This is a genomic window from Ochrobactrum sp. XJ1, assembly GCF_024701725.1.
In the GTDB taxonomy this organism is placed as follows: domain Bacteria; phylum Pseudomonadota; class Alphaproteobacteria; order Rhizobiales; family Rhizobiaceae; genus Brucella; species Brucella anthropi.
Genome location: NZ_VDGD01000004.1, coordinates 286,396 through 344,066 on the forward strand (window position 1 = coordinate 286,396; position 57,671 = coordinate 344,066).

Sequence of the window (57,671 nt, forward strand, 5' to 3'; positions counted from 1 at the left end):
GTCTGGTTCGGCGGCAATGAATACCCATTCCTGTCATGGATGAGCCATCTGAAAATTCCGACCGAAGGCGGCAAGGATGGCGTGACCGTGCTCAAGCAGGGCTTCAACGTCGACCCGCTGATCCAGAAGCAGGCCGACTGCATTTCTACAATGACCTATAATGAATATTGGCAGGTGATTGATGCAGGCATTCCAGCCGATCAGCTTGTGGTCTTCCCATATGAAGAGCAAGGCGTCGCCACGCTGGAAGACGGTCTCTATGTGCTGGAAAAGAGCCTAGATGATCCGGCAATGGTCGACAAGCTCGCCCGTTTTGTCCGTGCCTCAATGAAGGGCTGGAAATACGCATCCGAGAACCCTGGAGAAGCAGCTGATATCATACTCGACAACGATGCTTCCGGTGCTCAGACCAAGGAAGTTCAGGAACGTATGGTCAAGGAAATCGGCAAGCTGGTTGACGGCTCCGATGGCACCCTTGATGTGGCGGCTGCCGACCGCACCGTGGAAACGCTTCTGGGCGGTGGCTCCGACCCCGTCATCACCAAGAAACCGGAAGGCGCGTGGACAGCCAAGATAACCGACGCCATGAAGAAGTGATCCCGTTCAAAACAGCAAAAAACCGGCCCCAAAAGGCCGGTTTCTTTTTGTTTATTCCGCCGGTTCAGCGGTGCCACCCTTTTGTGACTTCCCTTTAAGGGCGTAGTTCAGCTCTCTTTCGAGCCGTGCTTCCTCTTCGGCTTTGGGCTGCGTAAAGCGTCCCAGCAGCAGATAGGCGACCGGCGTTACATAAAGCGTAGCAATCGTTGCTAATCCAAGACCACCCACAATGACCCAGCCCAGAGCCACACGGGCTTCTGCGCCAGCGCCACTTGCCAAAACCAGCGGCACACCGCCAAGCACGGCGCAGATCATCGTCATGCAGACCGGGCGAAGACGAATGTTGGATGCTTCCTCGATTGCTTCTCGAACGCTCAAGCCCTTGTCACGCAATTGATCTGCGAATTCGACAATCAGGATACCATTCTTGGCCATGATGCCGACCAGAAGCACGAGACCGATCTGGCTGTAGACGTTCAGGCTCGTACCTGTGAGCAGCATCGCAAAAACCGCACAACCAAGCCCGAGAGGAACCGTCGCCATCACGATCAGCGCACTGACAAAGCTTTCAAACTGCGCTGCCAGCACCAGAAGAATGATGATGATGGCAAAACCGAACACCATTGCCAGGCCGCTTGATGTTTCGCTGAGCGTCGAAGCTTCCGCCAGCGGAATGATATGGCTTCCCGGAGGCAGCAAAGGTGCCGCGATTTCCTGTGCGACCTTATAGGCATCGCCCAACGCGAAATCGTCGCGCAGATTTGTCGTTATGGACACCGAGCGCTGGCGCGTCTCGCGATCAAGCTGCGGCGGAACCGCTTTCTCAACGACCGTAGCAATAGACGACATCGGCACATAACGACCGTCCGTCGTCTTCATGAATATGTTTTCAAGATCGGTCGGATCGTTGATCGGGTTGGTGGTGGCAACGAGTTTCACATCGAAACTGCGATCTCCGACATAAACCGATCCGATCTTGCGACCGTCGAGTACCGACTGCACAGCATTCGCAAGCCCTGTGATGTCGATACCAAGATCGGATGCTCGTTCGCGATTGATCTCGACGGAAAGCTGCGGCTGGGTCGGCTCGACGGACAGTCGCGGCTGCACGAACCGTGGATCCTTTTCCAGCGCGGCAACGACCGCCTGCGCGGCAGGCTGTAGCTTGGCATAATCGCTACCGACTATGGCAAACTGCAAACCGTTGCCCGCACCACGAATACCAAGGCTGTTCGGTTGGGTGGTAAAAATACGCACCGCCGTTATGCCTTTGATGCGCTGGGTAATGTCAGCCATGATTTCCTGCTGGCTGCGCGCGCGTTCCTTCCACGGTGCCAGCGTCAGGACAACAAAGCCGTTATTGGACGACCCGCCGGAACCTGCGATGGCATAAGTAGTAATGATTTCACCGCTATCGCGCAGAGGCTGGACGGCCTCCTCAATCTTGTCGAGCTGAGACTGGAGGAACTCCACACTGATGCCCTGCGGCCCATTGATACGCAGCAGTGCAACGGCACGATCTTCCGAGGGCGTCAGTTCCTGACGGATCAGACCGTAGCCGACAAAGGATGCGCCTGCGAAAAGCATTGCCACCAGCACAACAACGAATGGCGCCGACAGACAGATGTGCAGCGTCTTTTTATAGAAGGTCGCAAGCCCGCCGCCAATACGACGCAGGAAAAGCGGACCGTGGCCGCCGTCTTCGCCATTCCCTTCCTTGAGGAAGCGAGAGGCAAGCATGGGGCAAAGCGTCAACGCAACAACAGATGACAGAAGAACAGCAATTGCCAGCACGAAGCCGAATTCACGGAACAGACCACCCGCCTGCCCCGGCAGAAACGAAATTGGAACGAAGACTGCCGCCAAAGTCAGCGTCGTGGCAATAACGGCGAAGAAGACTTCCTGCGTGCCGAGGACTGCCGCAGCACGCGGCCCCATGCCCTGATTGCGTCGTCGGACAACGTTTTCCAACACAACAATGGCGTCATCGACCACGAGACCTGTGGCGAGCACCAAAGCCAGAAGGGTAAGAATATTGACCGAGAATCCTGCCAGATAGATGGCCGCAATCGTGCCGATCAAAGCGACAGGCATGGACAAGGCCGGGATGAGCGTTGCGCGTATATCCCAGAGGAACACGAAGATAATCGCCACAACGATGATCACTGACGCGATCAGTGCGATTTCCACCTCGTGGATAGCGCCATTGATGAAATTCGCATCGTCACTGGTAACGGCGATATTCACGCCCGCGGGCAAGGTTTTCTGCAAATTGGCGACCGCTGCCCGAATGCCCTCCGAGATATCGAGCGTATTCGACTGTGCCTGACGGACGATGCCGAGACCAATTGCCGTCTTGCCGTTGGACCGGACCGCCGAGCTTTCGATATCCGGCCCAAGCGTGACGGTAGCAACATCGCGGATCTGCGTGCGTCCGTTGATGTAGACGTTCTCGAAATCCTCAGGCTTTTCCAGATTGGCCGTGGCACGGACAACGATGGACTGATCGGCGCTACGCAAAGAACCGGCAGGGGCGTCCAGCCCCATGGAAGAAAGCGCCGTAGAAATATCCGCAATGGTCAGACCATAGCTCGCAAGGCGCGCCTGATTGATATCGATGCGGAATATCTTGTCGCGGTCACCGTTGATCTGGACGTCAGCCACGCCCGGAACCGCGGAGAGGATATCCTGTATCTGGTCTTCGACCAGCACCGTCATGTCATCGACAGACATGGTGTCGGACGTAACCGCCAGACGCATCACGGGATCAGCGTTGGAATCGGCCTTGATGATGCGCGACGGGTCCGCTTCTTCCGGCACGTCATTGGCGACACGGGAAATCGCATCGCGCATGTCGGCGGCGGCAACGTTGAGGTCTACACCATCGTTGAACTCCACCGTGACGCGGCTGCGTTCAAACGACGATGTTGAAGAAATAGATTTTACGCCCGAAACGCGCGCGACAGCGTTTTCGAGAACCTGTGTCAACTGACGGTCAATAGTTTCAGCGGATGCACCACTGAAATCCGTGCTGATTGTCACCACAGGCCGGTCAACGTCCGGCAGTTCGCGAATATCGACGCCTGTGAAAGCAGCAAGACCCGCGACGACAATCAGAACGTTGATAACGAAAGCAAAAACTGGACGACGGATGAAAAGCGCCGTCGATCCGCCGCTACTGGATGAGGAATTGTGACCGGTCACGCGTTTACCCTCATCCTGCAGTACGTGTTATCGAAACAGGATCAGCCAGTGCCGTACCCTGCTCGTCCTTTACACGTACAGGCGCATCATCGCGCACGGTTTGAACACCTTGCGTAACGATCATGTCGCCCTGCTTCACCGGACCATCGATGAGAATGTTGGTTGAATTGCGCTGAACGATACGCGCGACAATTCTCTTGGCGACACCGTCCTCAACACGCCACACATAGGAACCGTCAGCCCCCCATTGAATGGCCAGCGGGTCGACCGAAGGATAGCGATCACCCGGAAAGAGAACCGTGACGGAGAACGACATGCCCGCGCGCAGACGATCCTGCGTGTTCGGCACTTCTGCGCGAACATGCAGCGTACGACTGGCTTCATCCAGCATATTGTCAACCGCGTTGATCTCGCCGCTATAGGTCTCACCCGGGAAAGCGGTCGATTCCGCAGTCAATGGCTGGCCAACCTTGATTTGCGGTGCGAAGCGTTCTGGCACCCATATATCGATCAGCACTTTCGACCGGTCATCGATACGACCGATGGAAGTCTGTGCGGTAATGTAGTTACCCACATTGACAGGAAGAATACCAACAATACCGGAGATTGGTGCACGAACCGTGCGACGGCTCAAGGCGAGCTGCGCGTCCTGCAAAGCAAGCTGCGCATTGGCGACCGCCAGCTCAGTCTCAACCACCTGAACTTCAGTTGCGGTGTTCGTCGCCCGCAATTTTGCAATGCGCTGGCGTGTCGTCTGCGCATCTTTCAACGCCGTCTCGGCCTTAGCGACAGCGATCTTTTCCGTCTCGGCGTCAAGTTCGGCAATCGAGTCGCCTTCCTTCACGCTATCGCCCGCCTTGACGTAAAGCTTCGTCATGTAACCGCTGGAGTACGGGGTTATCGACACGGTGCTGAGAGCCCGTGCCGAACCGATAGCCGTCAAACGGTTGTTGATGGTCTCTTCGCCGGCAGCCTCGACAACAACGAGTGGTGCGGATCGCCCGCCTTCGCCTTTCGGCGCTTCCTCGCCCGTTGCTGCGGTCTTCACCACATCATTCTTGTTCTTATAGGCATACCAGCCGCCAACGGCAGCCGCAGCTATGAGCAGGCACAAGGCAATCTGCTTCCAGGATTTCATTCAGCTCTCCGGCAAGGCCTACCGTCACCTGACGGCCCTCGTTTTCGAAACCAATTTGTCGGGCGCGGAAAATGCCAGCAAATAGTATCAGAATGATGATTGCCTTCACATTGCGCAAATCATGCAACCCATCAGGATGCATGGATTTTTCCAACCAAGACTTTGCACGCACGATCTCAAGGCGTCGAGTTAAATTTCGGTAATACTGCTCGCAGAGATCCCGGGAGCGGGTGCGTTCTTAACCGATTGAACAAAGGCTGTTGGATTTATCGATCGGCTCCATATATAGGAGGCTACCTTTATGTATTGCGTTTCGATGGCACACAGGTTGAGGCACTGCGGCGATTAGGCCGGTTCACCTCGCGTTGGAAGCACAGGCTATGGCGGTTGTTGAAAAGACCACAGATACGGGCACGCCTTCCCCTGAAGCGGCCTCCCAAACTGCGACCACGGAACGGCTCTCGTCAACCCAGTTCACACGTTTACCCTGGCGAAACCGGCTTTCGAGCAAGCTATTGCTCTTGACCGCACTTGCCGTGTTGATCACCGAAGTTCTGATCTTCGTCCCGTCTGTTGCCAATATGCGCGTGCGCTGGATGAGTTCGAGACTTGATACGGTGGGCGCGGTCAGCGAGGTTCTCGCCGCAGGCGGCGATATGGATGTGCCGCGTGACATTCAGGACAAGGTACTTCTGGCAACTGGTACGAAAGCCATAGCCATGCGTGAAGCCGGTGCTTCGCGTCTGCTCGCCATGTCGGAAGTACCCGGCAAGATTGACCAGGTCATTGATCTCAACAATATCAGCGAAGCAGCTGCCATATGGGACGCATTCGGAACCTTGTTCAACGGCGGAGACAGAACGCTACGAATCTATGGTTCGGTTTCGCCATCCAGTTCTCCGGGACGTATTATTGAAATCGTGACCTCGGATGCACCCCTCCGACACGCTATGCTCGTCTATGCGCGCAACGTGACTTTTATCTCGCTCATCATTTCAGTCATAGCGGCGAGCCTGATTTACCTGATCATTCACGAAATGCTGTTGCGGCCGGTGCGTATCATGCATCGCAACATGATCGATTTCGCCTCATCCCCTGACAATCCCGCGCTGATCCTTGTGCCAGAAAACCGCAAGGACGAATTCGGCGTGGCCCAGCGTCAGATATCGCATATTCAGAGCGACCTTCAGAGAACGCTCAAAGAACAGAAACATCTCGCCGATCTTGGCCTCGCCGTCTCCAAAATCAACCACGACATGCGCAATATTCTGGCCTCAGCGCAGTTGATGTCTGACCGGCTTGCCGATACCGAAGACCCAATGGTGCAGCGGTTTGCACCCAAACTTATCCGCACTCTCAGCCGCGCGATCAGCTATTCCGAAAGCGTCATGGCCTATGGTCGCTCGCAAGAAGCACCACCGCGCCCGCGTCGCGTTCTGCTGCACACAATTATCGCTGACGTTCAGGAAACCCTGAGCCCCAGGTCAGAAAGCAGCGTTGAGTTCGAGAATCTTGTCCCGGAGGATTTCGAACTCAATGTCGATTCAGAGCAGTTGTTCCGCGTGCTGAGCAATCTTTGCCGGAATTCTGTGCAAGCCATGGAGCGTGATCAGAGCATTGATGACGCGACCGTCAAGCGACTCACGATTTCTGCCGGAAGAATCGGGACGATGGCAATCATCGGTGTCGAGGACACCGGCCCCGGTTTGCCACAAAAAGCACGCGACAATCTTTTCACGGCTTTCAAGGGATCGACACGCAGTGACGGCACTGGTCTTGGGCTTGCCATCGCGCAAGAACTGATCCGCGCGCATGGTGGGACAATCGAGCTTCGAGAAGACCGCCCAGTTGGGGCACATTTCGAGATTTGCATCCCCGATTTGCCGATGCAACGCGGAGACCGGAGCCCCCAACGGGCAGAGGAAAGTGTTTAAGCAATCTACCGTTGTGCCAACTTTGAACGAAAAGCCCGGAAATGTGGGGCCTGACAAGAAATCTTCACAGAACCACATTTTTTTCTAAGAAGACGCTTGCATTTAGCGATCCGTCCGATTATCAACCGCCCATCGCCGCAGCGAGCGGCACACAGGCAAGCACCCGTAGCTCAGCTGGATAGAGCACCAGACTACGAATCTGGGGGTCAGAGGTTCGAATCCTTTCGGGTGCGCCATTTTTCTCAAAACAATCAGTGATTTGTTTCGGCGCGTGACGAACCGGTTTATGCATTGCTTTGCATATTTCCCAAATTGACTGCCCCCGACCTCGTGACGTTTTTGCTCGCTCCACTATATGTGGCTCGACATGTCGGCATCACATTTCTGCAGTGGAATTTTTCTCATGAAGCATCACGCGCTCGTCTGGCTGCGTAACGATCTTCGAATCAACGACAATCCCGCACTGGATGCAGCCGCCGAAACAGGCGGCCATATAACAGCAGTTTACGTTCATGAGACCGTTGCCGAGATTCGGGCGCCCGGCGGCGCGGCGCGGTGGTGGCTCGATCAGAGCCTTGAAGCGATAAGAAAACAGCTGGCTGATCGTGGTATCGAACTTCTCATCGAGACCGGTGATCCGAGGGATATCCTCCCTCAGTTGATCGCGAAACTGGCCGTCACCGAACTGTTCTGGAACCGTCGCTACGCACCGGCGGAACGTGAACTCGATGCAAAACTGAAGTCACAACTCAAGGAGAGTGGAACCGGTGTAACCTCATTTCCTGGCAATCTTCTTCTTGAGCCCTGGGAGCTCAAGACGGCCAGCGACACGCCGTATCAGGTCTTCACCCCTTTCGCCAAAGCGTTGCGCCTCCACAACGTTCCCCGCCCGCTTTCGCGCAGGCAATGGAACGTTAAACCAACACAGGAAGCCCACTACGCGCCCAACGTTCCTGCCTGGGCGGAAAAGTTCGATGGGCTTTGGAATATTGGAGAAGACGCAGCGCGCGACTGCCTGACACGTTTTCTGGAGAGCACGCTTTCGACCTATACCGAGGATCGCGACGTTCCCGGCATCGACGGAACTTCAAGACTTTCACCTCATTTGCGGTTCGGTGAAATCAGCGCGCGTCAGGCGTGGTATGCCACACTGGCGTTTATGGACGAGCATCACTCTGCACGCGCTGGCGGTGAAAAGTTTCTGTCAGAGCTGATCTGGCGCGATTTTAATTATCACCAGCTCTATCACCGCCGCGACATCAGTCGACACGATATGCGTGACACACTGTCCGGCATCGCATGGCGCGATGATCGAGCTGCATTCGAAGCATGGCGTCGCGGACAGACGGGCTTTCCCATCATCGATGCCGGTATGCGTCAGCTTTGGGCCACCGGATGGATGCACAATCGCGTGCGAATGCTTGTGGCATCTTTTCTCACCAAGAATCTGCTCATCGACTGGCGAAAGGGTGAAGAATGGTTCTGGGATACGCTCGTGGACGGCGATATCGCCAGCAATCCGGGAAGCTGGCAGTGGGTGGCAGGCTGCGGCATGGACGCTGCGCCCTATTTCCGGGTGTTCAATCCGATCTTGCAGGGTGAAAAATTCGATGCCGAAGGACAATATGTCCGGCATTGGGTGCCAGAACTATCAGGCCTGTCCAACAAATGGCTGCACAAGCCGTTTGAGGCCCCCAAGGATGTGCTGACCAGCGCTGGAATTGCGTTGGGCAGTACCTATCCCAAACCAATCATTGATTTGCAGGCCTCACAACGGGAGGCCCGCAAACGGCTCAACAGCCAGCCGTAATCAACGCGCTTCCAGTCCGCCATTCTCAACGATAAAGTCGATGATTTCCGGCACGCCCTTGCCGCGATGGAGGTCGGTGAAACCGAATGGACGCTTGCCGCGCATGCGAGCTGCATCGCCTTGCATAATATCGAGATCGACGTGCACATGAGGAGCAAGATCGCTCTTGTTGATCACAAGAAAATCTGACCGTGTGATACCCGGACCGCCTTTGCGCGGAATTTCCTCACCCTGACAAACAGAGATGACATAAAGCGTCAGGTCCGCCAGATCCGGTGAGAAGGTAGCAGCGAGATTGTCACCACCGGATTCGATGAAGACGATCTCCAGATCGGGAAATCGCCGGTTCATTTCGGCAATTGCCTGCAGATTGATGGAGGCATCCTCGCGGATTGCCGTATGCGGGCATCCGCCCGTTTCGACGCCCATGATCCGATCTTCGGACAAAGCCTGAGAACGCGCCAGAATGAGGGCGTCTTCCTGCGTGTAGATATCGTTGGTAATCACGGCGACCGAGTATTTATCACGCAGCGCTTTGCAAAGCTTTTCGGTCAGCGTCGTCTTTCCCGATCCCACCGGTCCGCCGATGCCGATACGCAAGGGTCCGTTTTTCTGTGTCATGTGCGAAAAAGCCTCGAATGTTGGGTTTCGTGTTTCATGGCCATGATGTCGCTAATGTAAGTCGCGGAACCAAGGTCACTCAATGAAGTTTTTTCTATTCGCGTCGCTGTTTCGGCGAGAACCGGCTCCAAATCCGACATTGTCGCAGTCACGCCGTTCTGCCCCATGACCGAAAGACGGATCGATGCCTGCAAAAGATTGATACAGAAGGCTTGCAGAAAGGCAGCGAGTGTCAATCCAAGCGATACTTTGTTAGCGCCCGCCACGGCACCGACTGCCACCGGATAGGGGCAATCGGCTGGCAGGCGATCAAATACAGAACTGGGCCAGCTTCTAGCTGCAGCCAGAAACGCCTCGCCCTGCAGCATCGTCTCCATATGACGTTCACGCGAACCGGCCAGTGCTTCGGCCAATTCTGCAACTTCAACAAGATCGCCTTCGGCAACCGCACACCGCCAGCTTTCCGCGCAAAGCACGGCATCATTCCAGCCGGAGCCACGTGTTACAAGCCAGCGCAGCCAATCGCTCATTGTGGCGGTGTCTGCGACATAGCCATCATGGACGGCCCGCTCCAGCCCATGACTATAGCTGAACGACCCGACCGGAAAGACGGGCGACAGCCAGGCCATCAGCCGCAGCAAAGCGGTGGTGGTATCAGTCGTGGTGGTGGTGATGATGTTCATGATCGTGTTCGTGATGACCATGATGATGATCATGGTCATGGTCATGATGCGAATGGCCGCCAGAATAAGCACCGCGCAGCGGACTGAAAATTGCAGTTACATCCGTAACCGTTGCACCAAGCCCCTCAAGCATAGCCTTTATGACATGGTCGCGAAGAATGAAGATGCGATCACTCTCGATCTGGGCCGCGAGGTGACGGTTGCCGATATGCCAGGTGAGTTCGGCAATATGCAGCGGATCACGCCCGCGGATTTCGTAAAGTTCCTCGCTTGCGGCGCGGATTTCAATCTCGCGTCCGTCATCGAGGACAAGCCGGTCACCGTGTTCCAGCACCACCGGCTCTGCGAAATCGACGAGTACCTTCTCGCCGCCTTCCAGAACAATGGCTTTGCGCCGCAAATGACGTTCATCACGTTCGAGAACGGCATGGCCCGCAGGCACGGCATCGATCACCTTATCCGCACGAATAATGGCAGTGGCACGAAACATTTTTTTGCCTTTCAAGATCAGAACATGAAGTAGCGTTGCGCCATTGGCACGACGTCGACGGGCTCGCAGGTCAGAAGTTCGCCATCTGCGCGCACCTCATAGGTTTCCGGGTCAACTTCCATTTGCGGCATCGCATTGTTGAGGATCATGGAATGTTTGCCGATACCGCCTCTGGTATTGGCCACTGCAATCATCTGCTTGTCCACCCCAATCTTCTCTCGAAGCCCCTCATCCATTGCGGCCTGCGAAACAAATGTAATGGACGTATTGGTGCGGGCTTTTCCAAACGAGCCAAACATCGGACGATAATGCATCGGTTGCGGCGTTGGAATTGAGCCATTCGGGTCCCCCATCGGCGCGGTTGCGATCCAGCCACCAAGCAGAACCATCTCCGGCTTGATTCCGAAGAAAGCAGGATTCCACAAAACGAGATCGGCGCGCTTGCCCACTTCCACCGAACCGATTTCATGCGCCATGCCATGGGCGATAGCAGGGTTGATGGTGTATTTCGCAATGTAGCGGCGCGCCCGATAATTGTCATTGCCCGGCTTGTCGTCGGGAAGACTGCCGCGCTGCTTCTTCATCTTGTCTGCAGTCTGCCAGCAGCGAATGATCATTTCGCCGACACGGCCCATCGCCTGACTGTCGGAGGAAATGATGGAGAACGCTCCCATATCGTGGAGGATGTCTTCTGCAGCGATGGTTTCCTTGCGGATACGGCTTTCTGCAAAGGCAATATCTTCCGGGATTGCCGGGGACAGATGATGGCACACCATCAGCATGTCGAGATGCTCTGCAATCGTATTGACCGTGTAGGGCCGGGTCGGGTTTGTCGACGCTGGCAACACGTTCGGATACTGACACACCCGAATAATATCCGGAGCGTGCCCGCCACCGGCGCCCTCCGTATGGAAGGAATGGATCGTGCGTCCCTTGAAGGCGTTGAGCGTGTCTTCGACGAAGCCGCCTTCGTTCAGCGTATCGGTGTGGATCGCAACCTGAACATCGAACCGGTCTGCAACCGACAGGCAATTATCGATCGCGGCTGGTGTCGAACCCCAGTCCTCATGCAACTTCAAACCACAGGCACCGGCGCGGATCATTTCTTCCAATGCACCGGGCAGTGAAGCGTTTCCTTTGCCGAACACACCGATATTCATCGGCAGGCCGTCGAATGACTGGATCAGCCGGGCTATATGCCACGGCCCCGGCGTGCATGTGGTTGCAAGCGTGCCATGGGCAGGTCCGGTGCCGCCACCCACCATGCAGGTGATGCCTGCATTAAGTGCTTCATCCACCTGTTGCGGTGAGATGAAATGAATATGCGTGTCGATACCGCCCGCCGTGAGGATCTTGCCTTCACCCGCGATAATCTCCGTACCGGGTCCGATGATGATCGAAACGCCGGGCTGCGTATCCGGATTTCCGGCCTTTCCGATCACCGCGATACGCCCGTCGCGAAGCCCCACATCGGCTTTATAAATACCGGTATGATCGAGGATCAGAGCATTGGTAATGACTGTATCCATCGCACCGTCGGCGCGCGACATCTGGCTTTGTCCCATACCGTCGCGGATAACCTTCCCTCCGCCAAACTTCACCTCTTCGCCATAGGTGGTGAGGTCCCGTTCGACTTCGATAAACAGTTCCGTATCGGCGAGACGCACCTTATCGCCAACAGTAGGGCCGAACATTTGCGCATAGGTGGCGCGACTAATTCTGGCTGGCATGAAATGTCTCCGTCACCTGTTCTAAAGCTTTCCCATGACCATCTGGCGAAATCCGTAGATCTCGCGCTTGCCGCTCACGGGAACCAATGTCACGTCGCGTTCCTGACCGGGCTCGAAGCGCACGGCAGTTCCGGCTGCAATATCCAGCCGCTGTCCGAGCGCCTTGGCGCGTTCGAAAGAAAGGGCCGCATTCACTTCGTAAAAATGAAAATGGCTGCCGACCTGGATGGGGCGGTCGCCGGTATTGGCGACCTTGATCGTGATGGTGGGTTGCCCCTGATTGAGTTCTATATCGCCGTCCTGCGTAATAATTTCGCCGGGGATCATGTCACACCTCACCCGGCCATCAGCATCAGGCCGCCCAGTGCGGTAGCGCCACCGGCCAGACGCAAAGCAATTTTGCCATTCTTGCCCGCCATAAGCCGTCCTGCGGTAAGGCCGACACCCATGCCAGCGGCGTGTAGCAGTGCGGTCGCAAGCGCAAATCCAGCCGCATAGGAGAGGAATGTCGCGCCTCCGATTTCCCCGCCGTGTGCATGACCGTGAAAGAAGGCGAAGAAGCCGGCAATAAGTGCACCAACAACCGGAGTGACAGGGAAGGCAAGCGCCACCATAAGACCCAGCACGACCACCGAAGCCAGAATGACCGGCTCAACAAAGGGCAGTGGCATGCCCAGAAGTGCCGCCACAAAGCCAAGCAGCATCACGCCGACAAATGCTGCTGGCACGACGAAGAGTGCCCGTCCACCCAGCATGGCGGCCCAAAGCCCGACCGCAACCATCGCCAGGATATGGTCCGCGCCGGAGAGCGGATGCGTGAAGCCCGCCGCAAACGAGCCATGTTCGGCCGGGTTAAGATGGGCAAAGGCAGGGCTTGCGGTGAGCGCCATTGCCACTGCGGCAAGGACCGTAGTCTTCTTCATTATCGTACCTTTCAAAAAACAGGTTCGCCTCGGCGAAACCTGAAAATCAGCGGATCGGCTCGTGAACGGTGACGAGCTTTGTGCCATCGGGAAATGTGGCTTCGACCTGAATGTCGTGGATCATTTCGGGCACACCATCCATCACCTGTTCACGGGTGATGACGTGCGCGCCTGCTTCCATCAGATCAGCAACCGTGCGCCCATCGCGGGCACCTTCAACGACAAAATCGCTGATCAGTGCGATCGTTTCCGGATGATTGAGTTTTACACCGCGCTCCAGACGGCGGCGGGCAACCATGGCGGCCATGGCGATCAAAAGCTTGTCTTTTTCCCTGGGCGTCAAATTCATGACTTCGTTCCAAACTTCATACTTTCAAAGCGGTATGCATTCCGCTGGCGTTAAAAGCGGCGGGATTGCCGCGAACTCAAAATGTCCAAACTTTGGGCAGTCCTGCCTTACCGTTAAGCAGGGCAAGCAATGGCCCCAGACGTTTACGCAAGGTGTAACTATCCGGCGCGTGAAGTCGCATCATCAGTTTGGTTGCAGGACCAACCTGCCAGAGGCTGGCACCGCCCTCCTCTCCAATGATCTGCCGGGCTGCTTCCAGATGTTTCCCGGCCTCCCCTGAAATCAGAAGCACGGTGGCCACGGCAAAAGCCCCGGCGGTCACTGGACGCGCTTGCAATTCGGCCCCAACATCTGGTCCCAGCCGAAACTCTTCGGCATGCACAAGCCTCCCATCGGGCCGCCCACCCAATCGCACACGCCAACGATCACTGAACATCGCTTCATCAACCCGCTCACCCATGGCAAGGCGCCCGAATATAGTCGCCTCCACCACCAGGATTTCCGCCTCTTCCTCCAGCTCGACATCCAGCGTTCGTGACAACACGGATTGATTGAACAGAATGGTTTCCTGCGGAAGCCAAGCAAGACGCGTGCCTTTTGCCGCCTTCAAACGCGTGGCAATGCGTGCCTCGCCGCCCCCTGAGCGATAGATACGCTCACAGGCCTGCGTGGTAATGACAGCCGAAGCGTTTTCGCCAAGCTCCACATCCCATTGCAGTCGGTCACCACCCGTCAGCCCTCCTGATGTGTTGATCAGGATTGCTTCCAGCGGATCGCCTCCGACCTGCGGCATGCGGATCTTGGCTGCGCCTTCCTGGTAAAGCCTGGAAATGCGCGAACGCCCGTCCTTGAAATGTATCGAAAGCCCACCCAGCCCGTTGACGCGCTGCGAGGAGAGCTCCGCTAACTTATTGTTATTTATTATCATCTGCGCGAATCTCGTCTTGCTCTTCTAAAGCAGAACTGACCGCAGAATAAAGGGGGGTGGGGGTGCGGCAGGACGCCGCCACATATTGGAAAGCTTGAAAATGTTTCATCAAAAGCCACGGCAATCCCACCCGAAGCAATGTTTCGGATGGGATTTATCGATTAGTTCCCCGGTCAAATACGCATTGCCGCCGGGTGCGTGACCGTCTTTCGATAGAGATGCCAGGTCGCATGCCCAAGGATGGGTATTACTACCGCCAGCCCGGCAAACATCGTGGCAAAACCGACGACCAGCATCGCAGTTACGATTGCAGCCCAGAGCAGCGATTCCATTGGGTTGCGCATGACAACACGCAACGATGTCGCAACCGCTGCCGCAGCGCCGCAATCCTGATCAAGCAGCATCGGGAAAGTCACAATCGTCGAGCACAGGACAACGATTGCAAAAAGCAAACCAATGCCACAACCGGCAAAAATCAGACTGCGTCCCTCTTCCGTTGACGACACCTGATTCATCAACATTGAGAAGCTCTCGGGCGGCATCGGCCCGAAATAGTGAACATAGAGATTTTGCGCCACCAGCAGCCAGGCAATAAAGATTGCGAACAGAAAAGCACCGACAGCCACGATGGACGGCAATGCCGGGGAATGGCTCACATCGAGCGCACGTTTCCAGGATGTATCCAACCCTTCTTCACGGCGGCGGCTCATCTCATAAAGCGGCAGCGCAGCAATTGGCCCGATCAAGGCAAAGCCGGACATCAGGGGAAACAAGAGCGGTAACGCGTTTGCGTTCGTGCTCCAGTAAGTGATGAACAACCCCGCCAGCGGGTATATGAGGCAAAGGAAAACGTAATGCGATGGCTTTGCCCAGAAGTCGTCGAAGCCCAGACGCAGGGCATCAAATACATCTGCCATGCGAATGCGCTTAACTTCGGGATAAAAGGCTGATTGGTCTCGACCTGCAACAACATGAAACTGTGCCATGACGCTCCTCCTGCGGATTAAGCAGTCCTGACGGCAAGGAAACGGTCAGGACATGGCCTGCACGCAATTTCTGGCTTTCAACCGGTCACCGGATAAATCCGATTTCGTGACACCAATTCGTCGGGCTACGCCTGACGGTCTGGCGAACAGTATACATCGAAAAGACTGGTGGCGAAAGAAAAGCGGCTCAATGAGATTGAACCCCGCGTGAACTGATCTCAAATCAGCAACCACACGCACTTTCCATTAGAGCGCATCCCGAAAAGTGTGAAACGGTTTTCGGAAAAGATGCGCGTAACAACAAATGATTAGAGCGCCGATCTGATCCGGTCAGATCGAAACGTGCTTTAACGAAAGCACGGCAAAGCCAGTTTCTGGATTTTATTGGAAAATAATGGTGCTGCGAGAGAGGATTGAACTCTCGACCTCTCCCTTACCAAGGGAGTGCTCTACCACTGAGCTACCGCAGCAATCTCTTGAGTGCGGCGGACTTCTGCCACATCATTACGCAAATCGCAAGCAAGCAATTGCATTTCTTTTCACATAATGTGGAAATCTGCCGGACGCGCATTTGAAAGCAGCTTTTCCGGCTCTTTTTCCCGTAGTAGAAGACCGCCATGAGCGAAAATACGACCAACAAAGAGAAACAAACCCAATCGGACCAGCGCAAAAAGCGCCGGGCCGAAGAGTTGCGCGCGAATCTGATGCGCCGCAAAGCACAATCCAGATCGCGTCGCGCGGGCGAAGCGGATGAACGAAACGACGGCATCACCGCTGCCAGCGACGACACAGACTGAGAATCGCACCATCAAAGCCTTCCTTGAAGATAGGGGGGCTCTGCGGTAAAAGCTCATTTCTGTTCTTCGCAGCGATGTCGTCCTATTGTGATTCGTATTTGACGTAATTTGGCCGCAAGACTCGTAATTTCATGACGCAACGCCACCGCGCCGTAAGGGCTGCCGGATTTGGTGAAAATTTATCGGGCAAGGTATCGGCCCAGAAGGTGACACAGCATGGATCGCATCAAAATCGTTGGTGGCAACAAGCTCAACGGCATCATTCCAATCTCCGGCGCAAAAAACGCCGCTCTGCCGTTGATGATCGCCTCGCTTCTGACCGACGATACGCTGACGCTCGAAAATGTGCCGCATCTGGCTGACGTCGAACAGTTGATCCGCATCCTCAGCAATCACGGCGTGGATTATTCGGTTAACGGACGTCGCGAGCATCAGGATGGAGCCTATTCACGTACGATCCATTTTACTGCCCGTAATATCGTCACCACCACTGCACCCTATGAACTCGTATCCAAGATGCGTGCGAGTTTCTGGGTTATTGCGCCGCTTCTCGCCCGCATGGGCGAAGCAAATGTTTCCCTGCCGGGCGGCTGCGCTATCGGGACACGCCCGGTCGACCTTCTCCTCGAAGCCTTATTAGCTCTTGGAGCCGACATCGAAATCGAAAACGGCTACGCCAAGGCGAAAGCCAGAAACGGTCTCGTCGGCGCACGCTATAAGTTCCCGAAGGTCTCCGTCGGCGCGACCCATGTCATGCTGATGGCAGCGGCCCTCGCCAAGGGCGAAACCGTCATCGAAAATGCCGCCCGCGAGCCGGAAGTCGTCAATCTTGCCGACTGCCTTAATGCAATGGGCGCCAAGATCACCGGAGCCGGAACCAGCACTATCCATATCGATGGGGTCACCAACCTGTCGGGTGCGCGCGTTCGTGTTATTCCAGACCGTATCGAAGCCGGCACCTATGCCATGGCCGTCGCCATGACCGGCGGCGATGTGCTTCTGGAAGGTGCTCAGGAAAGCCAGCTTTCTGCCGCTCTCGAAACGCTGCGACAGGCCGGAGCTGAAATCACCGAGACCAATAGCGGCCTCCGCGTTGTCCGTAACGGTCATGGTATCCATCCCGTCGACGTTACCACGGATCCTTTCCCCGGTTTCCCGACCGACTTGCAGGCGCAGTTCATGGGCCTGATGACCAAGGCCAAGGGAACGTCGCGCATCACGGAAACCATTTTTGAAAATCGCTTTATGCACGTGCAGGAGCTGGCACGTCTTGGCGCAAAGATTTCTCTGTCCGGCCAGACTGCAACCGTCGAAGGCGTAGAACGCCTCAAAGGCGCGCAGGTGATGGCAACGGATCTTCGGGCTTCGGTTTCGCTTGTGATCGCTGGCCTTGCTGCTGAGGGCGAAACCATGGTCAACCGCGTGTATCATCTGGATCGCGGCTTTGAGCGCCTGGAAGAAAAACTGTCACGCTGCGGCGCGACAGTAGAACGTATCAGTGGCTGATCTGACCAAGCCGGAGTGACATTCATCGCTCCGGCTTTTTCTTGCGCAACGCTAAAGATTCCAATCGAAGGGCGACAGGCTTGAAAAGCCTGTCGATTTTTTTGTTTTGACATGCCAAGTTGATAATCGGCCGAGCGGGTGATTGATTTTCTGCCTGTTGGGAGCAGTTATTAACCGACAACGGAAAGTGGTGCTGGAGTATGGAGATGTTGAAGCTTGTGGCGCTGGATGAGGAGGATTTGCAGGTCCTGTCCGCTCATCTTCAGGACGCAGTTTTGAAAGTATCCGACCTTCAGTATCTCGGGAACGAGAAGCGCTTCGTTCTCACGGCAAACCGTTTTGTCTGGGAAGAAAGCAAACCGAAGTTCCTGCGCAAGCCGCAATACCAGCGCAGGCGCACCGCTCTGCACTTCAACCGTGTGATCGCAGCCAAGGCAGTCGGCATTGACCGCCAGAAACCGGATGAAGTGCTTTCCCTGATGGCCATTCAGTTCACGGCCGGTGAAACACCTGCCGGAACAATAGAACTGACTTTCTCGGCAAATGCGGCTATCCGTCTTGAAGTGGAATGTATCGAAGCGCAAATGACGGACCTTGGCGCGGCATGGGAAACAGAATCACTTCCTCGCCATAACGTCTAATACCAAACCTTGATGAGCTGAATCATCGAGATTTGGAAAGCCCGTGTGGCGATTGAGCATTTTCAGGGCTTGGATAGCGTCAGCATCTTAGCGCCCTGGCATAAGAGAGGGTTATACAAAACCGTCTTTCGTCAGCCAGACGCCAGTCTGGCAAAGCATATTTGAAGGAACAGAAGCGTGGTCAAGACGCTCAGACAAACCGATCCCGATTTCGAGAATAATTTCGCGACATTTCTGGCCAGCAAACGCGAGGCGTCCGAGGATGTCGATCGTGCGGCCCGCGAGATCGTTGAACGGGTGCGTCGTGAAGGTGACAGTGCGCTCATCGACTATTCCCGGCGCTTTGACCGGATCGATCTCGAAAAAACCGGAATTGCGGTCACTGAAGCTGAAATCGATGCCGCATTCGACATAGCCCCGGCATCGACGATCGAAGCGCTGAAGCTTGCTCACGAGCGCATCGAGAAACACCACGCGCGGCAGTTGCCGAAAGATGATCGTTATACGGATGCGCTTGGCGTTGAGCTCGGTTCGCGCTGGACCGCTATCGAAGCTGTGGGGCTCTATGTTCCGGGCGGCACGGCAAGCTACCCAAGTTCCGTATTGATGAACGCTGTTCCAGCCAAGGTGGCAGGTGTAGAGCGCATTGTCATGGTGGTTCCAGCACCTGACGGCATTCTCAATCCATTGGTTCTGGTGGCAGCACGTCTGGCTGGCGTTTCCGAGATTTATCGTGTCGGCGGCGCGCAGGCTATCGCAGCCCTCGCCTATGGCACCGAAACAATTAGTCCGGTTGCCAAGATCGTCGGCCCCGGCAACGCCTATGTTGCGGCGGCCAAACGTATCGTCTTCGGCACGGTTGGCATCGACATGATCGCCGGGCCATCAGAAGTGCTGGTCATCGCTGACAAGGACAACAATCCCGACTGGATCGCCGCTGACCTCCTTGCTCAAGCGGAGCACGATACCGCTGCGCAATCGATCCTTATGACCAATGATGAGGCTCTTGCTCTGGCTGTCGAAGAAGCTGTCGAACGACAGCTCCGCAATCTCCCGCGCGCGCAAACTGCCGCCGCGAGCTGGCGTGATTTCGGCGCGGTTATTCTGGTCGAGGATTTCGAGGCAGCCATCCCGCTTGCCAATCGCATTGCAGCCGAGCATCTGGAAATCGCCACAGCCGATCCGGAAGCCCTGCTGCCAAAAATCCGCAATGCGGGATCGATCTTCATCGGCGGTTATACGCCGGAAGTGATCGGCGATTATGTCGGCGGCTGTAACCACGTTCTGCCGACGGCGCGCTCGGCGCGCTTTTCGTCCGGCTTGTCGGTTCTCGACTACATGAAACGCACGTCGCTTCTCAAACTCGGCCCTGATCAACTGCGCGTGCTCGGACCTGCGGCAATCGAGATTGCCCGCGCCGAAGGCCTTGACGCACACGCGCAGTCTGTCGCTATCCGGCTGAATCTATGAGGTGACATGACCGCCGCTGTTCCAAATGCACGCCTTGTTGACGTCGAGCTCGATGAATCCATCGGGCGCTCGACGCCTGACGTCGAGCATGAACGTGCGGTGGCCATTTTTGACCTCATCGAAGAAAATTCCTTCCACCCGATCGGAGACGACACGGGAGGGCCGTACCGTCTCAAGCTTTCGCTGATGGAATCGCGACTGATCTTCGCCATCACCCGGGAGGCCGGTGAAGACGTCGCAACTCATATTCTCTCGCTCACGCCCTTACGGCGCGTCGTGCGGGATTATTTCATGATTTGTGAAAGCTATTATCAGGCGATCCGGTCGGCCACACCAAGCAAGATCGAAGCAATCGACATGGGACGGCGCGGCCTGCACAATGAAGGATCGCAGACGCTCCAGAACAGGCTGCAGGGCAAGATCGAGGTTGATTTCAACACGGCACGGCGGCTTTTCACACTTGTCTGCGTCCTGCACTGGAGAGGCTGATCATTGATGGTCATCACCGATGCCCCTCCCGTGAATTTCAGCGCCGACGGCGACGAAGATCATAAATCGAGCCTGCCCAAGTCCCTGCTTTTTGTCTGCGGCAAGAATGCAATTCGTTCACCCATGGCGGAGTTACTTGCAAGACAGGCCCTGCCACCCAATATTTATGTAGCTTCTGCAGGTGTGAAGCGGGGTGAACGTGATCCGTTTGTCGATGCTGTACTTCAAGAGGAAGGCTTGTCGCTTGATAACCGGCAACCGCGTGGCCTCGAAGAACTTGCTGATGGATATTTCGACCTGATTGTAACGCTGACACCACTTGCCCACCATACTGTGCTGGAGCGAATGCGGGGGTTCTCGGTTGATGTCGAATATTGGCCGACGCCGGACCCGACCTTGGTAACCGGCAGCCGAAGCCAGATCATGGCGGCTTATCGCGATGTGCGGGACCGCCTGAAGCGGCAAATCATGCAGCGTTTTGACAAGAACGGTTCCGGCTAATACGGAATCGGCGGAACCGCTCTAACTGTTTGTTTTGTCGCATTATCCGACGCAAAACGGCTTCGCACTTTTGCTGGAAATGCTCCAGCATCAAGTTCACGGAATTCCGTTGTTCACAAATGCCGCCTAATCATATAGGTTCCGCGCAAATTCCGACCTAAAGACCGCTCGAGAGCGGCATTTTATCAAAGAAAGACACAGGTATCGCATGGCGAAAGAAGAAGTCCTAGAATTTCCGGGTGTTGTTACGGAACTGCTGCCGAATGCTATGTTCCGCGTGAAGCTCGAGAACGAACATGAAATCATCGCCCATACGGCAGGCCGTATGCGCAAGAATCGCATCCGCGTTCTGGCCGGCGACAAGGTTCTGGTTGAGATGACCCCTTACGATCTGACCAAGGGCCGCATCACCTACCGCTTCAAGTAAGCAATCCGTTCCCGTTCCAGGAAATGTCTATTCGATGAGCGCGCAACACAAGCTGGTTCTTGCCTCCGGTTCTCCACGCAGGATCGAGCTTCTGGGGCAGACAGGCATCGAACCGGACCACATTCATCCGGCTGATATAGATGAAACGCCGCAGCGCGCGGAACACCCGCGCTCGCTGGCGCGACGTCTGTCGCGGGAGAAGGCGCGCAAGGCACAAGAGCAGCTGAAGGACGATGCGAATTTCGCCGGTGCCTTCATTCTTGCTGCTGATACTGTTGTAGCCGTGGGCCGGCGCATTCTCCCCAAAACGGAGATTGCCGACGAGGCAAGAGAATGCCTGCGGCTGCTTTCCGGGCGTACGCACAAGGTGTTCACAGGAGTGAGCCTTGTCTTGCCGAACGGGAATTTGCGCCAGACACTGGTTGAAACACGATTGCGTTTTGAACGGTTATCCCGCCAGCAGATGGATGCCTATCTCTCGTCTGGTGAATGGCGAGGGAAAGCCGGCGGCTATGCAATCCAGGGGCTGGCCGGTAGTTTCGTTGTGAAGCTGGTTGGCTCCTATACAAACGTCGTGGGATTGCCGCTGCAGGAAACTATCAGCCTGCTGAACGACGTCGACTACCCGGTTTACGCTAACTGGAACAGCGGGAAAGTCTGAGAGCAGGTATGAGCGACAAGAAGGACATATCAACCGCAGCAGGTGCACGAGTGACGCCATTGCGTCCGACGCGCCCCTGCCCGGAATGCGGAAAGCCTTCATCGCGCGAATCCTATCCGTTCTGTTCGCCACGCTGTAAAAGCATCGACCTCAATCGCTGGCTATCCGGCAGCTATGTCCTGCCGGGAAAGCCGATTGACGAAGAGGAAGAAGAAGGAAACTAAGCCTCTCTCAAAGTGGCTTCCTCCAATAAAATCAGTTATTTATCAAAGATGTGAGAAAAGCTGATAAAAATTGCGATACGGTGCTGGACAGCGCGAAATTTAATGCTATAACCCACCCACTTCCGGCGGGAACCAACACCGCCTCGAACGAGCTAACTGCTTGTTACGGATGCCCGGATAGCTCAGTTGGTAGAGCAGCGGATTGAAAATCCGCGTGTCGGTGGTTCGAATCCGCCTCCGGGCACCACTTTAAGCCCTTCAATAGTCGTAGCAAAAATACTTGTTCAATCAGGCCTCTGTATTCGGCGTGATCATGCTCGAAATATTGACCTGACGATTATCCTCTGCAAGGACTAATCATTCCATTTGTTCCTTCCAGGTTCTTCACCAAGCGAGGAAATCTCCATGCTCTGGACGTTGTTCGGCATCCTTTCCGGTGCCTGTATTGCTATTCAGGCGCCAATCAATGCAGCCTTGGCTCGTGGATTGGGATCGCCGGTAACAGCTGCTGCGATCTCGTTTCTTTCCGGTGCCGTCATCCTTGCCGTTATCGCCGGAATTACCGCGCGCGCGACGGGTGCGATGCCAGCGTTCAACGTGCCTGCGGGCTGGCTGTTCGTGGCTGGCGGTGCGCTTGGCTGTATCTATGTGACCGCATCGGTGTTGCTGACGCCGCGCATCGGGGCTGCTGCCGTGATGGGGCTTGCTGTTGCTGGACAATTGATGGCCGGACTGGCTGCTGACCGCATCGGCTTCATGGGCGTTGCGGTGCGTGAAATCACCGCCGGGCGCATTGCCGGTGCGGTGCTGTTGCTTTCCGGCGCACTGATGATCCGCTTTCTCTAAAAGCAAAGCCGCGCTTTTCAGCGCGGCTTTTTATTTTACGATAAGCCGAAAACTGGCTCTCAACCCTTGAACGTATATTCCGCAATCGACTGCGGCTTCATTTCAATCGAGAAGCCCGGCAGCGATGGCGGCATATAGGCCGCATCCTTGATGATGCATGGCTCGATGAAGTGTTCGTGCAGGTGATCGACATATTCGATCACACGACCGTCCATGATGCCGGAAACGGCCACATAGTCGATCATGGAAAGGTGCTGCACATATTCACACAGGCCAACGCCGCCTGCATGTGGCCAAACCGGCTTGTTATACTTCGCAGCAATCAGCAGCACGGCCAGAACTTCATTCAGGCCACCCATGCGGCATGAATCGATCTGAACGATGTCGATAGCGCCTTCTGCGATGAACTGCTTGAACATGATGCGGTTCTGGCACATTTCACCAGTCGCAACCTTCACATCGCCAATGGCTTCGCGGATCTTGCGATGGCCTGCAACATCATCCGGGCTGGTCGGTTCTTCGATGAAGAAGGGCTTGGAGAAGGCAAGCTTGTTGACCCACTCGATTGCCTGATCGACTTCCCAGACCTGATTGGCGTCGATCATCAGATAACGATCCGGGCCGATCACTTCACGTGCGATGGTGAGACGACGAATATCGTCTTCCAGATCGCGACCAACCTTCATCTTCACATGATTAAAGCCTTCATCAATCGCTTCCTGGCAAAGACGACGCAGCTTGTCATCGTCATAGCCGAGCCAGCCAGCAGACGTCGTGTAGCAAGGATAACCCTTGGCTTCGAGCTTCGCGATACGCTCAGCCTTGCCGGCTTCCGCTTTACGCAGAATTTCGACAGCTTCGTCGCGGGTCAGTGCATCGGTGAGGTAGCGATAATCGACGATATCGGCGATCTCTTCCGGCGACATGTCGGCCACAAGCCGCCATACCGGCTTGCCAGCCTGCTTTGCAGCCAAATCCCAGAAGGCGTTGACGACAGCGCCGGTGGCAAGATGCATCGCGCCCTTGTCCGGACCGATCCAGCGCAGCTGGCTGTCACCGGTTAGGTAGCGCCAGAACTTGCCGGGGGCCGCGAGGAAATCATCCATCGAGGCACCCACGACCAGATGACGCATGGCGAGAATCGCCTGACAGCAAATGTCGTTGCCGCGTCCAATGGTGAAGGTCAGGCCATGGCCCTTCAGCGGCCCGTCATCCGTATCGAGGATGACATAGGCTGCCGAATAGTCCGGGTCCGGGTTCATCGCGTCAGAGCCGTCCAGACTTTGCGAAGTCGGGAAGCGGAGATCGAAGACGCGCAGATCAGTGATTTTCGTCATGATTTATCCGTGATCAGAGCATGCTCAAAAAAGTTAAACGTCAGCGCGCACGTTCTGCTTCTGCGTGCCGAGACCTTCGATGCCGAGTTCGACAACATCGCCAGCCTTGAGATAGCGCGGTGGCTTCATGCCCATGCCAACGCCAGGAGGCGTACCGGTGGAGATGATATCGCCCGGCTGCAAAGACATGAACTGCGAGAGATAGGAAACGAGGTGGCGTACGCCATAGACCATGGTCTTGGTCGAGCCGTCCTGCATGGTTTCGCCATTGACCTTGAGCCACATGCCAAGGTTCTGCGGATCGGCAACCTCGTCCTTCGTCACCAGCCATGGGCCGGTCGGGCCGAACGTGTCGCAGGATTTGCCCTTGGTCCACTGACCGGCGCGCTCGATCTGGAAAGCGCGTTCCGAGACGTCGTGCAGCGTGCAGTAGCCCGCGACATAATCAAGCGCATCATCTTCCGAAACATATTTCGCGGTCTTGCCGATAACGATGCCGAGTTCGACTTCCCAGTCGGTCTTTTCCGAACCGCGCGGGATGAGCAGATCGTCGTTCGGGCCAACGATGGCCGAGGTGGCCTTCATGAAGATAACTGGTTCTGGCGGAACGGCCATGCCGGATTCTGCAGCGTGATCGGCATAGTTGAGGCCGATGCAGATGAACTTGCCGGTGCCTGCAACGCATGGACCGAGGCGCGGGTTGCCTTCGACCTTCGGCAACGAATTGATATCGATCGCACCGAGCTTGGCCAGTGCATCCGGGGCCAGAGCCGCGCCGGAAAGATCGCCTACATGGGCGGAAAGATCACGGATATTGCCGTCTGCATCGAGAAGGCCCGGCTTTTCCTGACCGGTTTCGCCATAGCGAAGAAATTTCATGAGTTTACTCCTTGAGGGGATAAAATTGGGGGCGGTGGAAATGCCTAGAGCTGTCGAAATTCAGGTTATGGCGTGCCGAAAATGGTGTTTTCGAGAACCGGAGCGGAATGTACTTAAAGGTACATGAGCACCGGAAGCGCAGAAGAATACCGTTTGCAGGCCGCCAGAGCCTGAATAGCGATAGCTCTAGATCGTCCAGCCACCATCGATGTTATACGCCTGACCGGTGGTGTACGTGGCACCTGCGAGATAGACCGCGAGATCGGCGATTTCTTCCGGCTGGCCGATACGGCCAATTGGCTGACGCGCGATGAAGGCTGCGCGCTGTTCTTCATAATCGCCCTGCGCACGCAGACGGTCCTGAAGCGACGGGCTTTCAACCGTACCGGGGCAGATGGCGTTGCAGCGGATGCCCTTGGCAACGTAGTCGGCAGCGACAGCCTTGGTGAGGCCTATGACCGCCGCCTTGGTGACGCCATAAGCAAAGCGGTTCGGCACGCCCTTCACGCTCGAAGCGACCGACGCCATGTTGACGATAGAACCGTCCTTGCGTTCCAGCATTCCCGGCAGCACGGCGCGAATGGTGCGGATCATGGCCTTGACGTTGAGATTGACGGCAAAGTCGAGGTCTTCGTCCTTCATCTCAAGGATTGAGCCGCCATGGACGACGCCCGCGCAGTTGAACAGGATATCGACCTGACCGATCTCGGCGACCGCTGCCTTCACTTCCGTCTCGTCAAGCACGTTGAGCCTGCGGGTGATAATGCCCGAAACGCCTTCGATTTCCTTGAGTGCGGCCTCGTTGATGTCGGTCGCATAGACCTTGGCGCCAGCTTCCGCAAAAGCCAGCGCACTTGCACGGCCAATGCCCTGAGCGGCGGCTGTCACCAGTGCGGTTTTTCCATCAAATCGTATCGTCATTTTCAAGCCTTCCGTTCGACAAGCAGGATGTGGTCGCAAGCCAGCACCACTTCATCCCGCTGATTAAGCACTTCGCACCGCTCGGTAACGCGGCCCATATTGGCCCTCTTCGGGTCATCTTCCTTGGCGCTGATTGTCACGCGCGTGCGGATCGTATCTCCGATATGAACCGGACGAATAAAGCGCAGACGATCATAACCATAGGAAAATGCAACCGGATTGATCAGCGTTGCGGTCAATCCGACACCAATTGCAAAGATCATTGTGCCGTGGGCAATGCGCTGACCACCCGGCAGGGTCTTGGCGAATTCCGCATCCATATGATGCGGAAAGAAATCGCCCGTATGCCCGGCGTGAACCACGAAATCCGTTTCGGTGATGGTGCGGCCCGTGGTGAGGCGCACATGGTTCATTTCATAATCTTCGTAGTAGATTTTCTGTTCGGCCATAATCAGACCTCCGGTTTTGCGGCAAGCGGCGTGGCGGGCGCAGCGCTCGACTGATAGGCGGCCTCGACCAGCGCCATGGTGTGCCAGGCATCTTCGACCGAGCCGACAAGTTCAGCGTCTTCGCCAATCGCGAAGCGCTGCAACTGCGCCATGCGGTTCAAGAATGCGTCCGGGAACCACGCGCCTTGAAGTGCGACCTGCACCCAGTCGTCGTCGCCCTTTGGCTTGATCCACAGCTCGTCCGGCTCACCACGAGGATAGTCGAGATTGACGCCCAGTTTCACATAGGCAGCACCTTCGGTGCCGCAGATGCGAAACTCGCAAGCCTGAAATTTGCGGCCAAAATCATGGTCATGATTGATCGACAGCGCACAACGTACGCGGTTGCCATAATCAAGAATCGCAGCTGTGCGCGTCTGGGCAACTTCGTGGTTCGGATGACCGATGGTCTTGGCGTGAACGCCGAGCGGATTGCCGAGCAAACCACGCACGAAATCCAGATAATGGATCGAATGCATGGCAATCTCGATGCGTGGTAGACCTTTGAGGAACGGCCACAGACCCCAAGGGGTCGCAAGCGCCAGCCACGCGTCGAAATCCACCACTTCACCAAGCAAGCCCTTATCGGCAGCATCGTAAAGTGCCAACATCATCGGCGCAAAGCGTAGCTGGAAATTGACCGCAGCTTTGAGATTGCGCGCACGGCAAACTTTCAGAATTTCCGTGGCTGCAACAAGATCGCTGCCCATCGGCTTCTGGATCAGAACAGCCGCACCTTCCGGCAATTGCGCTAGGATCGAAGCATGAGCAGAAGGCGGCGTTGCCAGATCGAAGATCGCGTCTTCAACCGCAATCGCTTCTTCAAGGCTGGCAAAAGTCTTCACATTCCATTTGTCGGCGAGTTCTTTGGCCTTATCAAAATTAGGATCGAAAATGCCCGCAACCGGAAAGTCGCCCTTCTTGTAGGCGGGCAGGTGCGCGTCGCCGACAATGCTGCCCGCGCCGAAGATCACGATGGGCTTCGGCTTCGACGGCCTGGCCCACCATTGGCGCAGGCTCTTGGGATCAAAAGTCTCAGTCATGATGGAAAACCTCCTCCATCATTGCCCACCACTCGCCGTCTTTGCGGGTTTCAAGCGGCTTCTGGCATGGCATGCAAACGGCCCACCATTCCTGATTTTTCGGGTTATCGGCCATCTTCTTCATGTCGGCTTCAAAGTCGGTGCCGACATAGTCCCATGTGCCGAACAGCAGGTTCTCAGGCTCTTTGAGAAAGATCGTGTAATTGGTGATGTTGCATTCGGAAATGAGCGCGAGAATTTCGGGCCACACGCTCGCATGCAGCTTTTTATACTCTGCGATCTTTTCAGGCTGAAGCCCGATCACCATGCCCATTCTTTGCGCCATTATGATCTCACGATCTCGCGGGTGAATTCGGAAACAGAACGACTACGCACGGCATCCCAATCCCACGAAATACCAATGCCCGACTCAGATGGCGCAATGGCATGACCATCACGGATTTCCATGCCCTTGGTGGTCAGATCATCAAGCTGTGGGATATATTCGACGTAACGCCCGTTCTGCACGGCACAGGTGAGGCTGACATGCAGTTCCATCAGGAAGTGCGGGCAGACCGGAATATCAAAAGCTTCTGCGGCGTGTGCCACTTTCAGCCAAGGCGTGATGCCGCCGATGCGCGCCACATCCACTTGCACGATGGAGCAAGCGCCCTTCTGCATATATTCGCGGAAATGGCGGATCGAATAGATGGATTCACCCACCGCAATCGGTGTCGGGGTGGAACAGGTCAGGCGGATATGGCCATCAAGATCATCCGCCGGAAGTGGTTCTTCAATCCAAGCGAGATCGAGTTCTTTCAGGCGTTCGGCACGGCGAATGGATTCGTCTACCGTAAAACCCTGATTGCAGTCGGTCATGATCTCAAAGCCATCGCCCACGGCTGCACGCACAGCCGAAAGACGCGCATAGTCCTCTGAGCCATGCGGCTTGCCGATCTTCACCTTGGAACCGGAGAAGCCCTTGGCCTTGGCCTGCAACGCATCCTCGACCAGCGCTTCTTTCTCGATATGCAGCCAACCACCTTCGGTCGTGTACAGCGGACAACGATCCTTGGCACCGCCAGCAAGCTTCCACAGCGGCAGGTTCTGTTTCTTCGCACGCAAATCCCAAAGTGCCGTATCAATGGCCGCGAGCGCCAAAGCGGTAATCGGACCGATAGTTGTGGCGTGGGTTGCAAATTCCAGCTTGCGCCAGATCGCCTCGATGCAATCCGCATCTTCATTGATAATCAGCGGCACAAGATGATCGCTCAACAACCGCATGACGGACGAGCCGCCAGTGCCGATGGTGTAGCTATAGCCCGTACCGACCGCACCATCACTGTCGGTGATGGTAACAATCGGCGTTTCCTGACTGACAAAGCTCTGGATCGCATCGGTGCGCTTGACCTTCGGTGGAAGGTCGACCATGCGCAGTTCGACTTTTTCAATACGCGCCATAACTATACCGCCAGACTCTTGCCGCTTGCCGCATCAAACAGATGCGCCTGCGACAGATCGAAATGCATGGAGATCGCTTCACCGGAATTGAGGTGACGCGGGTTCAGCATACGCGCCACCCATTCCTTGCCGGCAAATTCGACAAAGACCAGCGTTTCATTGCCAAGCGGCTCGGTGATCGAAACGCGCAATTCGCCCTCATGAACGGCGTCTCCCGATGAAAGCCCATGGCCTTTCGGAAACAGATCGTCCGGGCGCAGACCGAACGTGACCTTGGCGCCATCTGTGACCTTGGCCTTGAACTGTGCAGGCACTGGCAGACGGTCACCACTGGCAAAAACCAGTTCCGAACCCTGCACGGTTGCCTCGGCCATATTCATGGGCGGCGAGCCGATAAAGCCCGCAACAAACTGCGTCGCCGGGCGCTTGAACACTTCATCCGGAGTTCCGACCTGTTCGATATGGCCGTCGCGCATGATGACGATGCGGTCGGCCAATGTCATGGCCTCAACCTGATCATGCGTCACGTAAACGACTGTAGACTGCACCTTGGCGTGAAGCTTCTTGATCTCCGTGCGCATTTGCGTGCGCAGCTTCGCGTCGAGGTTGGAAAGCGGTTCATCGAACAGAAACACTTCCGGATTGCGCACGATGGCGCGGCCCATGGCAACGCGCTGGCGCTGGCCGCCCGAAAGCTGTGCTGGACGGCGTTCCATCAGCGCTTCGAGGCCAAGAATGGCGGAGGCTTCATTGACGCGACGGTCGATTTCCGCCTGCGGCTGCTTGGCGATTTTGAGCGAGAAGCCCATGTTCTCGCGCACCGACATATGCGGATAAAGCGCATAGGACTGGAACACCATGGAGATGTTGCGATCACGCGGCGGCAGATCGTTGACCACCTTGCCGCCGATTTCGAGCGCGCCGTCGGAGATGCTCTCAAGACCTGCAATCATGCGCAGCGTCGTGGACTTGCCACAGCCGGATGGACCGACCAGCGCCACGAACTCCTTGTCGGCGATTTCGAGATTGATGCCATGCACCACGCCGACATTGCCGTAGCGCTTGACGAGATTTTTAATGGAAAGCTGAGCCATTTTATATCAACCTTTAACCGCGCCGAACGTCAGACCAGCAACAAGGTGCTTCTGAACGATGAATGTGAGGGTCAGCGCCGGAATAATCATCACGACCGCCAGCGCGCACATGCCACGCCAGTCGATGGTGAATTCAGCGGTGTAATCGAGAAGACCGACTGGAAGGGTCTTGGAATTGACCGAGCGAGTAAGCTGGGAAGCCAGCGCATACTCGTTCCATGAGGTGAGGAAGGCGAAGATGCCAGCAGTCGCAATGCCGGGACCGGCCAGCGGAAATTCCACCTGCCAGAAGGCCTGCCAGCGCGTGCAACCGTCAATCTGGGCAGCCTCTGCCAGATCCTTCGGTACCTGACGGAAGAAGCCGTCGATCAGCCAAATCGTAAACGGCACATTGAGCGCCACATAGGTGACGATGAGACCAAAATGCGTGTCGATAATGCCGATGCGCGAATAGAGCATGAAGAGCGGCAGTGAAAGCGCAATGCCCGGCACCGAGCGCGTCAGCATAAGACCGAGGAATGTCGTCGCCTTGCCCCAGAAGCGAAAGCGCGCAAAGGCATAGCCACCCGAAACGCCGACAATCAGCGCGATGATGGTGGATGTGACCGAGATAATCAGCGAGTTGCGGAAATAATCCCAGACAGGAATACCGCCGCCGCCTGCGCCTGAGAACATCGCATAATAAGCATCAAGCGTGATTTCCTGCGGAATCCAGACCGGCGGCTTTGCCATAATTTCGACCGGCGGACGCAGCGAGGACAGCACGATCCACAGACCGGGCAGACAAATGATCGCCATCGCGAGAAACAGGCCGATAAGATAGGCGACTTTCTTGACGCGGCGCAGCAGGCGATGCTGGTTATTGGAGAGCGTTGTTGATGCCATGATTACCACTCCGCTCCAATTTGCGCGCGTGCGGCTGCAAGCTTGCGGAAGAACATTACGGTGAAGAGGATCGAGAGCAGGATCGCGACATAGGCCATGGCATTGGCCAAGCCCATCTGCGCATCCGAATAGGCGGTGCGCCCGACCAGCGTCCAGATCAGCTCGGTTCGGCGTGCCGGGCCACCATCGGTCATGATCTTCACGATGTCATAAGCGCGGGCCACATCGAGCGAACGAATGGTCATTGCGATGAAAGCAAAGGGCATCAGATAAGGCCAGATGACATAGCGGAATGTCTGCCATGGCGTGCAGCCATCGACGCGCGCGGCTTCAACCGGGTCCTGCGGCATGGACAGAAGACCGCCCAGAATAAGGATCGCGAACACCGAGGTCGACATCCAGACTTCTGCCAGCAAAATCGCAAACAGCGCCAGATTGCCGTCGATCAGCCATGGAATAGCCTGACTGGTGATGCCCAGAGATTGCAGCGCATTGTTCACGAGACCGATATTGTCGTTGAACATGAACTTGAACTGGAAGCCGACGAGAACCGGCGAAAACATCATCGGGAACATCATCAGCGTGCGCAAAACACGCTGACCGTGGGTGGCCTTATTGATGAGCAGTGCCAAGCCAAGGCCGAGCAGCATTTCCAGATTGAGCGCGATGGTGAGGAAAATCACCGTGCGGATGAATGCAGCCCAGAACACCCAATCACTCATGATGCGCTGATAGTTGCGCAAGCCGATGAAGTTGAACAGGCTGTCAGGGCGCGTCAGCCGGAACGGCGTGAAGCTTGAATAAAGCGAAAGCGCGAGGGGAAACAGAACCACCGCTGCGAGGATGATAATGGCCGGAAGCAAAAGCAGAACCGGCGGGGAAATTCGTTTAAACATTGTTCTTCCGAAGCGGTGCGTTGATAAGCAGCATCAAGGCATACGCGTATCTTATCCAAAAACCGCTACGCACTTTTTGGGATGTGCTTGGAATGGCCCGCCCCGTTCAAAGCGGGCCATGAAGTCATAGTTTAAATCAAACGGCGTGCTTAGAGTTCGCCAGCATCCTCAAGGATCTGCGTTGCCTTCTTGGCTGCATCGTCAAGCGCCTGCTGCGAGGTCTTGTCGCCAAGAATAGCTGCCTGAAGTTCAGGATAAACAGCGTTGGAAATCTCGATCCAGGATGGGGTCTGCGGAACCGGGAAAGCGGTCTTTGCCGTTTCCTGAAACACGGAGAGCACTTCCTTCTTGTATGGATCGGAAGCAGCCTGTTCGATGACATAATCCCAGACAGCGGTGCGGGTTGGCAACGTGCCAGCAGCCGATTCCTGCTTCTGCGAATCCTCGTTGGTCAGGAACCAGACGAGCGAAGCAGCCGCTTCCTTGGTGCCGCAGGATTCGGTGACCGAGAAGCCATGATGACCCGACCAGCCGGTGCGCTTGCCGGAAGAACCTGTCGGAGGCGGAACGATACCGACATTGCCTGCGACCTTCGACGACTTTGGATCGTTGAAATAGGTCGCCCAGCCCGGCCAATCCAGGTTGATTGCAATGGTGCCGGATGCAAAGCCAGCGCCGAGCTCATCCCACAGATAGTTGGTGGTGCCTGCAGGAACGGCCTTGGCCTTGTAGAGATTGACGAACCAGTCGAGCGCACGGACACCGGCTTCAGAATTGAAAGCAGGCTTGCCGTCCTTGAGATATTCGCCGCCTTCTGCGACCAGCATTTCATAGAAGCGGCCATTGATCGCCTCTTCCTTGCCCGCAAACTGCGTGCCGTAGAAATTCGGTGGATCGGCAAAGAACACAGCCTGATCGGAAACTTCTTTCCAGGTCTTTGGCGGTGCCAGATCGTAGCCGTATTTTTCCTTGAACGCGGTCTTCTTGGCGTCGTCTTCGTAAAGGCTCTTCTGATAGTAGAGCGCCGAGACGTCGAACTGCGCGCGCGGCAGCATGACCAGCTTGTCGTTAAGCGTCGAAGCCTTAATCACCGATGGCACGAAACCTTCGATTTCGCCCGATGGAAGCAAACCATTCAGGTCGGCATAGAGATCAGGATATTGCGGCGCAAAGGACGAATGGTTGGAGCCGACGCACCAGTTGATCGAACCAGAAGCGATGTCCGACTTGATTTCCTTGTCCAGTTCGAAGTGGTTCTTCTTGGACAGGATGTTGACCTTGGCACCGGTCGCTTTTTCCCATTCGGCAATGCGCGAATACAGCGCTTCATATTGCTGACCGCCGATCAGCTTGGCGTTTACCGTCACGCCTTCAAATTTACCCGGCAAATCGGCCGCACCAGCGGAACCCATTGCCAACGCCAGTAGAGCCGTTCCCGCCAGGCAGGACGTTTTGAAACTCATCATGCTTCTCCTCCTCACGACGGACTTTTCCCCGGTCCGCCCCCAATTGTGAATTTGGTATTTATATGCAAACATATTATTCAAAACCGGTCAAGGCGAGTTTCCGCACATTTGCGACTTTCGCATTCCTGGTTGTTCGTATATGAAGAGGGATATTCATGAGGGGAGCCAACTTGGAAACAGACGATCGCTACCGCGCGCCCGCGCTGGACAAAGGACTGGATATTCTGGAACTGCTTGCGAGCGTGGATGGTGGGCTGACACAGGCAGAAATTGCCAAACACCTCGACCGCAGCCCCAACGAGTTTTACCGGATGCTGGATCGCCTGGTGAAGCGCGGTTACGTGACCAAGCTCGAGGGCGACCGCTACTCACTGACGCTCAAGCTGTTCGGTCTTGCACACCTTCATGCACCGGTGCGCAGACTTGCTTCCTTTGCCACGCCTTTCATGCGTGAACTTGCCGACCGCTCAAAGCAGGCCAACCAGCTTGCCGTGTTTGACCGGGGATCTGTCGTTGTCATTGCACAGCAGGAGGCTCCGGATTACTGGGGCATCTCAATCCGCGTCGGTTCGCATATCAGTCTGTTCGATACCGGTTCCGGCCATGTGCTTCTCGCCTTCCGGTCACCGGAAGAACGCAAGATGATGATTGCCGAATATGCAAAAGACGGTGAAAGCGTGAAGCTCGATGAGAGTTTCTACGAGCGCCTCGACCAGATTCGCGAACGTGGCTATGAAATGATGCCCAGCGCTCAGGTGGCAGGCGTCTACAATCTCTCGGCCCCGATTCTCGGCCCGGATGGTACTTGCATTGCATCACTGACCTGTCCCTATGTGACACTCGTCAATTCGGCTTCAGCACCCGACATTACGCAGACCATCAGCCTGCTTCAAAAGACCGTCAAAGACCTGTCGAAACTGGTTGGCTCCGATATCGGGGCAACCGACTAAGCAATGCCGATAATTCTTATTTGAAAACTCTCTTCTTTTTTGAAAGTATGTCATCGGAGGAGAGTTTTCATGATTATCGATACCCATCTGCATCTGATAGACAAAAGCGCGCTGACTTACCCATGGCTGGGGGATGTACCGGCGCTCGACCGCGATTTTCTGTTTGAGACCTATCGGAAGCAGGCTGAGCGCTGCGGCATTACAGCAGCACTGCATATGGAAGTGGATGTTGCGGCTGATAGCATTCAAGCCGAGACGCACCATGTTCAGGATATTTCAATCGCGAATGATGGCTTCATAAAAGGTGCAATTGCCTCCTGCCGCCCGGAAGAACCGGGCTTTCCCGAGTATCTCGAATTGCAGCTTGGCAATCCTTTCGTCAAAGGCTTTCGTCGTGTGCTGCATGTCGTGCCTGATGACGTTTCCGAGGGTGCTCTTTTTCGTGAGAATATCAAGCGGCTGGAAGGCACCGGCCTGACCTTCGATCTCTGCACACTCCCACATCAGATCGACAAGGTGCTTGCACTGGCCGATCTTGCCCCGGACGTGCAATTCGTGCTCGATCACTGCGGCGTTCCGGACATCAAGTCAGGTGCGCTGGACGGCTGGAAAAAGGGCATTACCGAGATTGCGCAGCGTCACAATGTGACGGCAAAGATTTCCGGCGTGGTGGCCTATGCCGAGCAGACAAGCTGGACCGTCGACACGGTACGTCCCTATGTGGAGCATGTCATTGAGGCCTTCGGCTGGGAGCGGATTGTGTGGGGCAGCGACTGGCCTGTCTGCACACTGGCAAGCAATGTCGATGCCGGACTTTCGACATGGGTGGCCACAACCCATGCGCTTCTTGAAGGATGCAGCGAAGACGAAAAAGCGCTGCTTCTCTCTGAGAATGCAACGCGCCTCTGGAAACTATAAAACCAATCAGGCTGGCGGCACGCCGCCAGCCTTTCCATATAAATCAGAAGCTTTCGCGGAAAAGCCGGTTGAGATCGGCAACGACATCTTCCGCCTTCTCATTGTCCAGCAAGCCTTTGTTGATGCGTTCCGACGCCGCTTCCTGAAACGGCATATAGCCATCGTGACGCGGGCGCACCCATGCGCCTTCCAACGTCGCGCGCGTGTCGCGATAAAAGCCTGAAGTTGCATTGTTTACGGTATCGTCTTCCCATGCATCTGCATGTCCGGGCTGGCCGTTGGACGCCGCATAAAGCCCCTTTTGCACGTCACCACTGGCAATCCAATAAGCAAAGTCGATTGCCGCTTCAGGATGCTTGCTGAAGGCAGAAACTGCAATGCCTGTGCCACCCAGAGCAGAACCAGCAACACCCGCCGCACCCGCTGGAATATCGGCAAAACGGATCAGGCGATCGCGGAAGCCCGGCATGGCATAATTCACATAGCCGTAGATCAGCGGTGAGCAGGCAATATCCGAATCTGGCTTTGCCATTTCCTCAAACACGGCAATCGGGTCCATGCCGAAGCATTTCGGCTTTACCAGCGAAGCGATCTCGCGCAGTTGCTCGAAAGCTTTGACACCATCCTCAACAGAGATCAGCTCGCCTTCCACAGAGCACGGCGTTCCAGCATTGGCAACGAGAGTATAAAAACACATCAGCGAATGCGGCGAGCGCAGTGGAAGCAGAACTTTCCCGGCGCGGGCAAGACGCAGCACCTCGCCCCATGAAGTGGCTGGTCTATCCATCAGGTCCGGACGCCATGCCTGAACCTGTGTTGCTGCATCGAGCGGAAACGCCCATTGCCGCCCCTGCCAGTTATAGCTTGGGAAGGATTGACCGACCGAACCGTCGGCCAGCGCTTTCAGTTCCGTTTCGCGGCCCGGCACATCAAGCGGCAGCAGACAGCCTTCCTTGGTGATCTGCCCCACATGCGGATGGTCGATCACGATCATATCGAAATTGCGGGCCAGTTCCTCAACCGGAAAGGTCTCGAAATCCTGTAGCGACCGCTTTTCCCACTCGATTTCGACGCCCTTGTCAGCAAGCCATTGTTCGGCACCTGCAACCATCGGATCATAGCCGCGCGGGTGGCTCCAGGTCATGCCTTTCAGCTTGATCGTACTCATAGACCGAACTCCTCGCGAATTTCTTTGCTGTTTTCACCAATGCGCGGTGCGGCACGTGCCACCTTTGGGCGTTGTCCGTTGATGCGCAGCGGCGAACGTGTCGTGGTGATGGAAACATCATCCTCACGCGTTACCGTCTGGAGCATGTCGAGAGTTGAAAAACCTTCGCTTGCCAGCAGTTCTTCCCAGTTGAGAACGCGGGCGCACCAGATATCGGCAGGCTCCAGAATGGCGAGCCATTCATCGACAGTCTTCTCGGCAATGCGGTCAGCGATCAGGCGCTTGATGTCATCGCGGTTTGCGAAGGCGCTTTTGGGATCATCGGCAAATGGGGCGAGCGTGTCCGCTTCCAACAGTAGCGCCAGTTTCGCAATCGGCATCATGGCGATGGCCAGATAGCCGTCCGCTGCCGGATAGACGCCATAGGGCGCTGCAAGATAGGCATGGGCGCTGCGGAAATCGGAACGTTTTGGCAGGCGACGACCATCGTTAAGGTGGGTGGTCAGCACTTCAAACTGGAAATCAACCAGTGCCTCAAGAAGGCTGGTTTCGACATGCGAGCCTTTATTGGTGATGCCGCGCCGTACCAGCGCTGCGAGAATTCCCTGTGCCGCAGCAGCCCCCGCCAGCATATCGGCAACCGCCAGACCGAATGGCACCGGTCCTTGGCCCTCATCGCCATTCAACCACATGAGGCCCGAGCGCGCCTGCGCCAGCAAATCCTGCCCGGGCCGCCCGACCCATGGCCCTTCTTCGCCATAGCCGCTGATCGATGCATAGACGAGACGCGGGTTGATTTCTTTGGCTGCCTCGTAATCAAGGCCAAGACGCTTGATGACACCGGGGCGGAAATTCTGGATCAGCACATCGGCCTGTGTGAGAAGCTTTTTCAATGCTGCCAGATCGTCAGGATTTTTGAGGTCGATCGCAAGGCTGTCCTTGCCGCGATTGATCGCATGAAAAATCGTGGAATCGCCGCCGATTTCCGTGTCGCTCAGATAAAGCCTGCGCGAGAGATCACCGCCATCGGGCCGTTCAATCTTGATGACGCGTGCGCCCAGATCCATCAGACGCAACGAGCAATAAGGCCCCGACAGAAACTGGCTCATATCGACAACGACAAGCCCGCTCAGCGGCAGTTCGCTTTCCGACATCGGGAAATTCCCTCCTCATGAATTTCTTATGTGAATATAGTCTTCACATATGGATTTATGGAAGGCAAGACCGAATTTGGGCTTTGAATGCAAAAACGCCGCCCGGTTGGGCGGCGTTTTCAGTCTCGATTTGATGAATTGGATTGCGTGTTAAACCTCGTTGCTGGCCAGTTCCAGCAAGGTCCAGACGTGATCGGCAAACGAGTTCCACACTTCGATCCGGTAATGATCGGCATCCCACTTCAACAGTATGATCTGGGCATGATCAAAGATTGTGCGGGCAGCACCCGGAAAGCTCATCTGCGAAAGCTCAAGTGGGGAAGCGGCATTCAACAGCCATTCGGCCTGCGGACCGGAAATATCGATGCCGGTTTCCCGATGGCTTACTTCCGTCAGGCTGTGCGGCTCTGTTTCATAAAGCGTGGCGAAAGCCTGCGTGATCGCAGCACCCTTGGCTTCATCAGCCCAGATATACCATTCATCCGGTCCGATGCAGGCAACGGCAATATCGTCCGTGCGGATCAAACCGCCGATATTTGCCGGGATTTTTGCACCCAGTGCCTTTTCGGCCAAGGCCAGTTTTGCCGGAGCAATGCGCAGGATGAAACGGGCGGCATCTTCTGCCGCGTGGATTTCCAGACGACCGGGAATGACGACCTTGCGGTTCGAATAAGGTTTTGTCTCAACAAGCATGGTTCAATCCTTATCCGTTCAGTTTCTTGCCTTCGGGATCATAGAAGACCATTCCCGAAACCACAGCCTCATGCACTGTGCCATCAGGCATCGGCATATAAAGCGTTTCACCCATACGATCCTTGCCACCGGAGACCACTGCCATGGCGATGGAACGACCAAGCGCCTCGCTCCAATAGGACGAGGTGACATGACCAAGCATGGTCATCGGCAGCGCCTGCTTTGGATCGGCAACAATCTGCGCACCTTCTTCCAGCACCAGCTTCGGATCGTTGGTCAACAGACCCACGAGATGCTTGCGATCCGCTTTCAGCATATCCGGACGCGCCAGCGAACGCTTGCCGACGAAATCCGGCTTCTGCTTGCCGACAGCCCAGCCAAGGCTTGCATCATCCGGCGTAATCGTGCCGTCAGTGTCCTGACCGACAATGATATAGCCCTTTTCAGCGCGCAGAACGTGCATGGTTTCGGTGCCGTAAGGCGTGATGTCGTATTGCTGACCGGCCTCATAGAGCGCCTTCCAGAGTGACAGGCCGTAACGGGCAGGCACGTTGATTTCATAGCCCAGCTCGCCGGTAAAGCTCATGCGGAACAGACGCGCTGGCACGCCAAGGAATGTGCATTCCGCCACCGACATATGCGGGAAGGCTTCATCGGAAATATCCAGACCTTCAACCATTGGCTCAATGAGCTTGCGCGCATTCGGACCATTGATTGCCACCACTGCCCACTGTTCGGTGGTCGAGGTCAATGAGACTTTCAGGTCAGGCCATTCGGTCTGGAGATAGTCTTCCATCATGTTGAGAACACGCGCGGCGCCGCCGGTCGTGGTCGTCACGTGGAAGCGGTCCTGCGTCAGACGACCGACAACACCGTCATCGCGGATGAAACCATCTTCGCCAAGCAGCAGACCATAACGGCAGCGCCCGACACCAAGCTTCGTCCATGGATTGGTGTACATGCGGTTCATGAATTCCGCGGCATCCGGGCCGACCACTTCGATCTTGCCAAGCGTTGAGGCGTCGAACATGCCGAGCGACTGGCGGGTCGCCTTGCACTCGCGCGCCACGGCCTGATGCATGTCTTCGCCGGTTTTCGGGAAGTACCATGCGCGACGCCACAGCGAGACCGGCTCAAAAGCTGCGCCATGCTGTTCGGCCCAGCTATCGATTGGTGTCTTGCGCGTGACATCGAACAGCTTGCCGCGATTGTAACCGCAGAAAGCGCCAAAGGTCGTCGGCGTGTAAGGCGGGCGGAAGGTTGTAAGACCTACCTGCGGCGTCGGGCGCTTGAGCGCATCGGCTGCAACCGCCAGACCGTTAATGTTCGAGGTCTTGCCCTGATCGGTCGCCATGCCGTTGGTGGTATAGCGCTTGACGTGCTCGATGGAATGGAAACCCTCGCGCACGGCCAGACGAATATCCTTGGCAGTCACATCGTTCTGGAAATCGATGAAAGCCTTGGCCTTGCCCGGATCGCGATCCGTGGGCAGTTCACGACAGCTTACGCCATCGCAGACAAAATCACCGGCGACCGCATATTCCGATACCTTGGCTTTGTGTCCGGAATCATTGGCAGCAGCGGCACCCGCTTCCGCACCCTCACGCAATGCAGCCTGCAGGTCGAAATTGCCATTGCCTGCACCGGCGCAGCGGCTTTCCTCGGTGCGTTCGCCTGGCAGATAAATCTGGCGTGCCTCATCCCAGACGAGAGAGCCTTTCGTGTGCGAGAACAGATGCACGCTCGGATTCCAGCCGCCGGACATCAGCAGCACATCGCAGGCAATCGTGCGCGCCGCGCCGACAGAGCCATTGGAAACCGGATTAGCCCGCACAGACGACACGCGATGGCGCCCGCCAGTATCCGTCACAGTCCAGCCGGTCAGTGTTTCAATGCCAAGCATTTTGGCGCGGTTGACGAGGCTGTCGGCAACCTTTTCGCGGACGTCGATGATGGCCGGAACCTTCACACCTGCAACGGCGAGATCGAAAGCTGCAAGCCATGCGCTGTCATGCGAGGTGACGACGACTGCCTGATTGCCGACCTTGACGCCATAGCGATTGAGATAGGTGCGTGCGCTCGACGCCAGCATCACGCCGGGGCGATCATTGCCTGCAAAGACCAGCGGCTTTTCAATCGCGCCCTGCGCCAGCACCACCTGTTTTGCGCGCACGCGCCACATACGCTCACGCGGCGCATTGGAGGCAGGCTTGGCCTGATGATCGGTCAGGCGTTCGCAAAGACCAACCATGTTCTGATGGTAATAGCCGATGGCCGTCGTGCGCGGCAAAAGCGTGACATTCGGATTGGCTTTAAGAGCCGCTATGGTTTCGTTCAGCCAGTCCCAGCTTGCGCGGCCATTGATGACCGGCTCCGGTTCCGACAGAAGCGAGCCGCCAAATTCAGCCTGCTCGTCGACGAGGATGACCTTCGCGCCACTCTTTGCGGCTTCAAGGGCGGCGGCCAGACCGGCAGGTCCACCACCGGCAACCAGCACATCGCAGAAAGCATAGCGGCTGGCATAGGTGTCCGGATCGGGCTCGGACGGCGATTTGCCAAGACCGGCAGCGCCACGGATGAAAGGCTCATAAACCTTGTTCCAGAAGCTTTTCGGCCACATGAAGGTCTTGTAGTAAAAGCCTGCCGAGAAGAACATGTAGAACGCATCATTGATCGCGCCGACATCGTGCTTCAGCGACGGCCAATGGTTCTGGCTTTCGGCCTTGAGGCCGTCATAGAGTTCCAGCACCGTTGCGCGGGTGTTCGGCTCAAACCGACCTGGCCCACGCGAGACGCCCATCAGTGCATTCGGCTCTTCGGAACCGGCAGAAAGAATGCCGCGCGGGCGGTGATATTTGAACGAACGACCGGCCAGATGCTCGCCATTGGCAAGCATGGCGGATGCCAGCGTATCACCTTCAAAGCCGGAATAGGTCTTGCCATTGAAGCTGAACCGAACGGACTTGGCCTTGTTGACACGGCCTTTGTTATGAATGCGCATATCGGTCATTATTTCGTCTCCGCAGCCGGAGTTTCTGCCAAAGCAGGACGGGGCTCACCGGCCTTGTAGGTGGTGACAAACTTGTCGCTCACCGTATCGCGCACCGCATTGAAAAAGCGGCCGCAGCCATTGATATGCCGCCAGCGTTCATAATGGGTGCCGCGCGGATTGGAGCGCGTGAACAGGAAGTCGCGCCATTCATCATCGGTCAGTGTCGATGGGTCGGCTGGACGCGCAATATGCGCTTCGCCCGCATAGGCGAATTCCAGCTCAGGACGTTCCATCTCGCAATAAGGGCAACGGATTAAAAGCATATCATACCTCCCTTAGTGCGCGACGGCGGCAGCAGCCGCTTCATCGATCAGGCGACCGGTGGTGAAGCGTTCAAGCGTGAACGGTGCGTTGATCCAGTGTGGTTCGTCGCGTGCGATCGTATGGGCAAAGACATGCGCCGAACCCGGCGTCGCCTTGAAGCCGCCCGTACCCCAGCCGCAATTCACGAAGAGGCCCGGCACCGGCGTCTTGCCGATAATCGGCGAACGATCCGGCGTGACGTCAACAATACCGCCCCATTTACGCAGCATCCGCATACGGGTGAAGATCGGGAAGACTTCGCAGATGGCCGCAAGCGTATGCTCGATCAGCGGCAGACCACCGCGCTGGCTGTAGGACACATATTGGTCCGTGCCGGAACCGATCACCAGCTCGCCCTTGTCGGACTGACTGATATAGGCATGAACCGTGTTGGACATGACCACACATGGGAAGATCGGCTTGACCGGCTCGGACACGAGCGCCTGTAGCGGGAAGCTTTCAAGCGGCATACGCACGCCTGCCGTATCCATGACAATCGATGTGCTGCCAGCAGCGGAAACCGCCACTTTCTTCGCCTTGATGAAACCGCGTGGCGTATCCACGCCGGTCACGCGACCCGACGCATCGCGACGAATGGCCGTGACCGGGCAATTCTGGATGATATCAACGCCGCGCTCCGTCGCGCCGCGTGCATAGCCCCATGCAACCGCATCGTGACGGGCCACGCCGCCGCGCCGCTGTAAGGTGGCACCGACGACCGGATAGCGCGCATTGGCTGAAATATCGAGCGGCGGGCAATATTCCTTCGCCTGCTCCTTGGTCAGCCATTCATTGTCGATGCCATTGAGGCGGTTGGCATGGATGTGACGCTTGAAGCTCTGCACATCATGCACCGTATGCGCCAGCATCATCACGCCGCGCTGCGAGAACATGACATTGTAGTTGAGGTCCTGGCTCAAGCCTTCCCACAGCTTCATCGCATGTTCGTAAAGATGCGCGCTCTCATCATAGAGATAGTTGGAGCGGATAATCGTGGTGTTGCGCCCGGTATTGCCGCCGCCAAGCCAGCCTTTTTCAATGACCGCGACATTGGTGATGCCATGTTCCTTGGCCAGATAATAGGCGGCACCCAGACCATGCCCGCCAGCGCCGACGATGATCACGTCATATTCGGCCTTAGGTTCGGCATTCGGCCATTGCGGCTTCCAGTTCTTATTACCGGAAAGCGCATTTTTAATAATAGAAGCTGCAGAAAAACGGGACATAGACAACCACCAGTTTCGCGACCGCAAGCGCCCTGTCGGCACAAGCGAAGCCTTTGATGATATTTCTATTGTTTCCGTTTCAAACCCGACAGCAGGCTTGCGTCAAAAGACGCCACAAATACGACATGCCCACCATTTCGCGACATCTGGTCCATCTCATACAAGTGGGCCCGCGTCTGCAACCTGACGGCAAAGCAGTTTCAAAAATCGCCCCTGTAAAATAGGACAACATTATTGTCCTTTTCCCTTTTCTTTTATTGCGCAAAGGACTACGCATTCTTTCGTAAAATCGCGTCCAAAATAAAAGAAACGCAAGAAAGGTGATTCCGTGACTAAGGAGAATCTACTCGAAAGTGCACTTGTCCGTCTGGACGAGGCTGCAGGCCACATCAACATCGATGCGGACGTCATCGAGAAGCTGAAATATGCACGTGAGACCATGAAAGTGCGACTGATGATCCGCATGGATGATGGTTCGCGCAAATCCTTTCTTGCATGGCGCTGCCGCTACGACGACACGCGCGGACCGACGAAGGGCGGCATCCGCTATCATCCGGAATCGACCGCGGAAGAGGTTGAAACGCTGGCCTTCTGGATGACTTTCAAATGCGCAGTCATGAACCTGCCTTATGGCGGCGGAAAGGGTGCAATTCAGGTCGATCCACGTCAACTTTCAAAGGCTGAACTGGAGCGTCTTTCGCGCGCCTATATCCAGGCTTTCTCCGGTATTATCGGGCCTGACCGCGACATTCCGGCACCGGATGTCTACACCAATTCCATGATCATGGGCTGGATGGCAGACGAATATTCCCAGATCGTCGGACAGTCCTCGCCTGCCGTCATCACCGGCAAGCCGCTGGCGCTTGGCGGTTCGCTTGGACGCAATGATGCCACGGCGCGCGGCGGCTTTTATCTCGTGCGCCATCTGTCGCACGATCTGGGCCTTGCTGCGCAGCTTCGCGTCACGGTTCAGGGCTTCGGCAATGCCGGTCAGTTCATCGCCAAGCTGATGGCTAGCGATGGTCACAAGATCGTTGCCGTATCGGATTCGGCAGGTGCTGTTTATTGCGCCAACGGCCTTGATCTCGATGCTCTTCTGGAAGCGAAAGCACAGAACAAGTCGGTTGTCTCGACAGCTGGCAAGAACGGCCATGAAGCCATCACTCCCGATGAGTTGCTTGCAGCCGACTGCGATGTTCTGGTGCCAAGCGCCATGGAAAACATGATCCATGCCGACAACGCAGCTTCCATCAAGGCAAAGCTTATTGTCGAGCTTGCAAATGGTCCAGTGACACCGGAAGCAGACGAAATCCTTGCGAAAAATGGCGTCATCGTTCTGCCGGATATTCTGGCCAATGCCGGTGGCGTGACGGTTTCCTATTTCGAATGGGTGCAGAACCGTCAGGGCTATTACTGGACGCTTGAAGAAATCCATGAGCGCCTGAAAACTATCATGGAACGTGAAGGCCGCGCCATCTGGAACCATGCCAAGCAGCACAATGTGACGGTTCGCTCGGCAGCTTATGTCCATGCGCTGCAGCGTCTTGCACAGGCTATTGAAGCACACGGCACGCAAAACGATTTTGCTGCCTGATCCAGCCTTTTGACATTACCCCTCCTGCCAGCCTGCTGTCAGGAGGGGTGTCGAACGGCGGTTTCCTTTTCCCGTTGGCGCTATAGTTTACCTTCACAAGGAAAAACCAGCGCGATGGGATGATGAGCATGTCGTACAGAAACCTATTCAAGGGAAGTGCCATCGCACTTGCCCTCTTTGCAGGCGCAGTTCAGTTTCCCAGCCTCGCGCAGGCACAGGTGGTCGTGTCTTCCAAGATCGACACTGAGGGCGGCGTCCTTGGCAACATCATTCTGGCCATTCTCAATGCGAATGGTATCCAGACCACTGATCGCATCCAGCTCGGCGCCACGCCGGTCGTTCGCAAGGCGATCACCGCTGGCGAAATCGACATCTATCCCGAATATACGGGCAATGCCGCCTTCTTCTTCAACAAGGCTGACGATCCGCTCTGGAAAGACCCAGCCAAAGCTTATGAGACTGCAAAGCAGCTCGATTACGATGCCAACAAGATCGTCTGGCTGGCACCATCACCGGCAAACAACACCTGGGGCATTGCGGTGCGCAAGGATGTCGCCGACGAAAACAAGCTTACGAACCTGAGCGAATTCGGAAAGTACATTTCAGGCGGCGGAAAGGTCATTCTGGCCGCATCCTCGGAATTCGTGAACTCGGCAGCAGCCCTGCCCGCTTTCCAGACCGCCTATAGCTTTACCCTGAAACCCGACCAGCTCATCACACTTTCAGGCGGGGACACCGCTGCAACCATTGCTGCCGCTGCCAACCAGACCAGCGGCGCCAACGCGGCCATGGTCTACGGCACCGATGGCGGCATCGCGCCTTCCGGACTTGTCGTTCTCGAAGACGACAAGCATGTGCAGCCGGTCTACCAGCCCGCCCCGATCATCCGTGAAGAAGTCTTGAAGAAAAATCCGAAGATCGAGGAGCTTCTGAAACCCGTCTTCGAGAAACTCGACCTGACCACCCTTCAGGAACTCAACGGTCGCGTGCAACTGGGTGGCGAACCGGCAAAGGCGGTTGCCGAGGATTTTCTTAAAGCCAACGGATTTCTCAAGTAGAGAGCGCGATAACGGATAATTGCCGGGCATGAGTGCAACACACCAGACGATCCAGGCAAATGGCACGAGGGGCTTGTTTGCATATATCGACAAGCTCGGACTGGTCATTGCGGCAATCGGCTTATCGGGATTGCTTCTGCCATTCGCAAACTTTCGGGCAAACCGCATTGTTCAAGGCGAGCCTCGTTATCTTTTGGATGCCCTGCCACCCTCATTGGCGCTGCTGTTCGCCGCTGTCGTGGCGGCAGGACTGCTGATCGGCTTTGTCCGCAGCAACAATTTGTTGCGGCTGTTCGCGGCTCTGTTCTGCCTCGCATCCGTCATGGTGGCAATCGGCCTGGCCGCGTCATATCTGTCGCCCGAAGGAAACAGATATGCGCGCGTTTCTCCGGCTTCCGGCTTTTGGCTGTTGTTTTTTGCGAGCGCACTTTATGTCGCGGATGGGCTGGTCCGGCTGCGTGCCGGTCCGTTTTTACGGGTCGGACTGCTGGTCATCGCAGGATTACTTCTGGCCGCGCTGCTTTCCTCAGGCCTCTGGGACAGCATCTCATTCATGAAGGAATATCAAAGCCGCGCGGACAGCTTCTGGAACGAAGCGGAGCGGCATATAGCGTTGGCATTGGGATCGCTTGCAGCGGCGACCGCAGTGGGTATTCCGCTGGGGCTTGTCTGCCATCGCTTGGCCGGGTTGCGGGCTTTCGTCCTGAACAGCCTCAATATCGTGCAGACCATTCCGTCAATGGCCCTGTTCGGTATTTTGATTGCGCCACTCGGCTGGGTCGCCACGCAGTTTCCCTGGGCGGGTGCTATCGGTATTCGTGGTATCGGCGCTGCACCGGCATTCGTTGCGCTTTTCCTCTATTCGCTGCTGCCTATCGTGGCGAATACCGTCGCAGGGCTGGCACAGGTGCCGGAGCCGGTAACGGACGCAGCCCGCGGCATGGGCATGACGCGCCTGCAACGCCTCTTCAAAACGGAATTTCCGCTCGCTTTTCCCGTTATTCTCACCGGCATACGTATCGTCATGGTGCAGAATATCGGCCTGACGACCATTGCGGCATTGATTGGTGGCGGCGGCTTCGGAACATTCGTCTTTCAGGGCATTGGGCAAACGGCCATGGATCTTGTTCTGCTGGGTGCCTTGCCTACCGTTCTCCTCGCCTTTGCGGCTGCTGTCATTCTCGATGCAGCGATAGAAATCACCGGGAAAGGCAGCTCCCAATGATCGAATTCGACCATATCACGAAGCGCTATAACGGACGCGCAGCGGTGGACGCGGTGAGCTTCACCATCGAACCCCACAGTATTGCTGCCATTGTCGGGACGTCAGGTTCCGGCAAGACGACCCTCCTGCGGATGGTCAATCGTCTGGTCGAGCCGACCGACGGAGAAATCCGCATCGATGGCCGCAGCATCATGGACGAACCTGGTCATGTTCTGCGGCGGCAGATCGGTTACGTCATCCAGCAGAACGGACTTTTTCCGCATCGTACCGTCGCGGAAAACATAGCGACGGTTCCCCTTCTGCTTGGATGGCAGAAACGGCGCATCGATACACGTGTGGATGAACTGCTTGACCTCTTCCAGCTTGAACCAGCGGACTATCGCGACCGCTATCCGCATGAACTTTCCGGAGGGCAACAGCAACGCGTCGGTGTGGCACGCGCACTCGCTGCCGGGCCGAACATCCTTCTCATGGACGAGCCATTCGGGGCACTCGATCCGGTAATCCGAGCCAAGGCACAGGAAGATCTGAAGGCGATCCAGAAGCGGCTCGGCACGACCATAATCCTTGTCACGCACGACATGGAGGAAGCCATATCGCTGGGTGATCGTATCGCCGTCATGGATGACGGAAAATTGCTGCAATATGGTCCACCGGCAGAAATTCTTGCCCGTCCGGCAACCGATTTCGTCGAACGTCTTGTCGGTACGGGCGAACGGCCTTTCCGCCTCCTCTCTCTCATGGACCTTAAAACCGTGCTCCAGCCCGGTGATGCAAGCGGTGCAACAATGCCTGTAACAGCGTCGCAACGCGATGCCCTTGCCGAGCTTCTGTGGTCAGGACGCAAGGCTCTTCCCGTTCTTGATCATGATGGAAGACCACTTGGACAAGTTACGCTCGACAGGCTCCTGCATCAGGCAGAGCGTCCGGCATGAGGTTGTTCCTGTCCCTTGTTCCGCGTGCGCTGCTTCTGGGCGTTCTGCTGCTGTTTCTGTGGCGGCCCCATCTTTTCGAGCCGTTGTTTCGACCGCTCGTCGATGAGGGCGTCCCGGTCATTTATGATCGTGCAAACTTCGTGACACTGACTTTGCAGCATCTCGGCCTGGTCGCTCTGGCCGCACTTGCATCCACGATTGTAGCCGTCTCGATGGCAATCTTTGTTACCAGAAAGCAGGGCGCAGAGTTTCTGCCACTCTCACGCAGCCTTGTGAATATCGGCCAGACCTTTCCTCCAGTTGCAGTGCTGGCACTTGCAGTGCCGGTCTTCGGTTTCGGAGACAAGCCGACCCTGATTGCACTCTTCCTCTATGGTCTGCTTCCGATTTTTGAAAATACACTGACAGGACTAACGACTTTGCCGCCTCCGGTTGTCGAAGCTGCACGCGGCATGGGGATGACCAGCGCGCAACGGCTTGTCAAAGTCGAGGTTCCGCTTGCCATGCCGGTTATTCTGGCGGGTATCAGACTTTCCGTTGTGATCGGCCTTGCAACGGCTACCATTGGCTCGACTGTCGCTGCCAGAACACTTGGAGAAGTCATCATCGCCGGGCTCATTTCCAACAATCTTGCTTTTGTTTTGCAAGGAGGGCTCGTCGTGGCTGCACTTGCCATACTCATCTTTGATGGGTTTCAGGCAATTGAACATTACCTCATGAAACGTTCCGGACGAGCCATCTGAACGCATAAGCCTCTTTGAAAGACGTCTCTGCATTCCTATATCCTTGCAAATAACCAGCCAGCGAGGAACGGGATGAATATAGGGCAGGCAGCTGCAGCATCTGGCATATCGGCGAAGATGATCCGCCATTATGAAACGATCGGACTCATTGAAGCTGCCGAGAGAACCGGTTCGGGCTATCGCGTCTATACGCAGAAAGACGTTGAGACGCTGCGCTTCATCCGCCGCAGCCGCGATCTCGGTTTTCAGGTTGAACAGATCAAGGAACTGCTGACGCTCTGGCGCGATCGCAACCGCGCATCGGCTGACGTCAAGAAGGTAGCGCTTGGCCATGTCGAGGAGCTGGAAGCCAAGATGCGTCAGTTGCAGGAAATGGCTGATACGCTGCGCTACCTCGCGAAAAACTGCCACGGGGACAACCGCCCCGATTGCCCGATCATTCACCAGCTCGCAGAAAACAGCGTGGAAAGCCGCAAACGCCCGGCTCCACGCAAAGGTGAATTGCTGCACGGTAAAATTTAAGGTCTGCAAATAAAACGCCGGGATCACTCCCGGCGCTTTTCTTTCACATCACCGGCTCAGCCTTTCGGCAGAGTATAGGCGATCACATAATCGCCGGGCTTGGTGCCAACAGAACCATGCCCGCCGGCAACCATCAGAACGAATTGCTGATCGCCGACCGTATAGCTCATTGGCGTCGACTGCCCGCCAGCAGGAAGCCGTGCTTCCCAGAGCTGCTTGCCCGAAGTCAGGTCATAGGCGCGCAGATAATCATCCACGGCTGCACCAAGGAAGGCAACGCCGCCTGCGGTGATCATCGGTCCGCCAATGCCCGGGACGCCGACCTTCAGCGGAAGTGGAACCGGTGACATATCGCGGATCGTTCCATTCCGATGCTTGTAGGCAATCTTGCCGGTTCGCAAGTCAACACCAGCGACATAACCCCATGGCGGCGTCTGGCAGGGAATACCGAGTGGGCCCAGGAATGGTCCCATGAAGACGCCATAAGGGGCGCCGTCGTTGCGGTTCAGGCCCTGCTCGCTTCCCTTTTCATCCTGTCCTTTCGGCGGAATGTCCGCGCGTGGAACGAGGCGCGAGGTGAAGGCGAGATAGGTCGGCATACCGAACATGACTTGCCGCACCGGATCGACAGCAACGCTGCCCCAGTTGAACACACCGAAATTGCCTGGATAGACAATCGTTCCGCGCAGCGAAGGCGGGGTATATCGGCCTTCATAGAACAGCTCGTGGAACTTGATACGACAAGCGAGCTGATCGAACATCGTCACACCCCACATGTCACTTTCGCGCAAGGGCGGCGGACTGAAAGTAAGATCGGAGATCGGCTGCGTCGGCGCAGTATGGTCCTCGGGTATCGCGCCTGTCGGAGCAGGAATTTCCCTGACTGGAATGATCGGCTCGCCAGTGCGTCGATCCAGAACATAGAGATCGCCCTGCTTCGTCGGTCCGACCAGTGCCGGAACCCCGTTGATTTCCAGCAGGACCGGCTGGGCTGGAACGTCCATATCCCATAGATCATGGTGAACTGTCTGGCGCACCCAGCGAAGCTGTCCGGTGTTCACATCGAGAGCGACGATGGACGAGGAAAACTTCTCCACATTCTCGCTGCGGTCCATACCAAGCTGGTCGGGCACCTTGTTGCCGAGCGGAACAAAGATCAGCCCGAGCTTCTCATCGACGCTTGAAACGGACCAGCTATTGGGTGAGTTGGTCGTGTAGTGCTCACCCTCCGGCAGCGGCGTGGTGACATCCGGATTGCCTGAATCCCAGTTCCACAGCAGTTGGCCGGTGCGGATATCGAATGCGCGAATGACGCCCGACTGTTCTTCCGTCGAATAATTATCGTTGACGGCACCGCCAACGATGATCTTGTCGCCGACGACCGCAGGGGGCGAAGTGGAGTAGTAATACCCTGCCGGATTGTACTTCATGCCGTGGCTGAGATCGAGAGTTCCACCATTGGCGAAATCCGTGCAGATTTCTCCGGTGGCCGTATCCAGTGCAATCAATCGCGCATCAGATGTCGGCAGATAGACACGCTCGGCGCATTTCGCTCCAGCCGTTGCGGTCGTATCTTTCCAGTAGCTCACACCACGGCAGGTCTGGTGCTGGCGGTCTGTATTGAAACCGACCTTGGGATCGAATTTCCACTTTTCCTTGCCGGTCGCCGCATCCAGCGCAATAGCCCAGTTATGCGGCGTGCAGAGATAGAGGGAATCGCCAATCTTGAGCGGCGTGACCTGATAGGTCGTTTCGCCCACATCCTGCGGCTGCTTCACATCGCCGGTCTGATACTGCCAGGCAACCTGAAGCTTGGAGACATTCTCCGGCGTTATCTGTGCCAGTGGCGAATAGCGCTGACCGTAAGGCGTTCGACCATATTGACGCCATTCACCATCGGGCATGTTGCCGCCAAGATCGGGCGTTGCAGCGACCTTCTCCGTCGGCAGGTCTCCGGCAATATTGTAGGTATCCTGTGTTATCGCATAGCCTGCGACCACGACTGCGATCACCGAGGCTGCAGCCAATGGCAGACCGCTATCGCCTGCTCCGTTATTCAATGGTTTCCTGATCCAGGGCGTCAGCATCCAGAAGCCGAGCAGCACGATGATGCCGCCGCGTGCGCCAAGCTGCCACCAATCGAAGCCGACTTCATAAACGGCCCAGCCGAGCGATCCAAGAATGACAAGCGCATAGACCCATAATGCTGTGGCGCTGCGCCGGGAAAGCAAAACGGCGGTCAGCAGAAAGCCGATCGCCGCGAGTATGTAATACCAGCTACCGCCGAGTGCGGCGAGCCAGATGCCTCCCGCGCCGAGCGCAAGCCCGATCAGGAAAAGAACAATAGAAGTTAACCAGATAAGCAAGACATTACCCCCTTCTAGCACAACCGGCATCCCGTCATATGTGCAGGGAAGCCGGGCGGATTAACCGCTCACCAATTTCGAGGCATTCCAGATATGGCCAGATATGGTCAGATATAGGTTGCAAGTCTTGCAGCAATCCGTGTGCCGCACAACTCCCTGCTGCCTACATATCCACATAGGCGAGCATGGAAAAAATCTAGGGAGCGGCAGAGTAATTCTTTCGCCGGAAAGGTCGAGAGGGACTGGTTTCAGTCCAAGCGGCATCCTTAATTAAGGCAGAGTGCCGAAAAGAAGCTTTGAGCTGTCAGAAGACGCGAAAGGTTGCGCGAATAGGCGTATTTTCGCCCATCAATTATGGCGAACGCATGGCAAAACTGTGTATATTCCGGCTTTCAGGAGGCTTTTCGGTGGCATCACGCAGAGCCGCGCATGATGAGGTGGCTATCGAGACGGCGAATTTCCTTCTCGACGGCTACCCCGCTTTCCTGCGCATTGATCCGCGAGAAAAGCATATCGAGACCCAGTTGCGCGATTTGCCGATAATCCTGCGCAACCGTCGTCAGCGGCGGACAGGTGAAGCGGCTGAGAGGATGGTCGTCGTGACCGGCGACACGAAGATCGCAGCCCTCTTCGCGTCCGACATGGCGCCGACGCTCGAATGCCGCGGAAATAACGCCAAAAGCCAGACGATCATTGGCACACAGAACCGTGCGCGTCGGAAACCCGCCGCGATCAAAAATCCGGCCTGCCTCCTGATAGCCCAGCTCCTCAAAATTCCAGTTCTTTGCTTCTATGGGAAGGACGATTGGTTCAACGCCAAGCCTTTCCATGGTTTCGATATAGGCCGAACGCCGTTCCAGCGCATTCTGGTTTACAGCCGGCATTTCGAGGAAACAGGGGTGTTCCCCCGTTCGATAGAGATACTCGGTAATATTCCCTATGCTCTGACGATTATCCGTGCCGACGAACGGCTGATCGTCGCTGATACGGCTGTCCAGGAAAACTGCAGGCGTCGAGTTCGACAGACTGGAAAGAAGCTTCTCATCCGTATCGAAACCGAGCGGAGCCATCAGAACACCCGCAATCTTGAGAGACATCAAGGTGCGCATCGCCCGCGCTTCGAGTTTTCTCTCACCATGAGATGACAGCACGATGGTCCAGTAGCCCTCCGCCAGACAGCGCATCTCGATCTGGCGAATGATTTCCGCGTAGAATGGATCGGATATATGCGGGACGATAACGCCGATGTTCTTCGGCTTCTTGCGATTGAGGCTGACTGCAAAAATGTTGGGCTGATAATTATAGTCTTTCAACGCCTTTTCGATACGAGCCCGCGTGGAAGGCTTTACGCTTTCAGGATTGTCGAAATATTTCGAGACCGTAGGACGAGACAATCCGCTTGCCGCCGCGAACTCTTCCATCGTCCTGATCTTCTGTTCGGTCATGCCCTGCTTTTCCCATTGGGATATCGAAGCGATTTTTCGGCGCCACCCACTTTTCTTTTCATGCGTAAATTTATTTCCGCCCGGAAGCAACAAGTTTCAACACATCAGTGATCAGTAGTCCACGCCTTCACGTGCTTTATGCAGTTCACGCCTATGTAACCTGCCCAAATTCAATCGTTATAATTTTTACACGTGAAAAATTTTATATTGACACACTGAACAAGCTCTAGCATGTCTAGGGGAGCTCAATCACGAGCTGAAGGCCCTGCCCTTCGGGAGGTTTGAAGTTGGCGACAACTGACGGACCAGCAGGAAAACCGTTGTTCATGTCCCATAGAAGGACGCCCCGGCGAGCGCCGGTCATTCGGAGGAAATCATGTTTCGCAAATCGCTCAGCCGTATTCTCTTTTCCGGTGTAGCTCTGGCAATGATGGCAGGTGCTGCATCTGCCGAAGGCATCGGCGCATCGCTTCTCACCCAGCAGCATCCTTTCGACATCTCGCTCGCTGACGCGATGAAGAAGGAAGCGCAGGCAGAAAATGTACCGCTGGAAGTCTCCATCGCCAATCAGGACCTGAGCAAGCAGCTTGCCGATGTGGAAGATTTCATCACCAAGGGCGTTGACGTCATCATCATCTCGCCGGTTGACAGCAAGGGCGTTCGCTCGGCCATCAACAAGGCTGAAAAGGCTGGCATCAAGGTCATTACCGTCGACGTACCGGCCAACAATGTCGATGTGACCTCCTTTGTGGGCACGGACAATTTCGCAGGCGGTGAAAGGGCTGCCGAACTGATGGCAAAGTCCATCGGCGAGAAGGGCAACGTCGCCGTGATCGATTATCCGACGGTTCAGTCGGTCGTGGACCGTATTGAAGGCTTCAAGAAGGGCATTGCCAAATATCCCGACATCAAGATCGTGGCGATCCAGCCGGGCATCACCCGTCCGGAAGCTCTTTCGGCTGCCCAAAACATCCTTCAGGCCAATCCGGATATTGTCGGCATCTTCGGTTTCGGTGACGACGCTGCGCTGGCTGCTGCCTCGGCAGTAAAGTCGGCCAAGCTTGAAAACCAGGTCAAGGTGATCGGCTTCGATGGCATGGAAGAAGCCCGCAATGCCGTCAAAAACGACCCGGTCATGGTCGGCGTTATCGCCCAGTACCCGGACCAGATGGGCAAGGTTGCAGTTGAAACCGCTGCCAAGGTCATCAAGGGCGAGGAAGTTCCAGCCAAGCAGCCAATCGTTCCGGGCGTCGTCACCAAGGACGGCGAAACCAAGTAACACCGCGTGAAACAGCGACACTCCTCCCAGTCGCTGTTTCCTATCTGCGTGCGGCGGCCCGGCGAACACCACACGCCTTGCCGCCGCCGCAACCCTTTTGAATTGCAGACTTCGCTCGGGATCGATCTTAAAATCCATTGCGAAACTGAATAACGGAGAGTGGAGGCCCCCAAAGTGACAGATACCGAGACAGCCACCAAATCCGAACGAAACGCTCTGCCGGATACGGTGCTTGAAATTCGCGATGTGGCGAAATCCTTCGGCCCGGTCATCGCGCTCAAGCGCATGAACCTGACCGTGCGTCGCGGCCGCGTGCATACGCTTCTTGGCGAAAACGGCGCCGGCAAATCCACGCTGATGAAGATTCTGGCTGGCGTTTTCAAGCCAACCTCCGGCACCATTTTGCTCAAGAGCGCGGCCTATACGCCGAAAGACCCGCGCGATGCCCGTGCAAATGGCATCGCCATCGTCTTTCAGGAATTGAGCCTGTCGCGCAATCTCAGCGTGGCCGAAAACATCTTCGCCAATCATGAGCCAAGCCGCTTCGGTTTTGTGCGGGAGCGCGAACTGAACGCCGCTGCCGACAAGCTCATCGATGAGCTTGGTCTGCCTGTCGATGCACGCGCAAAGGTTGGCGACCTGTCGATTGCCCAGCGCCAGCTCGTCGAAATCGCCAAGGGCCTGAGTCAGCCTGCTGACGTCGTCATTCTGGATGAGCCGACCTCATCGCTTTCCGACAGCGAAGCGGAAATCCTGTTTTCGATTATTGAGCGCCTGAAAGCCAGGGGTACAGCCGTCATCTATATTTCGCATCGCATGGAAGAAATCATGCGGCTTTCCGACGACATTACGGTCGTTCGCGATGGCGAATATGTAACGACCACCGAGAAGAGTGAGACCACGATCGAGCGACTGATCGCCCTGATGGTCGGACGTGAGATGAACGACATCTATCCGCCGCGCGAAGCGCCGAGACCATCGGCAAGCGTGCCGCCCATACTTGAAACGAAGAACCTCTCGGTTGCGGGCAAATTTAGCGATGTTTCCATCGACGTGAAACCCGGCGAAGTTCTGGGTCTTTTCGGACTGGTCGGTTCTGGCCGTTCGGACGTGATGAAGGCATTGTTCGGTATGCTGCGGCCCACGGGCGAAATCAGGCTCGACGGCAAAGCCATCACCCTCTCCTCACCGACCGATGCTATTCGCAACGGCATTGCTTTCGTGACCGAGAATCGCAAGGAAGAAGGTCTCGTTCTTCCGCACAGCGTTGAACGCAACATCAACATGGTTGGGCTCGGACAGCTTGCAGGGCCTTTCGGCCTGATGCGTTCCAGAGCAGAGCGCTCCGCCGCCAAGGCGGAAGTGCTGCGTCTTGCCATCAAGACCGCATCCATCGACACGGTTGCCGGGTCGCTTAGCGGCGGCAACCAGCAGAAGATCGTGCTGGCAAAGTGGCTGCAGACAAAGCCGCGCATCCTCATTCTCGATGAGCCGACACGCGGCGTCGATGTCGGCGCGAAATTCGAAATCTATCGCATCATCCGTGAACTTGCCGCCAATGGCGCGGCGATCCTGATGGTTTCCTCCGAACTGCCGGAAGTGCTGGGCCTGAGCGACCGCGTGGCCGTCATGCATAACAAGCATGTCGCCGCCATTGTCGATGCCGATGGCCTTACGCCCGAAACCGTCATGAGCTACGCAGCAGGAATGCACCTATGAGCAACGCACAAAATATTCAGAAGAAAGCCGTGGACGCGGAAGTCCGTCGTTCGCTTTTCTCCTCCCCGCTGGTTCGCCAGTATGGCGGCATCATCATTTCACTGGCCGTGCTCTGCGTGGTCTTCGCGGTGCTGAACCCGCGCTTTCTCGCCTTCAACAACTTCATGAACATCATGCAGCAGGTGGCGGTGATCGCCGTTGCTGCCTATGGCATGACCTATGTGATCCTGCTCGGCGAAATCGACCTGTCCATCGGCTCGATCATCGCAGTTTCCGGCATGGTGGCAGCGCAAGCCTTCGCCATGGGCTTCGGCTTTGTGCCGACGGTCGTTTTCACCCTTGCGGCGGGCGCCATCATGGGTGGCCTGAACGGCGTGCTTTCGGCAAAGCTGATGCTGCCCTCCTTCATCGTGACCGTTGCGACAATGGGCATCTATCGCGGCATGGTCAGCCTGCCGACCAATGGCGCGCCTGAAATCATCGAAAACGATACCTGGCTTGCCATCGGCTCGGAAAACTGGCTCGGCCTGCCGATCATCATCTGGATCGTCGGCATCCTGTTCATCTTCAATTATATCCTGCTGTCGAAGACCGTTTTCGGCCGCCGCATCTATCTTTCGGGCGGCAACAAGGAAGCGGCGATCTATTCGGGTATCCGCGTCGACCGCATCAAGATCATCGTCTTCATGCTCTCCGGCGTCATGGCAGCCATCAGCGGCATCTTGCTCTCATCACGCCTGTCCTCAGCACAGACCAATGCAGGCATGGGCTATGAACTCGACGCCATTGCGGCGGTCGTGCTTGGCGGCACCTCGCTTGCTGGCGGCGTCGGCACCATGGTCGGCACCATTCTCGGCGCGCTCATCATCGGTGTCATCAACAACGGCATGAACATGCTGTCGGTGCCCTATTTCTATCAGCTCATCGTCAAGGGCGTGGTCATTCTGGTCGCCGTCTGGCTGGACGTGCGCTCGAAATCCATGCGCACATAATCGCGGTGCACCTTATGAAAAAGATCATCACCATCGGCGAGATCGTCGTCGAAATCATGGCCGTGGAAACCGGCAACGGTTTCAAGACCGCCATCCCATTGATCGGGCCGTTCGCCTCCGGCGCGCCTGCGATCTTCATCGATCAGGTGGCCAAGATGGGCCAGCCTTGCGGCATGGTCAGCGCGGTCGGCAATGACGATTTCGGCGCGCTCAATGTCGAGCGCCTGCAGAAGGACGGCGTGGATGTTTCGGCCATCGGCGTGCATCCGACAGCCGCCACCGGTAGCGCTTTCGTGCGTTATCGCCCGGATGGCAATCGCGATTTCATCTTCAACATCAAGCACAGCGCATGCAGCGCCATCGGTCTGACGCCGGAAGCCGAAAAGCTGATCGAGACCGCCGATCATCTGCATATCATGGGCTCCGCCCTGTTCTCCGAGGGCATTGTTTCGGCGATCCACGAGGCGACGATCCGCATCAAGGCAAAGGGCGGCACTGTCTCCTTCGACCCGAATATCCGCAAGGAAATGCTGGAATTGCCGGGTATGCGCCAGGCACTGGCCCATGCGCTGGAAAACACCGACCTGTTCATGCCAAGCGGCCCGGAAATCTTCCTCTTCACCAAGGCGACTGAGGAAAAGGCCGCCGTGGAAGAACTGCTGGCGCGGGGCGTCAAGGCCGTTGTGGTCAAGCGGGGTGCGGAAGGCGCGAGCTATTTCGATCAGTCCGGCGAAGTTTTCGCGCCTGCCTTCAAGGTCGATGAGATCGACCCGACCGGAGCGGGCGATAGTTTTGGCGCGGCATTCGTTACCTGCTGGCTGCGCGACATGGCACCGAAAGAAGCCCTCGTCATCGCCAATGCCACCGGCGCACGCGCGGTCGGCGTCAAGGGACCGATGGAAGGCACCTCGACCATGGCCGAAAT

The 57,671-nt window shown here is 56.3% G+C and carries 55 protein-coding genes and 3 tRNA genes (2 of these 58 only partly in view); 27 read left to right on the top strand and 31 right to left on the bottom strand.

Annotated elements, in window-relative coordinates; all coding sequences use genetic code 11:
- Positions 1-597, top strand: partial view of an ABC transporter substrate-binding protein gene (locus FG152_RS09030; protein ID WP_010658166.1) — the 3' portion only. 402 nt of this gene lie to the left of the window's left edge; 597 of the gene's 999 nt are visible here — the last part of the coding sequence; its start codon lies beyond the left edge, outside the window; it ends in the stop codon at positions 595-597.
- A gap of 51 nt (positions 598-648) precedes the next feature.
- Here the strand turns inward: FG152_RS09030 and FG152_RS09035 are convergent, their stop codons facing one another.
- Positions 649-3,801, bottom strand: coding sequence for an efflux RND transporter permease subunit (locus FG152_RS09035; protein ID WP_010658165.1), 3,153 nt, complete (start codon positions 3,799-3,801; stop codon positions 649-651).
- A gap of 10 nt (positions 3,802-3,811) precedes the next feature.
- Entirely contained in the window at positions 3,812-4,939 is a 1,128-nt protein-coding gene (locus FG152_RS09040) for an efflux RND transporter periplasmic adaptor subunit (RefSeq protein WP_010658164.1), read from the bottom strand.
- 380 nt (positions 4,940-5,319) lie between these two features.
- Here FG152_RS09040 and FG152_RS09045 point away from each other — a divergent pair, with 380 nt between their 5' ends.
- From FG152_RS09045 to FG152_RS09055, 3 genes are all read left to right on the top strand, one after another.
- Positions 5,320-6,873, top strand: coding sequence for a sensor histidine kinase (locus FG152_RS09045; RefSeq protein ID WP_498985984.1), 1,554 nt, complete (start codon positions 5,320-5,322; stop codon positions 6,871-6,873).
- Between the two features lie 159 nt (positions 6,874-7,032).
- A tRNA-Arg gene (locus FG152_RS09050) sits at positions 7,033-7,109 on the top strand.
- A 167-nt stretch (positions 7,110-7,276) separates the two neighbouring features.
- Positions 7,277-8,683, top strand: coding sequence for a cryptochrome/photolyase family protein (locus tag FG152_RS09055; protein ID WP_151614975.1), 1,407 nt, complete (start codon positions 7,277-7,279; stop codon positions 8,681-8,683).
- On the opposite strand, the gene ureG is transcribed toward FG152_RS09055, so the two are convergent.
- The 10 genes from ureG to FG152_RS09105 form a co-directional block, all read right to left on the bottom strand.
- Positions 8,684-9,304 (bottom strand): urease accessory protein UreG, encoded by a 621-nt coding sequence (ureG, locus tag FG152_RS09060; RefSeq protein ID WP_010658108.1) that lies wholly within the window; start codon positions 9,302-9,304, stop codon positions 8,684-8,686.
- On the bottom strand, positions 9,301-9,987 hold the full coding sequence (locus tag FG152_RS09065) for an urease accessory protein UreF (RefSeq protein ID WP_029925800.1): 687 nt from the start codon (positions 9,985-9,987) through the stop codon (positions 9,301-9,303). Before FG152_RS09065 ends, ureG begins: the two co-directional genes overlap by 4 nt.
- Entirely contained in the window at positions 9,959-10,477 is a 519-nt protein-coding gene (ureE, locus tag FG152_RS09070) for an urease accessory protein UreE (protein ID WP_029925802.1), read from the bottom strand. The genes FG152_RS09065 and ureE overlap by 29 nt, the downstream gene beginning before the upstream one ends.
- Positions 10,478-10,494: 17 nt before the next feature.
- Positions 10,495-12,207 (bottom strand): urease subunit alpha, encoded by a 1,713-nt coding sequence (ureC, locus tag FG152_RS09075; protein ID WP_029925804.1) that lies wholly within the window; start codon positions 12,205-12,207, stop codon positions 10,495-10,497.
- Between the two features lie 21 nt (positions 12,208-12,228).
- Positions 12,229-12,534 (bottom strand): urease subunit beta, encoded by a 306-nt coding sequence (locus tag FG152_RS09080; protein WP_029925806.1) that lies wholly within the window; start codon positions 12,532-12,534, stop codon positions 12,229-12,231.
- An 8-nt stretch (positions 12,535-12,542) separates the two neighbouring features.
- The gene (locus FG152_RS09085; protein ID WP_029925808.1) at positions 12,543-13,130 is read right to left on the bottom strand and encodes a HupE/UreJ family protein; all 588 of its coding nucleotides are present in this window, start codon (positions 13,128-13,130) and stop codon (positions 12,543-12,545) included.
- Positions 13,131-13,176: 46 nt separating this feature from the next.
- Positions 13,177-13,479, bottom strand: coding sequence for an urease subunit gamma (locus tag FG152_RS09090; RefSeq protein WP_010658102.1), 303 nt, complete (start codon positions 13,477-13,479; stop codon positions 13,177-13,179).
- Positions 13,480-13,555: 76 nt separating this feature from the next.
- Positions 13,556-14,407, bottom strand: a complete 852-nt coding sequence (locus tag FG152_RS09095; protein ID WP_029925810.1) for an urease accessory protein UreD — start codon at positions 14,405-14,407, stop codon at positions 13,556-13,558.
- Between the two features lie 173 nt (positions 14,408-14,580).
- Positions 14,581-15,393, bottom strand: coding sequence for a DUF2189 domain-containing protein (locus FG152_RS09100; RefSeq protein WP_029925812.1), 813 nt, complete (start codon positions 15,391-15,393; stop codon positions 14,581-14,583).
- 395 nt (positions 15,394-15,788) lie between these two features.
- Positions 15,789-15,863 (bottom strand) — tRNA-Thr (locus tag FG152_RS09105).
- A gap of 147 nt (positions 15,864-16,010) precedes the next feature.
- On the opposite strand from FG152_RS09105, the gene FG152_RS09110 reads away from it, so the two are divergent.
- From FG152_RS09110 to FG152_RS09160, 11 genes are all read left to right on the top strand, one after another.
- Complete coding sequence (locus FG152_RS09110; protein WP_010658099.1) at positions 16,011-16,190, top strand: hypothetical protein; 180 nt, start codon at positions 16,011-16,013, stop codon at positions 16,188-16,190.
- Between the two features lie 216 nt (positions 16,191-16,406).
- Positions 16,407-17,696, top strand: a complete 1,290-nt coding sequence (gene murA / locus FG152_RS09115; protein WP_010658098.1) for a UDP-N-acetylglucosamine 1-carboxyvinyltransferase — start codon at positions 16,407-16,409, stop codon at positions 17,694-17,696.
- 200 nt (positions 17,697-17,896) lie between these two features.
- The gene (locus FG152_RS09120; RefSeq protein WP_010658097.1) at positions 17,897-18,337 is read left to right on the top strand and encodes a DUF2948 family protein; all 441 of its coding nucleotides are present in this window, start codon (positions 17,897-17,899) and stop codon (positions 18,335-18,337) included.
- A 177-nt stretch (positions 18,338-18,514) separates the two neighbouring features.
- Entirely contained in the window at positions 18,515-19,807 is a 1,293-nt protein-coding gene (hisD, locus tag FG152_RS09125) for a histidinol dehydrogenase (protein ID WP_011982501.1), read from the top strand.
- A gap of 6 nt (positions 19,808-19,813) precedes the next feature.
- A complete protein-coding gene (locus FG152_RS09130; RefSeq protein ID WP_010658095.1) occupies positions 19,814-20,296 on the top strand; it encodes a UPF0262 family protein in 483 nt (160 codons plus the stop codon).
- A 6-nt stretch (positions 20,297-20,302) separates the two neighbouring features.
- Positions 20,303-20,797 (top strand): arsenate-mycothiol transferase ArsC, encoded by a 495-nt coding sequence (locus tag FG152_RS09135; RefSeq protein WP_043062393.1) that lies wholly within the window; start codon positions 20,303-20,305, stop codon positions 20,795-20,797.
- 208 nt (positions 20,798-21,005) lie between these two features.
- A complete protein-coding gene (infA, locus tag FG152_RS09140; protein ID WP_002965531.1) occupies positions 21,006-21,224 on the top strand; it encodes a translation initiation factor IF-1 in 219 nt (72 codons plus the stop codon).
- A gap of 34 nt (positions 21,225-21,258) precedes the next feature.
- On the top strand, positions 21,259-21,885 hold the full coding sequence (locus FG152_RS09145; protein WP_010658093.1) for a Maf-like protein: 627 nt from the start codon (positions 21,259-21,261) through the stop codon (positions 21,883-21,885).
- Between the two features lie 8 nt (positions 21,886-21,893).
- Positions 21,894-22,109, top strand: a complete 216-nt coding sequence (gene yacG / locus FG152_RS09150; protein ID WP_010658092.1) for a DNA gyrase inhibitor YacG — start codon at positions 21,894-21,896, stop codon at positions 22,107-22,109.
- A gap of 171 nt (positions 22,110-22,280) precedes the next feature.
- Positions 22,281-22,356 (top strand) — tRNA-Phe (locus tag FG152_RS09155).
- A gap of 158 nt (positions 22,357-22,514) precedes the next feature.
- A complete protein-coding gene (locus FG152_RS09160; RefSeq protein ID WP_029925820.1) occupies positions 22,515-22,955 on the top strand; it encodes a DMT family transporter in 441 nt (146 codons plus the stop codon).
- 59 nt (positions 22,956-23,014) lie between these two features.
- On the opposite strand, the gene FG152_RS09165 is transcribed toward FG152_RS09160, so the two are convergent.
- The 11 genes from FG152_RS09165 to FG152_RS09215 form a co-directional block, all read right to left on the bottom strand.
- Complete coding sequence (locus tag FG152_RS09165; RefSeq protein WP_029925822.1) at positions 23,015-24,292, bottom strand: L-fuconate dehydratase; 1,278 nt, start codon at positions 24,290-24,292, stop codon at positions 23,015-23,017.
- A 33-nt stretch (positions 24,293-24,325) separates the two neighbouring features.
- Entirely contained in the window at positions 24,326-25,171 is an 846-nt protein-coding gene (locus tag FG152_RS09170; protein WP_029925824.1) for a fumarylacetoacetate hydrolase family protein, read from the bottom strand.
- A gap of 186 nt (positions 25,172-25,357) precedes the next feature.
- Positions 25,358-26,092 carry an SDR family oxidoreductase gene (locus FG152_RS09175; RefSeq protein WP_029925827.1) on the bottom strand — a complete coding sequence of 245 codons (735 nt, stop codon included), beginning with the start codon at positions 26,090-26,092 and terminating at the stop codon, positions 25,358-25,360.
- A 2-nt stretch (positions 26,093-26,094) separates the two neighbouring features.
- A complete protein-coding gene (locus FG152_RS09180) occupies positions 26,095-26,541 on the bottom strand; it encodes a MaoC/PaaZ C-terminal domain-containing protein (protein WP_010658087.1) in 447 nt (148 codons plus the stop codon).
- A 2-nt stretch (positions 26,542-26,543) separates the two neighbouring features.
- A complete protein-coding gene (locus FG152_RS09185; protein ID WP_029925829.1) occupies positions 26,544-27,623 on the bottom strand; it encodes a Gfo/Idh/MocA family protein in 1,080 nt (359 codons plus the stop codon).
- Positions 27,616-27,948: an L-rhamnose mutarotase gene (locus tag FG152_RS09190; protein WP_029925831.1), complete on the bottom strand. Its 333-nt coding sequence runs from the start codon at positions 27,946-27,948 to the stop codon at positions 27,616-27,618. Before FG152_RS09190 ends, FG152_RS09185 begins: the two co-directional genes overlap by 8 nt.
- Positions 27,948-29,063: a mandelate racemase/muconate lactonizing enzyme family protein gene (locus FG152_RS09195; RefSeq protein ID WP_498986007.1), complete on the bottom strand. Its 1,116-nt coding sequence runs from the start codon at positions 29,061-29,063 to the stop codon at positions 27,948-27,950. The genes FG152_RS09190 and FG152_RS09195 overlap by 1 nt, the downstream gene beginning before the upstream one ends.
- A 2-nt stretch (positions 29,064-29,065) precedes the next feature.
- On the bottom strand, positions 29,066-30,157 hold the full coding sequence (locus tag FG152_RS09200; RefSeq protein ID WP_043062392.1) for an ABC transporter ATP-binding protein: 1,092 nt from the start codon (positions 30,155-30,157) through the stop codon (positions 29,066-29,068).
- A gap of 6 nt (positions 30,158-30,163) precedes the next feature.
- Positions 30,164-31,042, bottom strand: a complete 879-nt coding sequence (locus tag FG152_RS09205; RefSeq protein ID WP_498986010.1) for a carbohydrate ABC transporter permease — start codon at positions 31,040-31,042, stop codon at positions 30,164-30,166.
- Between the two features lie 2 nt (positions 31,043-31,044).
- Complete coding sequence (locus tag FG152_RS09210) at positions 31,045-31,938, bottom strand: carbohydrate ABC transporter permease (protein WP_010658081.1); 894 nt, start codon at positions 31,936-31,938, stop codon at positions 31,045-31,047.
- A gap of 149 nt (positions 31,939-32,087) precedes the next feature.
- Complete coding sequence (locus FG152_RS09215; RefSeq protein WP_029925839.1) at positions 32,088-33,404, bottom strand: ABC transporter substrate-binding protein; 1,317 nt, start codon at positions 33,402-33,404, stop codon at positions 32,088-32,090.
- 155 nt (positions 33,405-33,559) lie between these two features.
- On the opposite strand from FG152_RS09215, the gene FG152_RS09220 reads away from it, so the two are divergent.
- Together FG152_RS09220 and FG152_RS09225 are read left to right on the top strand one after the other, a co-directional pair.
- On the top strand, positions 33,560-34,354 hold the full coding sequence (locus FG152_RS09220; RefSeq protein ID WP_010658079.1) for an IclR family transcriptional regulator: 795 nt from the start codon (positions 33,560-33,562) through the stop codon (positions 34,352-34,354).
- Between the two features lie 69 nt (positions 34,355-34,423).
- Positions 34,424-35,272, top strand: a complete 849-nt coding sequence (locus FG152_RS09225; protein ID WP_029925841.1) for an amidohydrolase family protein — start codon at positions 34,424-34,426, stop codon at positions 35,270-35,272.
- Between the two features lie 43 nt (positions 35,273-35,315).
- On the opposite strand, the gene FG152_RS09230 is transcribed toward FG152_RS09225, so the two are convergent.
- The 6 genes from FG152_RS09230 to FG152_RS09255 form a co-directional block, all read right to left on the bottom strand.
- On the bottom strand, positions 35,316-36,440 hold the full coding sequence (locus tag FG152_RS09230) for an extracellular solute-binding protein (protein ID WP_029925842.1): 1,125 nt from the start codon (positions 36,438-36,440) through the stop codon (positions 35,316-35,318).
- The gene (locus tag FG152_RS09235; RefSeq protein ID WP_029925843.1) at positions 36,437-37,594 is read right to left on the bottom strand and encodes a CaiB/BaiF CoA transferase family protein; all 1,158 of its coding nucleotides are present in this window, start codon (positions 37,592-37,594) and stop codon (positions 36,437-36,439) included. Before FG152_RS09235 ends, FG152_RS09230 begins: the two co-directional genes overlap by 4 nt.
- Positions 37,595-37,744: 150 nt before the next feature.
- Positions 37,745-38,287 carry a sarcosine oxidase subunit gamma gene (locus tag FG152_RS09240; RefSeq protein WP_029925844.1) on the bottom strand — a complete coding sequence of 181 codons (543 nt, stop codon included), beginning with the start codon at positions 38,285-38,287 and terminating at the stop codon, positions 37,745-37,747.
- Positions 38,288-38,297: 10 nt separating this feature from the next.
- Positions 38,298-41,297, bottom strand: coding sequence for a sarcosine oxidase subunit alpha (locus FG152_RS09245; RefSeq protein ID WP_036595845.1), 3,000 nt, complete (start codon positions 41,295-41,297; stop codon positions 38,298-38,300).
- Positions 41,297-41,602: a sarcosine oxidase subunit delta gene (locus tag FG152_RS09250; RefSeq protein ID WP_010658073.1), complete on the bottom strand. Its 306-nt coding sequence runs from the start codon at positions 41,600-41,602 to the stop codon at positions 41,297-41,299. Before FG152_RS09250 ends, FG152_RS09245 begins: the two co-directional genes overlap by 1 nt.
- A gap of 12 nt (positions 41,603-41,614) precedes the next feature.
- Positions 41,615-42,868, bottom strand: a complete 1,254-nt coding sequence (locus tag FG152_RS09255) for a sarcosine oxidase subunit beta family protein (protein WP_010658072.1) — start codon at positions 42,866-42,868, stop codon at positions 41,615-41,617.
- 328 nt (positions 42,869-43,196) lie between these two features.
- Here FG152_RS09255 and FG152_RS09260 point away from each other — a divergent pair, with 328 nt between their 5' ends.
- From FG152_RS09260 to cueR, 6 genes are all read left to right on the top strand, one after another.
- Complete coding sequence (locus tag FG152_RS09260; RefSeq protein WP_029925846.1) at positions 43,197-44,462, top strand: Glu/Leu/Phe/Val family dehydrogenase; 1,266 nt, start codon at positions 43,197-43,199, stop codon at positions 44,460-44,462.
- Between the two features lie 128 nt (positions 44,463-44,590).
- Positions 44,591-45,520, top strand: a complete 930-nt coding sequence (gene osmF, locus FG152_RS09265; protein ID WP_029375863.1) for a glycine betaine ABC transporter substrate-binding protein OsmF — start codon at positions 44,591-44,593, stop codon at positions 45,518-45,520.
- 19 nt (positions 45,521-45,539) lie between these two features.
- Complete coding sequence (locus tag FG152_RS09270) at positions 45,540-46,745, top strand: ABC transporter permease (RefSeq protein ID WP_374710361.1); 1,206 nt, start codon at positions 45,540-45,542, stop codon at positions 46,743-46,745.
- Positions 46,742-47,680, top strand: a complete 939-nt coding sequence (locus tag FG152_RS09275; protein WP_010658068.1) for an ABC transporter ATP-binding protein — start codon at positions 46,742-46,744, stop codon at positions 47,678-47,680. The genes FG152_RS09270 and FG152_RS09275 overlap by 4 nt, the downstream gene beginning before the upstream one ends.
- Positions 47,677-48,423, top strand: a complete 747-nt coding sequence (locus FG152_RS09280; protein WP_010658067.1) for an ABC transporter permease — start codon at positions 47,677-47,679, stop codon at positions 48,421-48,423. The genes FG152_RS09275 and FG152_RS09280 overlap by 4 nt, the downstream gene beginning before the upstream one ends.
- 72 nt (positions 48,424-48,495) lie before the next feature.
- Positions 48,496-48,945, top strand: coding sequence for a Cu(I)-responsive transcriptional regulator (gene cueR / locus FG152_RS09285; protein ID WP_010658066.1), 450 nt, complete (start codon positions 48,496-48,498; stop codon positions 48,943-48,945).
- Between the two features lie 56 nt (positions 48,946-49,001).
- Here the strand turns inward: cueR and FG152_RS09290 are convergent, their stop codons facing one another.
- Positions 49,002-51,311, bottom strand: a complete 2,310-nt coding sequence (locus FG152_RS09290; protein ID WP_043062445.1) for a glucose/quinate/shikimate family membrane-bound PQQ-dependent dehydrogenase — start codon at positions 51,309-51,311, stop codon at positions 49,002-49,004.
- A gap of 413 nt (positions 51,312-51,724) precedes the next feature.
- Positions 51,725-52,756, bottom strand: coding sequence for a LacI family DNA-binding transcriptional regulator (locus tag FG152_RS09295; RefSeq protein WP_010658064.1), 1,032 nt, complete (start codon positions 52,754-52,756; stop codon positions 51,725-51,727).
- Positions 52,757-53,132: 376 nt separating this feature from the next.
- On the opposite strand from FG152_RS09295, the gene FG152_RS09300 reads away from it, so the two are divergent.
- The 4 genes from FG152_RS09300 to FG152_RS09315 form a co-directional block, all read left to right on the top strand.
- Positions 53,133-54,035, top strand: a complete 903-nt coding sequence (locus FG152_RS09300; RefSeq protein WP_498986037.1) for a substrate-binding domain-containing protein — start codon at positions 53,133-53,135, stop codon at positions 54,033-54,035.
- Between the two features lie 174 nt (positions 54,036-54,209).
- Positions 54,210-55,754, top strand: a complete 1,545-nt coding sequence (locus tag FG152_RS09305) for a sugar ABC transporter ATP-binding protein (protein WP_029925855.1) — start codon at positions 54,210-54,212, stop codon at positions 55,752-55,754.
- Positions 55,751-56,746: an ABC transporter permease gene (locus tag FG152_RS09310; protein WP_029925857.1), complete on the top strand. Its 996-nt coding sequence runs from the start codon at positions 55,751-55,753 to the stop codon at positions 56,744-56,746. The genes FG152_RS09305 and FG152_RS09310 overlap by 4 nt, the downstream gene beginning before the upstream one ends.
- Positions 56,747-56,760: 14 nt before the next feature.
- Positions 56,761-57,671: the 5' portion of a tagatose kinase gene (locus FG152_RS09315; RefSeq protein ID WP_029925859.1), read on the top strand. The gene runs 37 nt beyond the window's last position; the window shows 911 of its 948 coding nt (coding positions 1-911); the start codon lies at positions 56,761-56,763; its stop codon lies off the right edge, out of view.

Excerpts from the sequence above, each read along its gene's own strand:
- FG152_RS09195 (WP_498986007.1), bottom strand. The coding sequence starts at position 29,063 with ATGGCGCGTATTGAAAAAGTCGAACTGCGCATGGTCGACCTTCCACCG.
- FG152_RS09200 (WP_043062392.1), bottom strand. The coding sequence starts at position 30,157 with ATGGCTCAGCTTTCCATTAAAAATCTCGTCAAGCGCTACGGCAATGTC.
- FG152_RS09130 (WP_010658095.1), top strand. The coding sequence starts at position 19,814 with ATGACCGCCGCTGTTCCAAATGCACGCCTTGTTGACGTCGAGCTCGAT.
- FG152_RS09135 (WP_043062393.1), top strand. The coding sequence starts at position 20,303 with ATGGTCATCACCGATGCCCCTCCCGTGAATTTCAGCGCCGACGGCGAC.
- FG152_RS09275 (WP_010658068.1), top strand. The coding sequence starts at position 46,742 with ATGATCGAATTCGACCATATCACGAAGCGCTATAACGGACGCGCAGCG.
- FG152_RS09205 (WP_498986010.1), bottom strand. The coding sequence starts at position 31,042 with ATGGCATCAACAACGCTCTCCAATAACCAGCATCGCCTGCTGCGCCGC.
- cueR (WP_010658066.1), top strand. The coding sequence starts at position 48,496 with ATGAATATAGGGCAGGCAGCTGCAGCATCTGGCATATCGGCGAAGATG.
- FG152_RS09055 (WP_151614975.1), top strand. The coding sequence starts at position 7,277 with ATGAAGCATCACGCGCTCGTCTGGCTGCGTAACGATCTTCGAATCAAC.
- yacG (WP_010658092.1), top strand. The coding sequence starts at position 21,894 with ATGAGCGACAAGAAGGACATATCAACCGCAGCAGGTGCACGAGTGACG.
- FG152_RS09240 (WP_029925844.1), bottom strand. The coding sequence starts at position 38,287 with ATGCTTGTTGAGACAAAACCTTATTCGAACCGCAAGGTCGTCATTCCC.
- FG152_RS09175 (WP_029925827.1), bottom strand. The coding sequence starts at position 26,092 with ATGACGATACGATTTGATGGAAAAACCGCACTGGTGACAGCCGCCGCT.
- FG152_RS09145 (WP_010658093.1), top strand. The coding sequence starts at position 21,259 with ATGAGCGCGCAACACAAGCTGGTTCTTGCCTCCGGTTCTCCACGCAGG.
- FG152_RS09295 (WP_010658064.1), bottom strand. The coding sequence starts at position 52,756 with ATGACCGAACAGAAGATCAGGACGATGGAAGAGTTCGCGGCGGCAAGC.
- infA (WP_002965531.1), top strand. The coding sequence starts at position 21,006 with ATGGCGAAAGAAGAAGTCCTAGAATTTCCGGGTGTTGTTACGGAACTG.
- FG152_RS09300 (WP_498986037.1), top strand. The coding sequence starts at position 53,133 with ATGTTTCGCAAATCGCTCAGCCGTATTCTCTTTTCCGGTGTAGCTCTG.
- osmF (WP_029375863.1), top strand. The coding sequence starts at position 44,591 with ATGTCGTACAGAAACCTATTCAAGGGAAGTGCCATCGCACTTGCCCTC.
- FG152_RS09165 (WP_029925822.1), bottom strand. The coding sequence starts at position 24,292 with ATGACGAAAATCACTGATCTGCGCGTCTTCGATCTCCGCTTCCCGACT.
- FG152_RS09255 (WP_010658072.1), bottom strand. The coding sequence starts at position 42,868 with ATGTCCCGTTTTTCTGCAGCTTCTATTATTAAAAATGCGCTTTCCGGT.
- murA (WP_010658098.1), top strand. The coding sequence starts at position 16,407 with ATGGATCGCATCAAAATCGTTGGTGGCAACAAGCTCAACGGCATCATT.
- FG152_RS09080 (WP_029925806.1), bottom strand. The coding sequence starts at position 12,534 with ATGATCCCCGGCGAAATTATTACGCAGGACGGCGATATAGAACTCAAT.
- FG152_RS09160 (WP_029925820.1), top strand. The coding sequence starts at position 22,515 with ATGCTCTGGACGTTGTTCGGCATCCTTTCCGGTGCCTGTATTGCTATT.
- FG152_RS09100 (WP_029925812.1), bottom strand. The coding sequence starts at position 15,393 with ATGGCACAGTTTCATGTTGTTGCAGGTCGAGACCAATCAGCCTTTTAT.
- FG152_RS09065 (WP_029925800.1), bottom strand. The coding sequence starts at position 9,987 with ATGAACATCATCACCACCACCACGACTGATACCACCACCGCTTTGCTG.
- FG152_RS09045 (WP_498985984.1), top strand. The coding sequence starts at position 5,320 with ATGGCGGTTGTTGAAAAGACCACAGATACGGGCACGCCTTCCCCTGAA.
- FG152_RS09120 (WP_010658097.1), top strand. The coding sequence starts at position 17,897 with ATGGAGATGTTGAAGCTTGTGGCGCTGGATGAGGAGGATTTGCAGGTC.
- FG152_RS09095 (WP_029925810.1), bottom strand. The coding sequence starts at position 14,407 with ATGATAATAAATAACAATAAGTTAGCGGAGCTCTCCTCGCAGCGCGTC.
- FG152_RS09090 (WP_010658102.1), bottom strand. The coding sequence starts at position 13,479 with ATGAATTTGACGCCCAGGGAAAAAGACAAGCTTTTGATCGCCATGGCC.
- FG152_RS09110 (WP_010658099.1), top strand. The coding sequence starts at position 16,011 with ATGAGCGAAAATACGACCAACAAAGAGAAACAAACCCAATCGGACCAG.
- FG152_RS09245 (WP_036595845.1), bottom strand. The coding sequence starts at position 41,297 with ATGACCGATATGCGCATTCATAACAAAGGCCGTGTCAACAAGGCCAAG.
- FG152_RS09190 (WP_029925831.1), bottom strand. The coding sequence starts at position 27,948 with ATGGCGCAAAGAATGGGCATGGTGATCGGGCTTCAGCCTGAAAAGATC.
- ureE (WP_029925802.1), bottom strand. The coding sequence starts at position 10,477 with ATGTTTCGTGCCACTGCCATTATTCGTGCGGATAAGGTGATCGATGCC.
- FG152_RS09250 (WP_010658073.1), bottom strand. The coding sequence starts at position 41,602 with ATGCTTTTAATCCGTTGCCCTTATTGCGAGATGGAACGTCCTGAGCTG.
- FG152_RS09180 (WP_010658087.1), bottom strand. The coding sequence starts at position 26,541 with ATGGCCGAACAGAAAATCTACTACGAAGATTATGAAATGAACCATGTG.
- FG152_RS09085 (WP_029925808.1), bottom strand. The coding sequence starts at position 13,130 with ATGAAGAAGACTACGGTCCTTGCCGCAGTGGCAATGGCGCTCACCGCA.
- FG152_RS09215 (WP_029925839.1), bottom strand. The coding sequence starts at position 33,404 with ATGATGAGTTTCAAAACGTCCTGCCTGGCGGGAACGGCTCTACTGGCG.
- FG152_RS09310 (WP_029925857.1), top strand. The coding sequence starts at position 55,751 with ATGAGCAACGCACAAAATATTCAGAAGAAAGCCGTGGACGCGGAAGTC.
- FG152_RS09040 (WP_010658164.1), bottom strand. The coding sequence starts at position 4,939 with ATGAAATCCTGGAAGCAGATTGCCTTGTGCCTGCTCATAGCTGCGGCT.
- FG152_RS09220 (WP_010658079.1), top strand. The coding sequence starts at position 33,560 with ATGAGGGGAGCCAACTTGGAAACAGACGATCGCTACCGCGCGCCCGCG.
- ureG (WP_010658108.1), bottom strand. The coding sequence starts at position 9,304 with ATGACACAGAAAAACGGACCCTTGCGTATCGGCATCGGCGGACCGGTG.
- FG152_RS09235 (WP_029925843.1), bottom strand. The coding sequence starts at position 37,594 with ATGTCGGAAAGCGAACTGCCGCTGAGCGGGCTTGTCGTTGTCGATATG.
- FG152_RS09225 (WP_029925841.1), top strand. The coding sequence starts at position 34,424 with ATGATTATCGATACCCATCTGCATCTGATAGACAAAAGCGCGCTGACT.
- FG152_RS09185 (WP_029925829.1), bottom strand. The coding sequence starts at position 27,623 with ATGACTGAGACTTTTGATCCCAAGAGCCTGCGCCAATGGTGGGCCAGG.
- FG152_RS09230 (WP_029925842.1), bottom strand. The coding sequence starts at position 36,440 with ATGAGTACGATCAAGCTGAAAGGCATGACCTGGAGCCACCCGCGCGGC.
- ureC (WP_029925804.1), bottom strand. The coding sequence starts at position 12,207 with ATGCCAGCCAGAATTAGTCGCGCCACCTATGCGCAAATGTTCGGCCCT.
- FG152_RS09210 (WP_010658081.1), bottom strand. The coding sequence starts at position 31,938 with ATGTTTAAACGAATTTCCCCGCCGGTTCTGCTTTTGCTTCCGGCCATT.
- FG152_RS09170 (WP_029925824.1), bottom strand. The coding sequence starts at position 25,171 with ATGAAATTTCTTCGCTATGGCGAAACCGGTCAGGAAAAGCCGGGCCTT.
- FG152_RS09280 (WP_010658067.1), top strand. The coding sequence starts at position 47,677 with ATGAGGTTGTTCCTGTCCCTTGTTCCGCGTGCGCTGCTTCTGGGCGTT.